This window comes from Campylobacter sp. BCW_4341 (genome assembly GCF_001764255.1).
In the GTDB taxonomy this organism is placed as follows: Bacteria; Campylobacterota; Campylobacteria; order Campylobacterales; family Campylobacteraceae; genus Campylobacter_D; species Campylobacter_D jejuni.
Genome location: NZ_MKAH01000022.1, coordinates 1 through 45,896, shown reverse-complemented (window position 1 = coordinate 45,896; position 45,896 = coordinate 1). Strand labels below are relative to the sequence as shown.

Annotated in this window: 38 protein-coding genes, 2 tRNA genes, 3 rRNA genes and 2 pseudogenes; 17 read left to right on the top strand and 28 right to left on the bottom strand. The window is 32.0% G+C overall.

Annotation, left to right across the window (positions count from 1 at the left end; all coding sequences use genetic code 11):
* From AJN70_RS03475 to AJN70_RS03465, 3 genes and pseudogenes are all read right to left on the bottom strand, one after another.
* Positions 1 to 449 (bottom strand): annotated as a pseudogene (locus AJN70_RS03475) (hypothetical protein); the annotation flags it as partial.
* Between the two features lie 98 nt (positions 450 to 547).
* Positions 548 to 1,567 (bottom strand): fla regulon two-component system sensor histidine kinase FlgS, encoded by a 1,020-nt coding sequence (flgS, locus tag AJN70_RS03470; RefSeq protein WP_002881726.1) that lies wholly within the window; start codon positions 1,565 to 1,567, stop codon positions 548 to 550.
* 3 nt (positions 1,568 to 1,570) lie between these two features.
* Entirely contained in the window at positions 1,571 to 2,449 is an 879-nt protein-coding gene (locus AJN70_RS03465) for a DUF234 domain-containing protein (protein WP_022552276.1), read from the bottom strand.
* 35 nt (positions 2,450 to 2,484) lie between these two features.
* Here AJN70_RS03465 and AJN70_RS03460 point away from each other — a divergent pair, with 35 nt between their 5' ends.
* The gene (locus tag AJN70_RS03460; RefSeq protein WP_072238684.1) at positions 2,485 to 3,759 is read left to right on the top strand and encodes an aminotransferase class V-fold PLP-dependent enzyme; all 1,275 of its coding nucleotides are present in this window, start codon (positions 2,485 to 2,487) and stop codon (positions 3,757 to 3,759) included.
* On the opposite strand, the gene purU is transcribed toward AJN70_RS03460, so the two are convergent.
* The 14 genes from purU to AJN70_RS03390 all read right to left on the bottom strand — a co-directional run bounded on the left by purU (position 3,756) and on the right by AJN70_RS03390 (position 16,405).
* Entirely contained in the window at positions 3,756 to 4,580 is an 825-nt protein-coding gene (gene purU / locus AJN70_RS03455; protein WP_002866915.1) for a formyltetrahydrofolate deformylase, read from the bottom strand. The two genes, AJN70_RS03460 and purU, sit on opposite strands and share 4 nt — an antisense overlap.
* A complete protein-coding gene (locus AJN70_RS03450) occupies positions 4,577 to 5,695 on the bottom strand; it encodes a CCA tRNA nucleotidyltransferase (RefSeq protein ID WP_002893128.1) in 1,119 nt (372 codons plus the stop codon). The genes purU and AJN70_RS03450 overlap by 4 nt, the downstream gene beginning before the upstream one ends.
* The gene (locus AJN70_RS03445; RefSeq protein WP_002866913.1) at positions 5,664 to 6,155 is read right to left on the bottom strand and encodes a CiaD-like domain-containing protein; all 492 of its coding nucleotides are present in this window, start codon (positions 6,153 to 6,155) and stop codon (positions 5,664 to 5,666) included. The genes AJN70_RS03450 and AJN70_RS03445 overlap by 32 nt, the downstream gene beginning before the upstream one ends.
* Positions 6,152 to 6,400: a tetratricopeptide repeat protein gene (locus tag AJN70_RS03440; protein WP_002859818.1), complete on the bottom strand. Its 249-nt coding sequence runs from the start codon at positions 6,398 to 6,400 to the stop codon at positions 6,152 to 6,154. Before AJN70_RS03440 ends, AJN70_RS03445 begins: the two co-directional genes overlap by 4 nt.
* Positions 6,401 to 6,478: 78 nt before the next feature.
* Positions 6,479 to 6,652 (bottom strand): Sec-independent protein translocase subunit TatA2, encoded by a 174-nt coding sequence (tatA2, locus tag AJN70_RS03435; RefSeq protein WP_002859817.1) that lies wholly within the window; start codon positions 6,650 to 6,652, stop codon positions 6,479 to 6,481.
* Positions 6,653 to 6,661: 9 nt separating this feature from the next.
* The gene (locus AJN70_RS03430) at positions 6,662 to 7,000 is read right to left on the bottom strand and encodes a chaperone NapD (protein ID WP_002866912.1); all 339 of its coding nucleotides are present in this window, start codon (positions 6,998 to 7,000) and stop codon (positions 6,662 to 6,664) included.
* Positions 6,993 to 7,907, bottom strand: coding sequence for a WD40 repeat domain-containing protein (locus tag AJN70_RS03425; protein WP_002866911.1), 915 nt, complete (start codon positions 7,905 to 7,907; stop codon positions 6,993 to 6,995). Before AJN70_RS03425 ends, AJN70_RS03430 begins: the two co-directional genes overlap by 8 nt.
* Before the next feature lie 4 nt (positions 7,908 to 7,911).
* The gene (locus tag AJN70_RS03420) at positions 7,912 to 8,436 is read right to left on the bottom strand and encodes a nitrate reductase cytochrome c-type subunit (RefSeq protein WP_010891887.1); all 525 of its coding nucleotides are present in this window, start codon (positions 8,434 to 8,436) and stop codon (positions 7,912 to 7,914) included.
* Positions 8,433 to 9,215 (bottom strand): quinol dehydrogenase ferredoxin subunit NapH, encoded by a 783-nt coding sequence (napH, locus tag AJN70_RS03415; protein WP_072238685.1) that lies wholly within the window; start codon positions 9,213 to 9,215, stop codon positions 8,433 to 8,435. Before napH ends, AJN70_RS03420 begins: the two co-directional genes overlap by 4 nt.
* Entirely contained in the window at positions 9,212 to 9,952 is a 741-nt protein-coding gene (napG, locus tag AJN70_RS03410) for a ferredoxin-type protein NapG (protein ID WP_070295493.1), read from the bottom strand. The genes napH and napG overlap by 4 nt, the downstream gene beginning before the upstream one ends.
* 17 nt (positions 9,953 to 9,969) lie before the next feature.
* Positions 9,970 to 12,744 (bottom strand): periplasmic nitrate reductase subunit alpha, encoded by a 2,775-nt coding sequence (napA, locus tag AJN70_RS03405; protein ID WP_044780312.1) that lies wholly within the window; start codon positions 12,742 to 12,744, stop codon positions 9,970 to 9,972.
* Between the two features lie 223 nt (positions 12,745 to 12,967).
* The gene (gene tpx / locus AJN70_RS03400; RefSeq protein ID WP_002856712.1) at positions 12,968 to 13,495 is read right to left on the bottom strand and encodes a thiol peroxidase; all 528 of its coding nucleotides are present in this window, start codon (positions 13,493 to 13,495) and stop codon (positions 12,968 to 12,970) included.
* A 97-nt stretch (positions 13,496 to 13,592) separates the two neighbouring features.
* Positions 13,593 to 14,333: an AcfC family adhesin PEB2 gene (gene peb2, locus AJN70_RS03395; protein WP_002881716.1), complete on the bottom strand. Its 741-nt coding sequence runs from the start codon at positions 14,331 to 14,333 to the stop codon at positions 13,593 to 13,595.
* Between the two features lie 41 nt (positions 14,334 to 14,374).
* Entirely contained in the window at positions 14,375 to 16,405 is a 2,031-nt protein-coding gene (locus tag AJN70_RS03390) for an ATP-dependent helicase (protein ID WP_002881715.1), read from the bottom strand.
* A gap of 128 nt (positions 16,406 to 16,533) precedes the next feature.
* On the opposite strand from AJN70_RS03390, the gene AJN70_RS03385 reads away from it, so the two are divergent.
* From AJN70_RS03385 to AJN70_RS03315, 15 genes are all read left to right on the top strand, one after another.
* A complete protein-coding gene (locus AJN70_RS03385) occupies positions 16,534 to 17,553 on the top strand; it encodes a hypothetical protein (RefSeq protein ID WP_002881714.1) in 1,020 nt (339 codons plus the stop codon).
* Positions 17,554 to 17,575: 22 nt separating this feature from the next.
* Positions 17,576 to 20,188, top strand: coding sequence for a valine--tRNA ligase (locus AJN70_RS03380; RefSeq protein WP_002881713.1), 2,613 nt, complete (start codon positions 17,576 to 17,578; stop codon positions 20,186 to 20,188).
* 4 nt (positions 20,189 to 20,192) lie between these two features.
* Positions 20,193 to 21,203 (top strand): methionine ABC transporter ATP-binding protein, encoded by a 1,011-nt coding sequence (locus AJN70_RS03375; protein ID WP_002881712.1) that lies wholly within the window; start codon positions 20,193 to 20,195, stop codon positions 21,201 to 21,203.
* Positions 21,200 to 22,111: a methionine ABC transporter permease gene (locus tag AJN70_RS03370; protein WP_002881711.1), complete on the top strand. Its 912-nt coding sequence runs from the start codon at positions 21,200 to 21,202 to the stop codon at positions 22,109 to 22,111. The genes AJN70_RS03375 and AJN70_RS03370 overlap by 4 nt, the downstream gene beginning before the upstream one ends.
* Before the next feature lie 191 nt (positions 22,112 to 22,302).
* On the top strand, positions 22,303 to 23,076 hold the full coding sequence (locus AJN70_RS03365; protein ID WP_002872575.1) for a MetQ/NlpA family ABC transporter substrate-binding protein: 774 nt from the start codon (positions 22,303 to 22,305) through the stop codon (positions 23,074 to 23,076).
* A 48-nt stretch (positions 23,077 to 23,124) separates the two neighbouring features.
* Complete coding sequence (locus AJN70_RS03360) at positions 23,125 to 23,895, top strand: MetQ/NlpA family ABC transporter substrate-binding protein (RefSeq protein ID WP_070295492.1); 771 nt, start codon at positions 23,125 to 23,127, stop codon at positions 23,893 to 23,895.
* Positions 23,896 to 23,904: 9 nt separating this feature from the next.
* Entirely contained in the window at positions 23,905 to 24,681 is a 777-nt protein-coding gene (locus AJN70_RS03355; protein ID WP_070295491.1) for a MetQ/NlpA family ABC transporter substrate-binding protein, read from the top strand.
* An 83-nt stretch (positions 24,682 to 24,764) separates the two neighbouring features.
* The gene (gene flgA / locus AJN70_RS03350; RefSeq protein ID WP_070209832.1) at positions 24,765 to 25,427 is read left to right on the top strand and encodes a flagellar basal body P-ring formation chaperone FlgA; all 663 of its coding nucleotides are present in this window, start codon (positions 24,765 to 24,767) and stop codon (positions 25,425 to 25,427) included.
* Positions 25,424 to 25,987, top strand: coding sequence for a UbiX family flavin prenyltransferase (locus tag AJN70_RS03345; RefSeq protein WP_002871446.1), 564 nt, complete (start codon positions 25,424 to 25,426; stop codon positions 25,985 to 25,987). Before flgA ends, AJN70_RS03345 begins: the two co-directional genes overlap by 4 nt.
* 39 nt (positions 25,988 to 26,026) lie before the next feature.
* On the top strand, positions 26,027 to 26,503 hold the full coding sequence (gene coaD / locus AJN70_RS03340) for a pantetheine-phosphate adenylyltransferase (protein WP_002852633.1): 477 nt from the start codon (positions 26,027 to 26,029) through the stop codon (positions 26,501 to 26,503).
* A complete protein-coding gene (gene tmk / locus AJN70_RS03335; protein ID WP_044779439.1) occupies positions 26,494 to 27,072 on the top strand; it encodes a dTMP kinase in 579 nt (192 codons plus the stop codon). Before coaD ends, tmk begins: the two co-directional genes overlap by 10 nt.
* Positions 27,069 to 28,295, top strand: coding sequence for a histidine--tRNA ligase (gene hisS / locus AJN70_RS03330; RefSeq protein ID WP_002871444.1), 1,227 nt, complete (start codon positions 27,069 to 27,071; stop codon positions 28,293 to 28,295). Before tmk ends, hisS begins: the two co-directional genes overlap by 4 nt.
* A complete protein-coding gene (gene speA, locus AJN70_RS03325; protein WP_083262311.1) occupies positions 28,292 to 30,127 on the top strand; it encodes a biosynthetic arginine decarboxylase in 1,836 nt (611 codons plus the stop codon). The genes hisS and speA overlap by 4 nt, the downstream gene beginning before the upstream one ends.
* On the top strand, positions 30,128 to 30,766 hold the full coding sequence (gene cysE / locus AJN70_RS03320; RefSeq protein WP_053872625.1) for a serine O-acetyltransferase: 639 nt from the start codon (positions 30,128 to 30,130) through the stop codon (positions 30,764 to 30,766). It begins immediately after the preceding gene.
* A 170-nt stretch (positions 30,767 to 30,936) separates the two neighbouring features.
* Positions 30,937 to 32,103, top strand: coding sequence for a pyridoxal phosphate-dependent aminotransferase (locus AJN70_RS03315; protein WP_053872386.1), 1,167 nt, complete (start codon positions 30,937 to 30,939; stop codon positions 32,101 to 32,103).
* A 22-nt stretch (positions 32,104 to 32,125) separates the two neighbouring features.
* On the opposite strand, the gene AJN70_RS03310 is transcribed toward AJN70_RS03315, so the two are convergent.
* Both AJN70_RS03310 and AJN70_RS03305 read right to left on the bottom strand, forming a co-directional pair.
* Positions 32,126 to 32,467, bottom strand: a complete 342-nt coding sequence (locus tag AJN70_RS03310; protein ID WP_070248289.1) for a cupin domain-containing protein — start codon at positions 32,465 to 32,467, stop codon at positions 32,126 to 32,128.
* Between the two features lie 93 nt (positions 32,468 to 32,560).
* A pseudogene (locus tag AJN70_RS03305) lies at positions 32,561 to 33,559 on the bottom strand (MBL fold metallo-hydrolase).
* Positions 33,560 to 33,678: 119 nt separating this feature from the next.
* Here AJN70_RS03305 and AJN70_RS03300 point away from each other — a divergent pair.
* Entirely contained in the window at positions 33,679 to 34,506 is an 828-nt protein-coding gene (locus AJN70_RS03300) for a flagellar basal body-associated FliL family protein (RefSeq protein ID WP_250535418.1), read from the top strand.
* A gap of 57 nt (positions 34,507 to 34,563) precedes the next feature.
* On the opposite strand, the gene dnaK is transcribed toward AJN70_RS03300, so the two are convergent.
* The 9 genes from dnaK to AJN70_RS03255 all read right to left on the bottom strand — a co-directional run bounded on the left by dnaK (position 34,564) and on the right by AJN70_RS03255 (position 45,343).
* Positions 34,564 to 36,435, bottom strand: coding sequence for a molecular chaperone DnaK (gene dnaK / locus AJN70_RS03295; RefSeq protein WP_070248291.1), 1,872 nt, complete (start codon positions 36,433 to 36,435; stop codon positions 34,564 to 34,566).
* Between the two features lie 22 nt (positions 36,436 to 36,457).
* Positions 36,458 to 36,988 (bottom strand): nucleotide exchange factor GrpE, encoded by a 531-nt coding sequence (grpE, locus tag AJN70_RS03290; RefSeq protein WP_002790452.1) that lies wholly within the window; start codon positions 36,986 to 36,988, stop codon positions 36,458 to 36,460.
* Positions 36,985 to 37,776, bottom strand: coding sequence for an HrcA family transcriptional regulator (locus tag AJN70_RS03285; protein WP_070295489.1), 792 nt, complete (start codon positions 37,774 to 37,776; stop codon positions 36,985 to 36,987). Before AJN70_RS03285 ends, grpE begins: the two co-directional genes overlap by 4 nt.
* 208 nt (positions 37,777 to 37,984) lie before the next feature.
* Positions 37,985 to 39,166 carry a hypothetical protein gene (locus tag AJN70_RS03280; RefSeq protein ID WP_070295488.1) on the bottom strand — a complete coding sequence of 394 codons (1,182 nt, stop codon included), beginning with the start codon at positions 39,164 to 39,166 and terminating at the stop codon, positions 37,985 to 37,987.
* Positions 39,167 to 39,411: 245 nt separating this feature from the next.
* Positions 39,412 to 39,528: ribosomal RNA gene (gene rrf / locus AJN70_RS03275) — 5S ribosomal RNA — on the bottom strand.
* Between the two features lie 255 nt (positions 39,529 to 39,783).
* Positions 39,784 to 42,842, bottom strand: a 23S ribosomal RNA gene (locus AJN70_RS03270).
* A 726-nt stretch (positions 42,843 to 43,568) separates the two neighbouring features.
* A tRNA-Ile gene (locus AJN70_RS03265) sits at positions 43,569 to 43,645 on the bottom strand.
* Positions 43,646 to 43,653: 8 nt separating this feature from the next.
* A tRNA-Ala gene (locus AJN70_RS03260) sits at positions 43,654 to 43,729 on the bottom strand.
* Positions 43,730 to 43,830: 101 nt separating this feature from the next.
* Positions 43,831 to 45,343: ribosomal RNA gene (locus AJN70_RS03255) — 16S ribosomal RNA — on the bottom strand.
* Together the 16S, 23S and 5S rRNA genes with 2 tRNA genes alongside form the textbook arrangement of a ribosomal RNA operon.
* Positions 45,344 to 45,896 lie beyond the last annotated feature (553 nt).

Genomic DNA, 45,896 nt, shown 5'->3' with positions numbered 1-45,896 from the left:
ATCTCATCCAAAGTAGATTTATGTATCTTAAAATCTTCAGGCAATCCTGCAGCTTTGTTAAAATCACTTCCCATATAGCCATCTTTATCTACACTATAACCATAGGCTGTATTGGTAGAAGTATTACTTATATCTGCTTGTTTATATTTTAGAGTATAAATAGAGTTTTTAAATTCACTTGATATATCATAATTAGGAGAACTTGTTTTACTACTTATACTAAAATTAGTGTTATTGCTAGTATTTGTTGTATTAGTAGAATTTAATACTTCACTTCTTGCTAGAGTTTGTGAATTTGCACTTTGAATTTCATTTAACTTACTAGTATTTTGTTTTAAAAAAGCATTAGCAAAACTTATTTTAGAATTTTCTTTACTTTCTTTATTGGCTTTACTTTGTGAAAGTATAGAATTATAGTTTGAGTTATCATTGATACTAAAGATACTCATATTAATTCCTTGATTTAGATTTTTTTGCCTTCAATCTAAATATATTAAAATAATATAAGCAAAATCTGTTCCGTTTTGGGGTGAAAAGAAAATATTTATCACACCAAAGGCAAGGTAAAATAAAAATTCTTAGGATCGCTTTGAAAACTTAACTCTCCCTTATGAGCGTTTATGATTTCTTTAGAAAGAGACAAGCCAAGCCCATTGCCTTTAAGTTTTGTTGTTTTAAAAGCTTCAAAAACCAATTTCTCATCTTTTATTTCACAACCATTATCATACACTCTGATGCATATTTTTTCATTATCACAACTTGCTAAAATTTTAATCATAGGCTTTTCACATTCGCTTTCTTCTATCGCATCAATAGCATTATAAATCAAATTTTGCAAAACCAAACCAAGAAGAGCTTTATCAGCACAAATCTGCTTATCCAAAAAAGATATTTCAAAGTCTATTTGAGAAGTGAAATTATAAGAGTTAATGGCACTTTCACACTCTTCTTTTAACTCTAAAAGATTAAAATTTAAAGCATTGATGTGCACACCCTTAGTAAAAAGTAAAGTTGAATTTACGATACGCTCTACTCTAGCAATAGCCTTTTGGATTTCAAGAACTATATGCTTATTTTTAAGCTCACTACGAGCAAAAAGAGTTGAAGCAAGTAAAGATATAGATCCAATAGGATTTCTTATCTCATGTGCCAAATGAGCCGCTACACTACCCATACTTGCAAGCCTTTCATTGCGTTTTTCATCGCTAATATCTATAGCTGAAACTATAGTTTTTTCATTATGTGCTATGATTTTTACCGCATAAAACCTACCTTCAAATTCAAGCTCATCACGAATTTTATCCAGACTAATGATACTAAGTAATTTTGGATTTTTCAAGGCTTCTTGATTTTGTAAAATAATATTTTTTTCTTTATCTAAAATCCAAAGTGCACTAGGCAACACCTCTATAATCTCATCAACCATTGCGCGTAAGGAATTATAGTTTTCATTTAAAGTTTTGTATTCATTTTCTATTACATAAGTTTGTTCTATAAGACTTTCTAAGCCTTTTTGTAGGGTTTCTTTTTCATTTGAGTCTAAACTTTTTAAAATACTTTCATTCATTTATCATTCCTCTAATAAAATCTTAAAATCATTCAAATCAAGTAAAAGCAAATTCTGTTCACATATTTTATCAAATTCCTTGCTAAAACCATTTTTTGAGATTATAATGTAATAATTTGGAGCCAAATTTAAAGACTTTGCTTTTGATTTTAAAAGATTTAAAATATTTTTACAAATTTTTTTATTTTTAAATTTAACCTCTCCGACAAAACACAAATTTTCATCTTGATAATAAAGATCAAGTTCTAAATTCTTATCCCAGTAACTTTGCACTCCATTGATATTGAATTTTTTCTCAAGCAATTCTCTAGAAAGCTGTTCAAAACAAAAACTTTGATAAAGTTCAAATTTTTCCTTAATACATTCTAAAACTTCTTTATAACGATTTTGCAAAATAAGCTTTTCATTGGGCTTTAAAAAATAAAAAAAGAAACGAGTAAAATGGCTGCTAAATATAATCTTATCTTGGACAACATAAGATCTTAGTTCTTTTTTGATTTTTTGTCTTTTATCTTTTATTTTTTTAGCTTCCTTACTATACTCAAGTTTTATTATACCTGTTTCTAAAAGATATTTAAGTGTAGATAAAGCTTTAAAATGTTGAATTTTTCTATTGATAGAAAAACGCTTACGATTGTTTTTAGCTAGCAAAGTAAGAGCGTAAGAACTTGTTTCATCCAAGGCAAAATAACTTTTAATTTTTAGATAATCATCAAGCAAAATTCGCTCTATATTTGTAAATATATCGTCTTCAAAATTTAAAATGTTTAATTTTTCAAAACCTTCAAACACACTATAAAAATCAAAAAGCTTGCTTAAAGACAAATTCTTATGCAAATCTACAAAGTTCTTAAATTTTATATTTTTCCTTTTATAAAGCATTTTTATAGTATAATTTTAGCAAATTTTTATAAGGATTGTATTTGCAAATTTCAGATTTAAAAAAAGAATTGATCTTAAAAAAAGGTATTTTGCATTTTGACTTCACAGCAAGTGCTTTAGCTCTAAAATGCGTAGAAAAAGAAATTTCAAAAATTCTCCCAACCTATGCAAATACACATTCTGATAGCTCTTTAAATTCTTTTAAAACTCAACAAACTTACGAACAAGCAAGAAAAGATATAAAAAAAAGTTTATCATTAGATGAAAATTTTGCCCTTATAGCTTGCGGAACAGGATCAAGCAGTGCTATTAAAAAATTTCAAGAATTGATCGGCATTTACATTCCCCCTCTTGTAAAAGAAAGATATTTTACGCAAATCGATAAAAATACCTTACCTTTAGTTATCGTAGGGCCTTATGAGCATCATTCTAATGAACTTTCATTTCGAGAAGGCTTATGTGAATGTATTAGAATTCCCTTAGATAAAAATGGAGAAATTGATTTTGATTTTCTAGAAAAAACTTTACAAAAAAATAAAAAAAGAAAAATAATCGCTAGCTTTTCTTTAGCTTCAAATGTTACTGGGATATTAAGTGATTACAAACGCATTTCTGAAATGGTTCGTAAATTTAAAGGGATAGTTGCTTTTGATGCATCTAGTTTCATTCCCTATAAAAACATATCTTGTCAATACTATGATGCGTTGTTTATAAGTTCTCATAAATTAATCGGTGGTATTGGCGGTTCTGGACTTTTAGCCATCAAAAAAGATCTTTGTGGAAACAAGCCTAGCTTTGCAGCAGGTGGAACTGTGGGCTATGTTTCTCGCACTTCACAATGCTACCTTTGTAATGAAGAAGCTTTAGAAGAAGGAGGAACACCTGGAATTTTACAACTCATTCGCGCTAGCTTAGCTTTTAAAATCAAAGATTCTATAGGGATTAAAAATATAGAAAAAAAAGAAGAAATTTTAAAAGATTATTTTTTTGAAAAACTAAAAACTATACCTAATTTAATTTTATATGCAAAGAATTTAAAAACCCGATTGCCTATTTTTGCTTTCAATATCAAAGGAATTTCTCCTTTTGATATCGCTTACGAACTTAGTAAAAAATACCACATAGAAACACGCGCTGGATGTGCTTGCGCTGGGCCTTATGGTCATGATTTGCTAGGCTTAAAAGACAATCAAAAACTTAAAACAAAACCAGGTTGGTTAAGAATAAGCTTGCATTATACACATGAAAAAGAGGATATTGATTATTTTTTTAATGCTTTAAATAAAACTATAGTAAAATTATCGCATTAAAATATTATAGTTTTATTATTATGTATAAAAATTCTATCTTCAAAAGCCAAATCAAGTGCTTTTGAAAGAACATCTTTTTCTATATTTCTACCTGCTTGTTGCATATCTTGCCAAGTAAATTCATGGTTTACAGGTAAAACAGCTTGAGTGATAATAGGACCTTCATCAAGATTATTATTTACAAAATGTGCCGTAGCTCCAATTATTTTAACCCCTCTTTCAAAGGCTTGTTTATAAGGATTTGCTCCTATAAATGCAGGTAAGAAAGAATGGTGAATATTTATAATCTTACCTTCAAAATGCCTAACAAAATCAGGAGATAAAATTCGCATATATTTTGCCAAAACCAAATAATCAAATTTATATTGTTCAAGACATTTTAAAATCTGATTTTCTTGCTCTTTTCGATCTAAATTTTCAGCGCTGATAAAATGATAAGGAATTTCAAATTTCTCAACTAAATCCTTTAAAGAGTTGTGATTTGAAATCACAGCTTTGATATTTGCTTCAAGTTCGTTACTATAATGCTTTATTAGCAAATCTCCCAAACAATGACTTTCTTTAGTAGCAAAAACAACAATATCTTTTTTTCTCTTCTCGCAAAGCTCTATCAAGGCTTCTTGTCCAAGCATAGCCTCAAGCGTTCCTATAAAAGCTTCTTTATCAAACTCACCTTCTAAAAGAGCACGAAAAAAAAACATTCCTTCGCCTACAAATTCATCGTTTTTTACTATATTGATATGATATTTAAAAATAACATCAGAAATTCTATAAATTAAACCTTTTTGATCTTTGGTGCAAATTTTTAATACAGAAATCATTTAACTAAACCTTTTATATATTCTTTTAATTCATTCTCTCTTGCTTCTTGAAGCTTTAGACCAAGAATTTTACCACAAAATCCAGCATTTATGAAATCTTTTGCTAAAATTTTACTTTCAAACTTATTCTCATAAAGCCCTAATCTTTTAGCTTGCTCAATACGCTTTTTACTCCAAAGTCCAAGCCATTCCTTCAATGGCATTTCAAAAGCAATTTTTGCTAGTTCAAAATCACTTATATCATCAAGATAAAAAGCTTGATTTGCGTATTTTAGGTATTCTTTTTTAAGTTTAGTTCTTTTAAAAAATATATCTTTTTCTAAATTAAAAAAATTCAAATACAAATACAAGAATAAAGCATCGCTTTTTACAAATTCTCTACTTTGTCTGAGTAAATTTTGAAATTCCAAACTCTTAAAAACACTCTCAAAGCCGAAAACCTGTTTCTCTAAGCCAAGTTCTTGTAAATATCTATAGCCGACATCAAGTCTAGGACTTTTAAAGAATTTATAAAGCTCCGCATTGATCCTATCTTTACTAAGATCAGTTATATCCATACTTTGCATCAATTTCAAGCTTTCACTAGTTATCTTAAAGTTAAACCTTGAGGCAAATACTACTGCTCTTAATACCCTTAAACTATCCTCTTGAAAGCTTTGTTTGTCAATATGCCTTAAAAAGCCTGCTCCTAGATCTTTTAATCCTCCGTAAAAATCTAAAAACTCATCGTTAAAAAGATTAATCATCATAGAATTTATGGTAAAATCGCGTCTTTTGGCGCCAAGTTTTTCATCATTGCAAATTTGAACTTCAAAACCTTTATGTCCATAGCTTATTTTGTTTTCGGTTCTAGCAAGAGCTAAATCATAATTTTTAAACTTATACACAAAAAAACTTTTTCCAAAGCCTTGTGCGCCCAATTTTTGCATAATCTTTTCAAAATCTTTAAGTTTTATATCATAAAGCTCTATATCATAGTCACAAATTTTTAAACCTAAAAACAAATCCCTAACACTACCTCCAACCAAATACGCTCGTTTGGTATAAGGCTTTAAAAACTCAGCAATAAACTGTAAATCGGAATTATTTTTTAAGCTTATCTTCGATATTTGCAAGTAAAAACTCTAAAAAATTTATGGTCAAGTTTAACCTATTTTCAAGATCATCTTTTTTTATACTATTTAAACCTTCAAAAAGAACTAAAATTCTCTCTCTAAGATGTTTTAAAAAAATATCCTCATTAAGCGTTTGAACCTCTGTTATAACACTAGGATTTAAAATTTCACTTTGTAAAAAAGGCTCTTCTTTTTTAAACTCTTTATTTTCCTGAGTAGAAATTTCAATATTATTTTGTATTTTTTGCTCTTCTTCAAATTTTGCCATAGAAATTTTATCTTCTAAGTCTTGCGGAGTATCGAGCTCTTCGCATACAAACTCCATAGGCGGTAATTCATCTTTTATTTCAGTTTTTCTATTTAATTCTTGTTCTTTTAAAATTTCATTTTGTCTTCTTTGCTCTTCCATGATAGAGCTAACTTCGCTAATGGTTTTTTTAGCTAAATCTTCCAAATTCATATTTTTATCAACCACCTTTTAAATTCATTAATTTCTTCATCGCTTTTCATATTAATAAAAAAATCCAACATTTGAGTGTTTAAATCTTTATGCTTGGATCTAAAACCACTAAGACGACGAACCGCATCGATAGCGTTTTGGTTATCTGGATCTTCTTTTAAGATATTTTTATAAATTTCTAAAGCTTCGTCTTTTAACCCTTGAGCCTCATAGATAGAAGCTTCAGTGACTGTATTTTTCATCACTGTTTCCTAAAATTTTTCTTTAATTCTAGCAAAAAGCTTTTTAATTTATCTTTAAGAAAATAAGATGTTTTTTAATGTCTATTTTGTTTTAAACAATTTTTCTATATATTCTTTTTTTTCTTTCTCTAAGCTAGAATTTAATTCTTTTTGTTCTTTTTTAACTTGCGCTTTTAAATCTTGATTTTTAAAATACACATAATCAATTCCAAAAATAACACCAATTATAATAAGCAATGGGATTAAAAATACCATCTTTACACTTTAAGAAAATTGATTAAACACACTACCATAGTAGCGAATATTCTCAGCATTTTCATTTTTTTCTATCGTTTCTATTGCGCCACTATTGATTGCTTTTTGGATATCATCATTTAAATCTTGATAAGAAAAAACCATATTAATACTGATAATATTTGGCAATTTCTCAAGCATTTTATAAGAGTTTAACTCATCTTCTAAATTTTCACTTTCAATCACAACTATAATCTTTTCATTTTCACAAAGTTCTACAGAACAAAAAGGAATTTCAGATATAGCCTTTTTTAAATCATTTATATATTCTTCTTTTACTAAAATCAGAACACTAGAAAGATTATTCATCAATACTCCTAAACATTATACTATCACCAAAGCCTGAAATGATAAAATCTTTATTGTTTAAAAAAATAATAAACTCACTCATCAAATTTTCATTATTAAAAGTTTTAACAGGCTTAAAATCACTTGTACTAAAAACTTCACTAACTCCAGCTTCATTATCGCTATAAACAGCCAATTCTCCATTAGGACTTAAAGCGCAAGTATATATCAAAAAATCTTTTTGTAAAAAATTTTGCTCTTCATTTTTTACAACTCCTATACGCCTATCCGTTCCACAACTTAAAATAACATTATTTTTAAAATCTACTTGATAGATATTATCTTTATGCATTTTATCATAGTTTTTTAACATCTTCCAATTTTTCAAATCAAAAAGTTCTACTTCGCCACTCTCAAAACCTGCAACTAGTCTACTCTTATCTTCATTTAAAACTGCATCATTAAGACTAGAATGGGAAAAATTAAATTTTTTTATATTTTTTAAACTTTTATCAATCAATTCTATTTCAGAACCAATAGAAATCAAAAGATAAGTATTTTCATTGATAAAAAATGCTTTTATTATGCTATTTTCTTCGAGCTTTTTGATTTGTAAATTTTCCTTATAAAAACTTAAATTTTTAGCACCAAAATCACCCTCGCTAAGTATTAAAAGTGTATGTTTAAAAACATCAATGTTGTAAATTTTAGCAAAATCATCACCATAATAATTTTTAATCTTTGGCAAAGATAAAAGTTCTTTTAAACTTTTATCTTTAATGTTATATTGTAAAATTTCACCTTTATCAGTGCCTATATATAAGTTTTGCTTATCAAGCTTTAAAGCTGTTATATTGGCATTTAATTTCAGCTCATAAGCATAAGACAAAACACAAAAAAGACTCAAAATAAAAAGAAATTTTTTCATTTATTTACTTTACACCCTCATTAATCACATCAATTAAATTTGAACGACTTTTTAATTGTTCATTTTTAAATTCAGGTTTAAAGCTATTTCCCACTAAAGGTTTTGCATCGCTTTGTGGAACATGACACTGAGTACAATTAAAACGACTATCGCTAATCATATCTCCTGTGGTTTTATTGTGTCTAAAATCATAATAATGACTAGCAGGAAGTGGAGTTGCACCAGCATCTGCTGCTATAGCCTTATCATGGCAGCTTAAGCACATATTGTTATCTTTAGTTATAGGTAACAAATCTTCAATAGCATGCGGAATTAATGGTGGTGCATTTTCATAAGAACGCTCAAAACGAGTAGATTCCCCAGGTTGTAAAGTTGTGAAATTTGCTTCCACTAAATTTACTTTATTTTCATTTTCTAAACTTGCTTTTCTAAGTCCAATTTGTTCCGAACTTACCCCACTATTCATTGCACAAGCGGCAAAAAATACCACTGCAGCACTTCCTAATAAAACCAATTTCTTCTTCATCATTTATTCCTTAAATCAAAAATATTAAAATTCAAAGCATCATCATTACAAACTTCTATACATCTTGCACACCTTATACACTCTCCTGATTTCACGCTAGTACTTTCTTTTCCAACCATCCACAAAACCTGTTTTTCAGGACAAATACGGATACATTCATAACATTTAGTGCATTTATCACTATCATGCTTTATTTTAAGCAAAGCAAAACGAGAAATAAAAGCATAAAAAGCTCCTAGTGGACAAAAATGTGAACAAATTGCCCTAGGGCTTAAAAAAGTATCGATACAAAAAAGTATAAAGGCTACAAAAATCCAAGAACTTGTAGCAAAAATAATCCCTCTATGTATCATTCCTATATAAGAAAAACTTTCAAACACAGGCAATGAAAATACAAAAGAAAGGACTAAAACCAAGACCAACACAAAATAGCGTAAATTTTTAGGTAAAATTAAAAATTTATTATTAAGGGTTAATTTATTTCGCACAAAAGCAGCAAAATCTGTGATTAAATTAACAGGACAAACCCAAGAGCAAAAAACCCTTCCTAAAAGCAAACCATAGATAAAAAATATAATCAAAGCTCCTATTAAAGCCATTAAATCTATACTCCAGCTTGCTAAAATGATTTGCAAAACCGCAAAAGGATCGCTTAAAGGTATGGTATTAAAAAATCTAGAAGAACTTAAATTTCCCTGCAGGATAAAATCTGTAGCTTTAAAACTAAAAAGCGCTAAAATTCCAAGCTGAACGATGCGTCTAGCAATTAAATACTTCATCACAGTTCTCCATCATTTAAATAATTGGTTGCTTTTTTAGCATCAAAATGTTTTGAAGTATCTGCATTTTTTATACGTCCTTCATCTTTTTCATCCCAGCCTTTTACATAATGAGATCCTGCTTTTCCCAATACATACTCCCTTGGCAAAACACGAATGGCTGGTTTTTCAGTAATACAAGCAAGTTCACAAAGCCCACAACCTACACACACTTCATGATCCACACTAGGTAGTAAAAAAGCGTGCTTGGCGGTGCGTTCATTGCGTTTAAGCTCAAGTTTTAAAGCCCTATCTATCAAAGGACAAGCTCTATAACAAGCATCACATTGAATTCCCCAGTGTGCCACACAAGAAGCACTATCAACAATAGCAATACCCATTTTCAAGGATTCTATACCCTGCTCTAAATGCTTTTTATCTAAAGCATCAGTTGGACATTCTCTAATGCAAGGAATATCCTTACAAAGATAACAAGGAATTTCTCTTGCTCTAAAAAAAGGCGTGCCATTTTTTGGACTATCTAACAAGCTAGCGAGCTTTAAAGTATTATAAGGACAGGCTTTTACACAAAGCCCACAACGAATACATTTGCTTAAAAATCTAGCTTCATCTTCAGCCCCAGGAGGACGCAAGGCATAATTATCATCGGCTTTTAAAGTCAAATTAACCAAAAATCCACCTCCTGTACATAAACATGCAGCCTTAAAGGCGCTAACGAAAAATTCTCTTCTACCTTTCATTTAATCAAAACCCTAAATTAAGCCTTATAAATTTTTACAGCACATTTTTTAAAGTCAGTTTGTTTTGAAAGCGGACAAGTCGCATCCAAAGTAACTTTATTGATATATACATTCTCATCAAACCACGGCACATACACAAGTCCTACAGGCGGTTTGTTTCTTCCACGCATATCTACTCTTGCTTTTACTTTACCACGACGAGATTCCACCCAAACCAAATCACCTTGATTTAAGCCTAATTTCTCTCCATCTTTCTCACTCATATAGCAAAGCGCTTCAGGGACAGCACGGTAAAGCTCAGGCACACGCATAGTCATAGTTCCACTATGCCAATGCTCTAAAACCCTTCCTGTTGCAAGCCAGAATGGATACTCTTTGCTTGGTCTTTCAGGTGCTTTCATAAATGGCCTAAAGAAAATTTTAGCCTTATTTTTAATACTGTGCTCTTTTTCATCTTTAGGAGCTATTAAATCTCCATTTGTAAGCATTTTGTTAAAATCACCATAAAAAGCAAAATCTGAATTTGGAGCCGCTTTTTTAGCATAATAATCAAATTTAGTATTAAATCTCCACTGTGTTTCCTTGCCATTAACCACAGGCCATCTTAAACCCCTTACTTTATGATAGGTATCAAAATCCGCTAAATCATGGCCGTGTCCTAAGCCAAATTTACGATATTCTTCCCAAAGGTATTTTTGAACGAAAAAGCCATAGCCTGCAAATTCTTTTCCGTCACTGCCTTGAATTTTTCTCTCATCGCCTTTAACATCAGTATTATCAAAGCCTTTTGCGATAGCATCGTTTGGATTAAAGCTTTTTGCTTCTTTATTGGCAAATAGCACATCAAAAAGTGTATCATCTTCGCTATAACCCATAGCTTTTGCCTCTTCTAAAACGCTTGGCAAGGTAAGTTTATCATCTACTTTTTGTTCTTTCCAAACCTCTTTAAGCTTAAAGCGTTTTGCGAATTCTAAAATTTGCCAAGTATCACTCATGGCAGCACCTACAGGTAAAACTTGTTGTTTCCAATGTTGAGTTCTTCTTTCAGCATTACCATAAGCACCCCATTTTTCATAAATCATAGCACTTGGTAAAATAAGATCAGCTACTTTTGCTGAAATTCCAGGATAACAATCACTTACAACAATAAAATTATCCATTTCTCTTGCTGCTGCGATCCAGTGATTTGCATTTGCAGTGTTTTGCCATGGATTATTCACTTGCACCCATGCAAATTTAATTTTTCCATCTTCTAAATCTCTCATGATATTAAGATAAGGAGAACCTGGTTTTGGGTTGATGGTCTTTGCAGGAACTTTCCAAATTTTTTCAGAAATTTCTCTGTGTTTTGGATTTGCCACAACCATATCCGCAGGTAAACGATGCGAGAAAGTCCCTACTTCCCTAGCCGTTCCGCAAGCACTTGGCTGCCCTGTTAAAGAAAAGGCTCCACTACCTGGTTTAGCTTGCTTTCCTAGTAAAAAATGCACCATATAAGCTTGTTCATTTACCCAAGAACCTCTTGTATGTTGATTAAAGCCCATAGTCCAAAAACTTACGACTTTGCGATTTTTCTCTATGTAAAGATTAGCTAATTCTTGAAGTTTTTTCTTAAAATCTTCCAAAGACTCATTATCATCACCTTTGGCTACCTTTGCAGTGTATTCCAAAGTATAAGGGGCTAAACCTTTTTTAAATTCTTCAAAAGAAATTTCCCAGTTTTTATCAGCCACACCTTGATGTTTCATTTCGAATTTATCACCCGCTTTAACGCCAAGATAAGATAAAGAAGTAGCCTCTTCATCGTCTAAAGTGATTACATTTTCTTTTTCAACTGTATCTTTTTCACTTTCTTTAAATTTTGGATGATTTGGATTATTTCTCATACCATAACCAATATCAGCATAACCAGTTGCAAATACACAGTGATCTTTGATAAATTTCATATCCATAGCCTCTGGATGATTATAAACAATCTCTCTTGCTATGTAGTTCCAAATAGCCAAATCTGTATTTGGTTTAAAAATAATTTCAATATCAGCAATATTTGAAGTACGGTTAGAAAAAGTGCTTAGATTAACAACTTTGACCTTATCAAGATTACTTAGTTTTCTATCACTTACTCTTGACCAAAGGATTGGGTGCATTTCAGCCATATTAGCTCCCCAAGTGATGATAGTATCTGTAAGTTCTATATCATCATAACAGCCTGATGGCTCATCTACACCAAAAGTTTGCATAAAACCAACCACTGCAGAGGCCATACAATGTCTTGCATTTGGATCGATATTGTTTGTTCTAAAACCCGCTTTTGCAAGTTTTAAAGCAGCATAACCTTCTTGGATAGTGTATTGCCCACTACCAAAAATCCCTATACCTGTAACGCCGAGTTCATTGTAGGCTTTTTTAAATTGTTTTTCCATTTCATCAAAAGCTCTTTGCCAAGAAACCTGTTGAAATTTGCCTTTTTTATCAAATTCGCCTTTTTCATTCATGCGAAGCAAAGGCATAACAAGGCGATCTTCACCATACATGATTTTAGCATTAAAATAACCTTTGATGCAATTAAGTCCGCGATTTACGGGTGCTGCAGGATCGCCTTTTGTTGCTACGATTTTGCCATCTTTTCTGGCTATCATAATTCCACAGCCAGTTCCACAAAATCTACAAACAGCCTTATCCCATTTCCAATCTTCTTCTTGCGCGCCAAGCATAGAGCTTGGAACACTAAGTCCTGCAACACTAGCAGCACTTGCAATAGCGGTATTTTTAATAAAATCCCTTCTATTCATCCTTATTCCTCCAAAATAAAAAAATCATCTTATTATAAAAAATGGAGTATAAAAATCTCTTGAAATTTTAATAAAAATAATAATTTTAAAGCTCTATTTTATAGGAGTTTTATTGTCCTTTTTATATTATTCTTACACAAAATAAATATTAAAAATAATCAACTTAAAATAATAAAAAAATGAAGATGTAAAAATTAAGCCCTAAGAATGGGCTTAATCAAAATTAATGGCAACCACAACCACCGCAGCAGCTAGAACCACCAAAAAATGCATCAAGTTTTGCAATATCTGGCATTTCTGTGATTTCATTTACAAGTTCTTTATATGCCACTTTACCCTCTTTAATCACAAATACGGCACGAGCTAAAAGCCCTTCTAAAGCACCTTCATTTATCAAAACACCATATTTTTCACCAAATTCTTTTGCCACAAAATCACTTGCAACACTTAAATTTTCAATACCTTCTGTACTGCAAAATCTTCCCATAGCAAAAGGTAAGTCCATACTTACTACAATCACTTCAGCACCATTGTAACTGGCTACTTTTTTATTAAATTCTCTAGCTTCTGTAGCACAAACTGGTGTATCTAAGCTTGGAACACTTAAAATGATTTGAGTTTTACCCGCTGCACCGATTTCAATCACGCTTAAATCTTTAGCTTTAAGATTTACCTTAGGAGCATCTGCTCCAACTTCTACTGAATTTCCTTTAAGTTTTACAGGATTTCCTTTAAAATTTACTGTACTCATTTAATTTCCTTTTTTGATATTTTAAACATTATTGCAATTAATGTTTTAGGAGTGATTATATCCTATAAACATTAATTATTTTTAATTTCACTGAAAATTATTTTACTTCTTTCCAAGTATATTTTTTCCACACTTTTTGAGCTTCTTTACTCTTAATAAAATCGACAAATTCTAAAGCTTTTTTATTTTCTAAACCTTTTTTTGTAGGAGCTATTTCAGCTGCACGATAAATCACTGCATTTTTATCTTTGATAAATAAAGCTTTATCATCGCCTAAAGCCTTTGCCCAATGAGACCAAATAATTAAAGCATCGATATTTGGATTGTTATTCCACTCATCTACGGCGGCTTTGGAATTTTTAGCATAAATTTTTATATTTTTACGTAATTTTACCAAATTTTCTCTTTTTGCACTTTTTAAAGCCATATCTTCATAAAGTCCAACTTGTCCTGCACCATCAACCACCATAACATTTACGCCATCTTTTAAAATGTCTTCAAAATTTTTAATATTTTTTGGATTATTTGGACGCACGATAATACCTGATGGACGCATATTTAAAACGCTTAAATTTTCTAAACTTAAACTTGGAATTTTTTTAGCAAAATCATCCATCATTGAAGTATTGCCTGAAAAAATCAAATCTGCATTTTCTTTTGCTTTATCTATCCAAGCTGGAGTTGGACCTGCAGTTACAATCACCTTTTCTTTTGTTTTTTCTTCAAATTTTAAAGCAAGCTCTTTTAGTACAGGAGCAGGACCACCTGGACCATAAACTAAAATTTCAGCATTTAAAAAACTTGCTGCTGCTAAACTTAAAATTAATATTTTTTTCATAAAATAAACCTTTCTTTATAATATAATGAAAGAAAATTCTATCAATCTATAGTTAACTCTCCCTTGCAAAGCCCTGCTTCTATAAGAAAACGAGAAGGAGCGAAAGAAGTTTTTTTGTTTTTATCATATTTAGCATAACTTAAATAAAGTATATTTTTTGCCCTAGTTACCGCAACATAAAAAAGTCTTCTTTCTTCTTCTAAGCTTCCACCCATTCCCATAAGCTTTTGATTAGGAAAGCGACCTTGCGCAAGATCAATCACAAAAACAAGATCAAATTCCAAGCCCTTACTTGCATGCACGCTAAGCAAATTAACTCCTTTGCCACTACTCATTTCGCTTGCACCTAAAGTTAGAAAATTATAATACTTGTAAATATCGCTATAATTTTTTGTAAGCTCTTTTAAAACATTGAATTTTGTTTCTATTTTTTCTAAATTTTCACTCTTTCTTAATAAATCCACCTGCCCTGCTTTATTTGTCGCTCTTTTGGTTGCAAGTTCTTCGCAAATTTCTCTATAAAAAGAATTTTCACAAATTAAATTGACTAAAGTCAAAGAATGTTTTATTTCCATAGCTTTTTTTAAAAAAAGATAGATTTTTTCCAAATTTCTAGCGCACAAATCATTGATTTTTGAAAGTCTTAAAATAGGATGTGCATCAAATTCGCTCTCAAATTTAAAACGAGTTTCGCTGGCTAATTCTTCTAAATCCGCAAAAAGTCCAAGTTGATAATTTCTTTTTTGATGATTTTGCAAATTTACATTTTTATCAGGATCTAAAAAACCTTTTATTAAATTTCCATGCCCTAATTTTAAAAGTGCGTCAAAAATTTCTTTTGCTAAAACTCCACCCACACCTTTGGTATATTGAACCAAATGAATAAAAGCCATGATATCTTTAGGATTTACCACAAGAGCAAGCATGGAGCTAAAAGCTTTAACTTCTAAACTTTCAAAAAAACTTCCACTTCCCTTTCTCATACTTGCAATGCCCTGCTCCCTTAAAGCTACTTCAACCCCATCAGCACTTGAGTTGTTGCGAAAAATCACGGCAATTTCTTCCAAACTTACTCCACTTGTAAGTATCATTTTGGCTATATTTTGATACTGATCAAATAATTCTTCAAAAGTAAGCAAAGATGGGGCTTTAAACTCATCATTTCTTGTAACAATAAGTTCTTTTGGATATAATCTTTCATTATTTAAAATCACTTTATTAGCCAAAGCTAAAATACTTCTTGATGAACGGTAGTTTTTATTTAAAGAAAAAATTTTTGCATCTTTAAAACGATCTTTAAACCCACCTATGATATTAATATCCGCTCCATTAAAAGCATAAATACTTTGATCATAATCCCCTACGCAAAACAAACTTTTACTATGAAAAGCCTCTATTAAGGAACTTTGCAAAGTATTTGTGTCTTGATATTCATCTACTAAAATTTCATCAAATTCATATTTTTCTTCTTTTAAAAGATCTTTTAGATTGATAAGCAAGTCATTAAAATCTACATAATTAAAACGCTTTTTTTCATTATCATATTCTTTTAAAATATCTTCATAAATTTCAGCATAAATACTTTGATCTTCGTAGTTTTGGCAAAACCAAGTATAAAAATCTTGATTGTGCGCTTTGTTTTGAAACAAAGAATAAAGATCATATAAATAACTTGATTGATAAGGTTTTATATCACTTAAATGCCTAAAAGTTCTTTTTTCATAGACACTTTTAAGTAGAGTTTTTAACTCGCTTGCTTGCTTTAAGGCTATATTTTTATCCGCATTTCTAAGTAAGGTATAAGCCGTACTATGAAAAGTTCCTGCAAGTATTTTACTGGTAATATTTTTATCAAAAAATTTCCCTAAACGCCCTATCATTTCTTTACTGGCTTTATTTGTGAAAGTCAAAAGCATAATTTTTTGAGGTGCCACTCCCTTGCTTAAAAGATAAGAAATTCTTGCAACAATAGTAGAAGTTTTTCCCGTCCCTGCACTTGCAATAACAAGATTGTGTCCAAAATCAGCAGTAGCGGCAAGATATTGTTCATTATTTAATTTTGAAAGTGGCATTATTTTCCTTATAAAAGTTAAAATTATAAAAAAAAATTACTTAAAAATATAAAAATTTAAAATTACTTTATATTAGATTATAGTACAATGCTAAAATTATTTAACTTTCTGTTTTTAAGGGATAGCAAATGAATTTGAAAATTTTTTCTATTATTGTTAGCATATTAATTGCTGTTATTGTGATATTAGGTGGAACATATTATTATCTTTTTGAATATTCAAAACCAAAGAATTACACCTTAAATACCAACACTTACACCGAACAAAAATCGTATACCAATAACTACGATAATTCCTATTCACCTTCGATCCAAACCAACAATAGTTCATCAGATATAAATATTAATAACAATACCATCCAAAAGCAAGAAACAAACCTATTAGATGAAAATCAAAGCTTAAATAACGATACATTTAATACATCAATAAGCGAAAACAATCAAAGCTTAAATAATGACACCAATACAAGTAATAATATTAATACAAATGAAAATAAGCAAATTTTAGATACGGATAAAGAAAAATTAAAACAAGAAAATAAACAAGCCAAAATAGAAGCTCTTAAAAAAGAAATCAGCAAACAACAAAAGATCTTAGAAAGAGAAAGAGCTGTAAAAAAAGAACTTCAATCAAACAAATCAAACAAAAATAAATATCTAAATACCGCTAGAGAATATCTAAACATAGGAAAAAACAGTCGTTTAGAACCTGAGCTTAGCACAGAAAATATGAAAGTTTACATTTTAGATGGAAAATTTTTAAGCCAATACAGAATCAATCTGTTAAAAGATATGCTAAGCGTTATACAAGATAATGCAAAAGATTATTATCTAAGTATTTTTGTTAAAATGCTACCAAAAGGGGAAATGAAATTAACTATCTATAACAAAGAAATTATCTTTTCAGATATGAAAAAAGCTTATAAATATATTAGTTTAGATAGATTAAGCCCATATTTAAACAATCCAAAAGAATTAAATGAACATGTAGCACGTGAAGAAATTTTAGAAAGACTTAAACTTCAAATTAAAAAAGACGGCAAAGGAAGTGATTTTTCTAAACATATCAAAAGTTTGAAAACTGGACTTAATACAGCACAATATTTCTTCCCGTTTTGTGAAATTATAGAAATTAGCTCTATTAAATAAGCTAAAACAATAAAGGCAAATAATGTATGATAAAAATTTAGAAAAAGAGTATTATCAAATTTGCGAAGAACGCGGATATTTTGAAATCGATGGCAATAAAACCATACAAGAAAAAGATAAAAATTTCTGCATTATGATGCCTCCTCCTAATGTCACTGGAGTTTTACACATAGGACATGCTTTAACCTTCACTCTACAAGACATTATGACGCGTTATAAAAGAATGGACGGTTATAAGGTTCTTTATCAACCAGGACTTGATCACGCAGGTATTGCCACTCAAAATGTTGTAGAAAAACAACTCCTTGCTCAAGGCATTAAAAAAGAAGAACTAGGTAGAGAAAAATTTATAGAAAAAGTATGGGAGTGGAAAGAGCAAAGCGGTGGAAAAATTTTAGACCAAATGAGAACACTAGGCATCACTCCTGCATGGAGTCGCTTGCGTTTTACTATGGATGAAGGTTTGGTTAATGCCGTAAAAAAAGCCTTTGTAGAACTTTATGATAAAAGACTTATTGTACGCGGAAACTATATGATCAATTGGTGTACTCACGATGGCGCTTTAAGTGATATAGAAGTTGAATACAAAGAAAACAAAGGAAAACTTTATCATATTAAATACTTTTTAAAAGATAGCGATGAATTTTTAGTAGTAGCCACAACGCGTCCTGAAACTTTTTTTGGCGATACTGCAGTTATGGTACATCCTGATGATGAACGCTATACTAAATTTGTGGGTAAAGAAGTGATTTTGCCTATAAGCAAAAAAGCCATTAAAATCATAGCCGATGAACATGTAGAAAAAGAATTTGGAACAGGAGTTGTAAAAGTTACTCCCGCTCATGACATGAATGATTATGAAGTGGGACTTAGACATAATTTAGATTTTATAAGTGTTTTTGATGAAAAAGGAATTTTAAACGAGCATTGTTTAGAGTTTCAAGGTTTAGAACGCTTAGAAGCAAGAGAAAAAATCGTAGCCAAACTTGAAAGTCTTGGTTTTATAGAAAAAATAGAAGAGCATAACAATCAAATAGGATATTGCTATCGTTGCAACAATATAGTTGAACCTTATATCTCCAAACAATGGTTTGTAAAAAAAGAAATCGCCCAAGAAAGTATAGAAAAAGTTGCGCTTGGAGAAAGTAAATTTTACCCAAATCACTGGATAAATAGCTTTAATGCCTGGATGAAAGATTTAAGAGATTGGTGTATTTCAAGACAACTTTGGTGGGGGCATCAAATTCCTGTGTATTATTGCGAATGCTCTCATGAATGGGCAAGCCAACATACGCCTAAAACTTGTCCAAAATGTCAAAGTCAAAATTTCAAACAAGATGAAGATGTGCTTGATACTTGGTTTTCTTCAGGACTTTGGGCTATGAGCACTTTAGGCTGGGGGAATGAAAATTGGGGTAAAGATAAAATTTGGTCTGAAAAGGATTTAAAAGATTTTTATCCTAATTCTTTACTCATTACAGGTTTTGATATTTTATTTTTCTGGGTGGCTAGAATGATGTTTCAAAGCACTAATGCTTTACATCAACTTCCTTTTAAAGATATTTATTTACACGCTCTTGTAAAGGATGAGCAAGGTAGAAAGATGAGTAAAAGTCTTGGAAATGTCATCGATCCAAATGAAAGCATTAAAGAATATAGTGCTGATATTTTACGCTTTACTTTAGCACTTCTTGCTATACAAGGACGCGATATTAAACTTAGCAATGATAAACTTTTACAAGTTAGAAATTTTACAAATAAAATTTATAATGCTACAAATTATCTGCTTTTAAATGAAAGTAAATTTGAAGATTTGGAAAATATCACACTTCATTCAGAATTAGCAAAATATATTTATGCCAAATTTCAAACTTGTGTTAAGGATGTAAGAGAAAATTTAGACAATTATCGCTTTAATGATGCAGCTAATACTCTATATAAATTCTTTTGGGATGATTTTTGCGATTGGGGTATAGAGCTTAGCAAAGCCGAAAAATCAAGCGTTAAAGAACTTGGTAGTATTTTCAAAGAAGCTTTAAAACTTTTAAATCCTTTCATGCCTTTTATCAGCGAGTATTTATACCACAAACTAAGCGATACAGAACTTAAAACAAGCCCTTCTATTATGATAAGCAAATATCCAAAATTTAAAGAACAAGATAAAAATATAGAAAAAATCTTTTCTTTGCTCATAGAAAGCATAGTTGGTATCCGCCGTGCTAAAAGTTTAATCGATCTTGGAAATTCTAAAATAGAAAAAGCTTATATCAAATTTAACGATAAAAAAATCAAAGATGAAATCAAAGCTTATATGAATTTTATCATGATGCTCGCAAAGTGCGAGCAAATAGAATTTAGTGAAGAAAAATTACCAAAGGCAATATGTGATGTTAGCGAGAATTTAGAAATTTTTATTACGCTTGAAAATGTTGATTTAAGTGGTATTTTAACAAGACTTGAAAATCAAAAAAATAAGCTTGAAAAAGAAAGTTTCAAGCTTAACTCCATGCTTTCAAATGAAAAATTCATCGCTAACGCACCTAAAGAGGTGGTTGAGCAAAATAAAGAAGCTCTAGAAAATTTAAAAATTCAACTTGAAAAAATATCAGTTGAACTTCAAAATCTAAGAGGTTAAAAATTTGATAAAAATAAAAAATTTAAAAAAATATTATGGCAAGGAACTCGTGATAAACGATGTTTCTTTGGAGATTAAAAAGGGTGAAATTTACGCCATAGTAGGTCATAGTGGAGCTGGAAAATCCACTCTTTTAAGATGTATTAATGGACTTGAGAATTATCAAGAAGGAAGTTTAAAAGTCTTTGATCAAGAAATTAAAGATTTAAGTCAAAAAAAATTAAAAGAGTTAAGAATGCTTAGAAAAGATATAGGGATGATTTTTCAAAATTTTGCCCTAATGGAGCGCAAAAATGTATTTGAAAATGTTGCTATGCCTTTAAGAACACACTATACTCAGTGTAAATTTCATGCCAAGCTTTTTAATAAAGAATACATGAGCGAAAAAGAAATTGCCCAAAAAGTCAATTCCCTACTTGAAATCGTAGGGCTTGATCATAAAAATAAATCCTATCCAAGAGAACTGAGTGGAGGGCAAAAACAACGCGTTGCTATTGCTAGAGCCTTAGCTTTAAACCCAAAAATTTTACTTAGTGACGAAGCTACTTCGGCTCTTGATCCAAACACTACAAAAAATATTTTAGAGCTTATATCTAAAATCAATGCTGAATTTGGGATTACTGTTGTTTTAGTAACTCACGAAATGGATGTAGTAAAAGACATAGCTCAAAAAGCTTTATTACTTGAACATGGACAAATCATAGGAAGTGGAGCAATTGATGAGCTTTTTTTAAGGCCTAATGCTAAAATGAAAGAATTTTTAGGAGAAAGCGACTTCTTGCCTGAGCACGGACTTAATATCAAACTTTACTTTCCAAAAGAAGTTGCCCAAAATAGCGTCATCACTCATATGGCAAGAACTCTAAATATAGACTTTAACATAGTTTGGGGTAAAATAGAAAAACTTAATGGAAAAGCCTTGGGAAATTTAGTTATAAATATAAATGAAAACGATAAAGACAAGGTTCTTGACTACATAGAAAAAAGTGGAGTATTATGGGAGGTGGCATCATGAATGAAGAAAACATCTCTATCTTCAGTGCTTTTTTTAGTAGAATTTCTCAATTTTTTAATGAATTTTCTTGGCAGGATATTAAAGAAGTGAGTTTAAGTTCTATTACAAGTTTCAGTGAAAATTATGAAAACATTTTAAAACCTGCGCTTAATGAAACAATTTATATGAGTTTAATGGCTGTACTATTTGGATTTTTATTGGCTATTATTCCTGGAATTTTACTTGCTATTTGGGATAAAAATGGAATTAAAGAAAATAAAATCGCTTATAGTATTTTAGATTTTATTACAAATATACTGCGTGCCTTTCCATTTTTAATTCTTATAGTTGTTCTTTTACCACTTTCTAAAATCATAGTAGGGACAAGCATAGGTACAAATGCTGCCATAGTTCCTTTAGCTATCGGAATAGCTCCTTATTTGGCAAAGATGCTTGAAAGCGCTTTTAAAGAAATAGACAAAGGAATCATAGAAGCTGCAAAAAGTTATGGTGCTAGCAATATTCAAATTATCTTCAAGGTTATCTTTAGTGAGGCCCTTCCTGCTATAATTAGCGGAATTACCCTAACTTTGATCTTTACCATTGGTTTTTCTGCTCTTGCTGGAACTGTCGGTGGTGGAGGTTTGGGAGATGTCGCTATTCGCTATGGTTATGAAAGATTTAACAAAGAAGTTATGATTCAAACTGTAGTTATTCTACTTATATTAGTTCAGTTAGTTCAAATTCTAGGTAATTTATTTTATACTTGGGCTAAAAATAGCAAAACTACATATATCATCGCCACTCTATTGATTTTACTTGGAATTAGCATAGTTATCAATATAAACAATGATGAAAATTTCTTTTGGCAAGCAATTATTTTTATCTTATTTTTAGGAAGTTTGCTTTATAAAGGTTTCAAAAAATAAGGAGATTATATCTCCTTTTAAGATAAGTATAAGTTTTTTTAAGTAAAATTTAAACAAAAAATTAAAGGAATTAAAATGATGTATCAGATGCGTTAATCTGACTATCAACAAGTTTTTATATGCTTCTTCCTGATAGTCAGAGTGAATTTATTAAGATTAAAGCAAGCACAAAATGACTAAAAAGGAAAAAAATGAAAATCAAATCTTTATTTATAGCAAGTATTTTAACATTAAGTCTTAATGCAAATGCATTAGAAACCATCACAGTTGCAGCAACTCCCGTCCCTCATGCTGAAATCCTAGAGCAAGTAAAACCTGATTTAGAAAAACAAGGCTATAAACTTGAAATCAAAGAATTTACGGATTATGTTTTACCTAATCTAGCTGTTGATAACGGAGAAGCCGATGCAAATTTTTTCCAACATACTCCTTATTTGGAAGAATTTAATAAAAACAAAGGCACCAAACTTATCAAAGTAGCTGCCATACACATAGAACCTATGGCTGTTTACTCCAAGAAATATAAAAGTCTAGATGATATTAAAGAAGGGGTTAAAATCGCCATTCCAAATGATCCAACCAATGAAAGTAGAGCTTTAGATATTATTGCAAAAAAAGGTTTGGTAAAATTTAAAGATAAGGCTTTAAAAACACCTCTTGATATTATAGACAATCCTAAAAAAATTAAATTTGTAGAATTAAAGCCCGCACAACTTCCAAGAGCTTTAGATGATGTTGATTTTGCTGTAATTAATTCCAACTACGCTCTCTCTGCAAATCTAAATCCTGCAAAAGATAGCGTATTTATCGAAGATAAAGAAAGCCCGTATGCAAACATTCTTGTTGTAAGAGTAGGACATGAAAACGATCCAAAAATCAAAGCCTTAATCCAAGCTCTACAAAGTGATAAAATCAAACAATTTATCATAGAAAAATACAACGGATCTGTTTTACCTGCTTTTTAATTTTGTCCCTTACCTAGGGACTTTTTTCTTAAATACAAAGGAGTTTTTATGAATTTATTTAAAATTATTATACTCGCTTGCATTCTAAATTTATCTAGTCTATTTGCACAAAACATTACTATAGGAGCCACTCCAAATCCTTTTGGTAGCTTACTAGAACTAATGAAAGATGATTTTAAAAACAAAGGGTATGAGCTTAAAATAGTAGAATTTTCAGACTATATTTTGCCCAATCGTGCATTAGAGGAAAAAGAACTTGATGCAAATTTATATCAACACAAACCTTTTTTAGAAGAATACAACCTAAAGAAAGGTTCAAATTTAATTGCAACAACGCCTGTACTTATAGCTCCAGTAGGAGTTTATAGTAAAAAAATCAAAAATTTAGAAAATCTTAAAGAAGGTGCTAGAGTTGCTATACCTAATGATGCGACCAATGAAAGCAGAGCTTTAGAGCTTTTAGAGAAAGCAAAATTAATAGAGCTTAACAAAAATACTCTAAAAACCCCATTGGACATAAACAAAAATCCAAAAAAACTTAAATTTATAGAGCTTAAAGCCGCACAACTTCCAAGAGCTTTAGATGATGTTGATATTGCTATAATTAATTCTAATTTCGCACTTGGAGCCAGTCTGAATCCAAGTAAAGATACTATTTTTAGGGAAGATAAAAATAGCCCTTATGTAAATTATGTTGTGGTACGCTCAGAAGATAAAAATAGCGAAAAAACCAAAGTAATTGATGAAATTTTAAGAAGCGATAAATTTAAAGCCATCATTAATGAACATTATAAAGATATATTAATCCCAGCTTTTTAGGAGTATAGCATGAATATTAAAAAAATATTTTTAAGTGTTTTATTTACAATTAGCCTTAGTTTTGGAGCAGATAAAACCATAATCATAGGTGCAACACCAACGCCTTATGCTGAAATTTTAAATTTCTCCAAACCCTTATTTCAAGAAAAAGGTTGGAAGTTAATAGTTAAAGAATTTAATGACTATAATATACCCAATATCGCTTTAAATGAGAAAGATTTAGATGCAAATTTATATCAGCATAAACCTTTTTTAGATGATTTTAATACCCATAAAGGAACAAAATTAAGTTCTTTAGGTGCTATTGTTTTAGTTCCTATGGCTATATATTCTAACTCTATAAAAGATATAAAAGATATTCCTAATGGTGCTAAAATCGCTATACCTAATGATGCTACCAATGAAAGCAGAGCTCTTGATTTGCTAGCTAAAGCAAATTTAATAGAATTTAAAAGTCAAAGCACCCTTAAAACCCCTATTGACATAAGTAAAAATCCAAAAAATCTTAAATTTATAGAGCTTAAAGCCGCTCAACTTCCAAGAGCCCTAAATGATACTGATTTGGCTGTTATTACCACAAACTATGCTCTTGGAGCAGGTTTAAATCCTTTAAAAGATGGTATTTTTATGGAAGATAAAGATAGTTTATATGCTATTGTTTTAGCTACAAGAAAAGGTGAAGAAACAAATCAAAAAAGCCTTGCTATTAAAGAAATTTTAACAAGCGATAAAATTAAAAATTTCATCATAGAAAAATACAAAGGCTCTGTTATTCCTACTTTTTAACTCTATACAAAGCCTTCTAAAGGCTTTGTTAAACTTATAAAAGCTAAAATACTATTTATTGCATTATAATTCTTAGGATAAAAATGAAAATTATTTTTTTAACTTTTTTTATTGTGATAAATTATATCCAAGCAGCTAGTTTAGAAGAAATCAAAACGGCACTAGCTAAAGAATTTAGAAATAATTTTCCTAAAATTATAATTTCTCAAATTGATTTAAAAATAACATCATTGCCTAAAGATTTTGATCAATATGAATTTCTAAGAATTGCTAATGGGCGTTTTAATCAAGCACAAGGCTTTTTAAGAGCTGAATTTAAAACTCCGCAAAATATACAAAAAAATGTATTTTTTAGATATTTCATTCAAGCAAATTTAGAAGTTTTAAAAAGCGAACGCGCTATAAAAAGAGGAGATAAACTTGGAGCTTTTGACTATAAAAGCGTATTGATTGATTTTGATAAAGTTCCTTTAAATGCCTTAACCTTAGATGATGTAGATAATTTTGTAGCTAAAAGCAATATTAACAAAAACACCATTTTAAGAGCAAATATGTTTAAAACCACAGCTTTAATACGCCGAAATGATCCTATAATCGGAGTTTTAAGTGAAGCAAATGTTGATGTTTTAATCGAACTTGTGGCTTTGCAAAGTGCAAATATGGGCGAAAGGATTCGTGCAAAAAACAAAGAAGGTAAAGTTATGCAAGGCATCGTAGTGGGTAAAAATAGGATGATTATACAATGAAGGTTTTATTAGGAATTTCTGGTTCAAGCAGTGTCAATTTAGGCTTAAAATTATTAAAAAATTTAGAAAATCAATGCGAACTTTATTGTATTTTAACTCAAGGTGCAAAACTTAGTTTCAAAGCTGAAAATGAAGCAAATTTAGAAGAAATTTGTCAAGAAAATTTTAAATACACTCATTTTTTAGATGATAAAAATTTAAGTCTAAGTGTAGCAAGTGGATCTTTTGGAATAGAAAAAACTATCATTGCTCCTTGTTCGATTTCAAGTTTAGCAAAAATTCACGCTGGTTTTGCAGACACTCTTTTAATGCGTGCTGCAGCAGTGGCCTTAAAAGAAAGAAAAAAACTCATCTTAGGCGTACGTGAAATGCCTTTTTCTACTTTAAATTTAGAACATATGTTAAAACTTAGCCAAATGGGAGTTATTATCGCACCTCCTATTATCGCAAGTTATTCTAAAGCAAACAATCTAGAACAAATGGAAAATTTTATCGTAGGTAAATGGCTAGATCTTTTAGAAATAAAACACAATTTATATGAAAAATGGCAAAATTTTTAGTTTAAATTTGTTATATTTTTAAAAAAAATTGGAGCAAAAATGACTTGTTTATATCCTGGGACTTTTGATCCTATTACCAACGGACATTTAGATGTTATCAAACGAGCTTTAAAAATTTTTGATGAAGTCATCGTTGCCATAGCAAAAAGTGAACATAAAAAACCTTGCTATGATTTAGAAAAACGCAAAGAACTAGCCCTGCTTGCAACACAAAATTTAAAAAATGTTAAAATCATTGCTTTTGATAATTTACTTGTAGATTTAGCCAAAGAATTAAAAGTTAATACTATAATCCGTGGACTTAGAGCGGTGAGTGATTTTGAATACGAATTGCAAATTGGCTATGCAAATCACGCACTTTGGGAAGATATGGAAACCATTTATCTTATGCCGAGTCTAAAACATGCTTTTATTTCAAGTTCTATTGTTCGCTCTATAGTAGCACATGGGGGCGATGTAAGTTCTCTTGTTCCAAAAGAAATTCTACCTTTTTTAAAGGATCAATCTTGTATGTAGTTTTTGAAGGTATTGACTGCGTAGGAAAAAGTACGCAAATTTCACTTTTAAAAGAAATTTACAAAGACGCCATTTTTACACTCGAACCTGGCGGAACAGAACTTGGAAAACATTTAAGAAAAATTTTACTTAATAAAACTCATCCTATTAGCAAAAGAGCTGAACTCTTGCTTTTTTTAGCTGATCGTGCTCAACATTTTGAAGAAATCTTAAAAACCAATCAAAACAAACTCATTATTAGCGATAGAAGTTTTATTTCAGGCATGGCTTATGCCAAAGATTTTGAAAACGATTTGCTTTTTGCTTTAAATAGTTTTGCTTTGGAAAATTTTTTTCCACAAAAAATTATCTTTTTAAAAGGAGATGCAAACCTTATTCAAGAACGCCTCAATCAAAAAGAACTAGATAGCATAGAAAAACGTGGCATTGAGTATTTTCTAAGCGTGCAAGATAAACTCGAAAAAGTGCTTCATTTTTTAAAAGAAAAAATTTCTATAGAAATTTTAACACTTGACGCAAAAGAAAATAAAGAAAAATTACACCAACAAATAAAGGAATTTTTACAATGATTAACGCTTTAAAAGGAATGAAAGATTTATTAGATAAAGATGCATATTATTATGAAAAAGTGATTAAAACCTGTGAAGAAGTAGCTAAAAACTATGGCTTTACTTTTATCAATACACCGCATTTAGAACTTTGCACCCTTTTTAAAAGAAGCGTAGGAGAAAGTTCTGATATAGTAGGCAAAGAAATGTATGAATTTATCGATAAAGGCGAAAATCATGTTTGTATGCGTCCTGAAGGAACTGCTGGGGTGGTGCGTGCCTATATAGAAAAAAAACTCGATAAAAACACTAGTGTGAAAAGATGGTTTTATCATGGTTCCATGTTCCGCTATGAAAGACCCCAAAAGGGACGCTTAAGAGAATTTCATCAATTTGGCGTTGAAAGTTTTGGAAACGCAAGCGTTTATGAAGATGCAAGTATTATTTTAATGTTAGTAGAAATTTTTTCACGCTTAGATATTAAATTTAAACTACTGATTAACTCTTTAGGTTGTTTAGAATGTATGCCAAAATATCGTGAAAATTTAATACATTTTTTAGATAGCAAAGAAGGTTTTTGCGAGGATTGTTTGCGTAGAAAAAACTTAAATCCCATTCGTGTTTTAGACTGTAAAAATGAGCATTGCCAAAGCCTACTTAACGATGTTCCGCTTTTAAATCAAAATTTATGCTCATCTTGCCAAAAAGACTTTGAAATTTTACAAAACGTTTTAAAAGAAAATGGAGTGGATTTTGAAGTGGATCCTAAGCTTGTTAGAGGGCTTGATTACTACTCTAAAACGGCTTTTGAATTCATTAGCGATGAAATTGGTGCAAAAGCTGCTATTGCTGGGGGTGGAAGATATGATAGACTCATTGAATACCTTGATGGAAAAAGTGGTTTTGGCGTAGGTTTTGCCATGGGCATAGAAAGAATTATAGCTATTTTAGAACAAAAAGAAGAAAAAGTTCAAAGAGAAGGAATTTATCTTTGTGCTATGGATGAAATTTATATCCAAAAACTTTTGCATATCGCTACAAATTTAAGAAAAGAATATAAAGTGTTTTTAAGCTATGAGGCAAGAAAACTAGCTAAACATCTCGAAAACGCGGATAAAAATAATGCTGAAATTTTTCTTTGTATGGGAGAAAATGAAGCACAAAATGAAAGTTTGTTTTATAAAAATTTAGCAAAAAAAGAAGAAAAAATGATTAAAATTTCAGACTTAAAGAAGGTTTTATAATGGATTATGGTATTGATATTTGGGGAAATGAAAATTTTATTATCAAAAATGGTAAAGTTTGTATCAATCATGAGAAAAAACCTGCTATTATTGATATAGTTAAAGAATTAAGAGATGATGGATACAAGGGGCCTTTACTTTTAAGATTTCCTCATCTTATTCAAAAACAAATTGAAAATATTTACGGAAATTTCAATAAAGCAAGAAAAGAATTTGACTATAAAGGAGGATTTAACGCTGTTTATCCTTTAAAGGTCAATCAATACCCTGGTTTTGTAAAAAATCTTGTAAAGCTTGGAAAAGACTATAACTACGGACTTGAAGCAGGTTCTAAGGCAGAGCTTTTACTCGCTATGGCTTATAATAACGAAGGCGCACCTATTACAGTAAATGGCTTTAAAGATAGAGAACTTATCAATATAGGCTTTATCGCAGCTGAAATGGGACATAATATCACTTTAACCATAGAAGGACTTAATGAACTTGAAGCTATCATAGACATAGCCAAAGAACGCTTTAAACCCAAACCAAATATAGGCTTACGTGTGCGTTTGCATTCTGCTGGAGTTGGAATTTGGGCAAAAAGCGGTGGGATTAATTCTAAATTTGGACTTACATCCACTGAACTCATAGAAGCAGTAAATTTACTCAAAGAAAACAAACTTTTAGAACAATTTACCATGATTCACTTTCATCTAGGCTCACAAATTACCGAAATTCATCCTTTAAAAAAAGCCTTAAACGAAGCAGGAAATATTTACACAGAACTTAGAAAAATGGGAGCTAAAAATCTAAAAGCTATCAATCTTGGTGGCGGTTTAGCTGTGGAATACTCACAATTTAAAAATGAAAAAAGTAGAAATTATACCTTAAGGGAGTACGCTAACGATGTAGTTTTTATCCTAAAAAACATAGCCGAACAAAAAAAAGATTTAGAACCTGATATTTTCATAGAAAGTGGGCGTTTTGTAGCAGCTAATCATGCTGTTTTAATCGCTCCTGTATTGGAACTTTTTTCTCAAGAATATGCAGAAAACAAACTCATACTTAAAAAACAAAATCCAAAACTTATCGATGAGCTTTATGATCTTTATAAAAGTATAAAACCTTCTAATGCTTTAGAATACTTGCACGATAGCATAGATCATTTAGAGAGTATTTTAACTCTTTTTGATTTAGGCTATGTGGATTTACAAGATCGCTCCAATGCTGAAATTTTAACTCATTTGATTACAAAAAAAGCTATCTTACTTTTAGGCGATAAGCAAAATCCTGCGGATTTACTTGCCATACAAGATGAAGTACAAGAAAGGTATTTGGTAAATTTTTCACTCTTTCAAAGCATGCCTGATTTTTGGGGTTTAGAACAGAATTTCCCCATCATGCCACTTGATCGCTTAGATGAAGAACCGACTCGAAGTGCGAGTATTTGGGATATAACCTGCGATAGTGATGGAGAAATTTCATACTCTAAAGATAAACCTTTATTTTTACACGATGTAGATGTAGAAAAAGAAAATTATTTTCTAGGGTTTTTCCTTGTAGGTGCCTATCAAGAAGTACTTGGAATGAAACACAATCTTTTTACTCATCCTACTGAAGCTATTATAAGTATCAATGAAAAAGGCTATGAAGTTGAGGGGATTATAGAAGCACAATCCATACTTGATGCCTTAGAAGATTTAGACTATGATATACACGCTATCATGGATATACTTAATGAACGCATAAGTAATTCTAAGCTTGTCAACGACAAGCAAAAAAAGCATATTTTAGGTGAACTTTATCTTTTCTTAAATGATAATGGTTATTTAAAAAGCATAGGAGTTTAGATGAATTTTTGGGGTATTATAAAAGAAGATTTTTCTCAACCAAAGGCACAAGATCCAGCTTTTAATTCTTGTATAGAACTTTTTTTTAATTACCCTGGAGTATGGGCTGTAGTAAATTACCGCTTTGCACATTTTTTTTACATAAGAAATTTTAAACGCATTGCTAGGATGATTAGCGGAATTTCACAATTTCTAACTGGAGTAGATTTGCACCCTGGTGCAGAACTTGGAAGGCGTGTTTTTATAGATCATGCCAATGGAGTGGTTATAGGCCAAACAGCAATCATAGAAGATGATGTTTTGATTTATCAAGGCGTTACTTTAGGCGGAACAAGTCTTGAAAAAGGCACTAAACGTCATCCAACCATAAAAAAAGGAGTAATCATAGGTTCAGGCGCAAAAATACTTGGCAATATCACCATAGGAGAAAATGCCAAAATAGGCTCAAATGCTGTAGTGGTTAAAGATGTAGGTGCAAATTTAACTGCCGTTGGAATTCCTGCTTATATTATCGAAGAGCGTAAAAATAAAAACATTAGAGCCATAGATGCAAATTGCGATGATAAATTAGAAAAGCTAGAAAATAAAATTTTAGAACTTGAAAATCTTATATTAAAACGACCTGAATCACAAAAATAATAATTTTTATAATACATAAAATTATATGTATTATTATGCGTATTAATTTTTCCTAAAAATTAATACAAATTTTCACATTTATTGAATTTTATAACTCATTTTTAAATTAAATTTATTACAAAAATGCAATTTTCTGCTAAAATTAAACAAAAATTATTAAGGATTGAAAAATGCTTACAAAAAGATCTCAAGTTTTAGAAGAATCTATCACTTTAGCTATCACCGCACTTGCCAATGAACTTAAAGCTAAAGGCGAGGATATCATTAGTTTTTCAGCAGGCGAACCTGATTTTGACACACCGCAAACCATCAAAAATGCCGCTATAAGTGCTATTGAAAAAGGATGTGGAAAATACACTGCTGTTGCGGGAATTCCTGAAGTATTAAAAGCTATTCAAATCAAATTTAAAAAAGATAATAATCTTGATTACGAAACAAATGAAATCATCACCAATGTAGGTGCAAAACACTCTCTTTTTGAATGTATAGAATGTTTAGTAGAAAAAGATGATGAAGTGATTATCCCTAGTCCTTACTGGGTAAGCTATCCTGAAATGGTAAAATTTGCAGGTGGAAAACCTGTATTTATAGAAGGCTTAGAAGAAAATGGCTTTAAAATTACCGCTGAACAATTAAAAAAAGCTATCACAGCTAAAACCAAAGTTTTGATGCTAAATTCTCCTTCAAATCCTGTGGGATCGATTTATTCTAAAGAAGAATTAACTCAAATTGCTAAAATTCTAGAAGGAACGCAAATTACTGTTTTAAGTGATGAAATGTATGAAAAACTTCGCTATGATGGTTTTGATTTTGTAGCTTTTGCAAGTGTAAGCGAAGATGCTTTAAAACGCACCGTGACCATTAACGGACTTAGCAAATGTGGAGCTATGCCAGGATGGCGTTTTGGCTATATGGCAAGCAAAAATAAAGCCCTAATTTCAGCCGTTAAAAGACTTCAAGGACAAAGCACTTCAAATATTTGCTCCATTACTCAACATGCAGCCATTCCTGCTTTAAATGGAGAATGTGATAAAGATATAGAAAAAATGCTTCAAGCCTTTGAAAAACGCCGTAACTTAGCCTTAGATATGCTTAAACAAATCCCAAATATCAGCGTTTATAAACCAGAAGGTGCTTTTTATCTTTTTGTAAATATACAAAAAATAGAAAAAGATTCTATGAAATTTTGCCAAAAATTGCTTGAACAAGAAAAAGTTGCCGTTGTTCCAGGTATAGGTTTTGGAATGGATGGATATTTTAGGCTTTCTTATGCCACAAGCGATGAGCTTATCAAAAAAGGTTTAGAAAGAATAGCAAATTTCATTGCTTCTTATTAAGCCCTAAAGCCTTAAAATTACTTTAAGGCTTTTTAAGCACAGCATTTACTCTTTGAATACTATCTGATTTATTTAAACTCAATCTTATTATAGAATTTTCTAATCCACCTAAAGAATGCGCTATATTTGCCTCTAGGCTTATCATATCTAAAGCATTTAATTCAAATTTTTCCTTTTCCACTTCAAACCAAATTTTACCGCTTAAAACTTGAATATGTATAGCAAAAGGAGCTTTATGCTCTTTCATAACACTATCTTTAGCTAATAAAATTTGAATTTCTTTACCTTTTTCATTGTCAATTAAAACATTGATTTTTACTTCTTTTGGGCTAAATTCCGCCCTATTCCATTGAATGATTTTCACAAAATCTCCTTTTTTAGTTTTATAAAACTATAGCAAAAACCAAAATATAGATTATAAACTTGTGTTAATTTATCCTTCTTTCCACCAAAAATCCTATTTAAATTTAGCCCCTATTTCATAAGCCTCACCCATTTTTGGTGTGATAAGGGGTAAATCTAAATTTTCATAAAAAAAATTTTACTACCTCATTCCATGCATGAGTTCCCGCTAAAAATCTCCCCCAATGTATAGGCATGACAGCCTTTGCATTAAGATCTTTCGCTTCTTTTAAAATTTGACCAGGAAAAGAGTGTGAATATGGCCAAGCGATATTAAACTGTCCGCTTTCAAGACAAGCTAGATCAAAACTTCCAAAATATTCACCTATTTTTTAAAATGTGTAAAATATCCTCCATCTGCACTAAAAAACACTCTCTTATCTACACTTAAAAATTCCATCACAAAAGAAGCCCAAAGGGTTTTGTTTTTACCATCTCCTCTACTTGAACTGTGCTGTGCAGGTGTTGCAATGATTTTTAAATCATCAAATTCTATTCCACTCCACCAATCAAGCTCTATGATTTTTTTCTCACTCACCCCATAGCTTTTTAGATAATTTCCCACTTTTAAAGGTGTAATAAAAAATTTAGCCTTATCTTTTAAAGCTTTTACACTCTTAGCATCTAAATGATCAAAATGCGAATGCGTGATAATCACAGCAAAAATTTCATTAAAATCATTTACATTATAAACAGGAGCATTTTTAAAAGCCTTATTGATAAAAGAAATAGGCGAAGCATGAGTGTTAAAAACAGGATCAATCAAAATTTTATATTCTTTAAAACTTATAAAAAGCGAAGAATGTCCAAGCCAAGTAATATGCGGGGTGCTAAAACCACTCAAATCAGGCTTGAAAAAAGGTAATTTAAAAGAAGGAATGGCATTTTTTGGATAAAGATAATAATACCTCAAAATTTCTTTAAAAGACACTTTAGGAGTTATAAGACTTTGCTCATTTTCATTAAGAAAAATTTCATATTTTTTACCCTGTATTTTTTTAGCTTTTAATCTTTCATTATTTGAAATATCAAAGGTTTTAAATGATAAATTCAAATTTTTCCTTTTATGTTTATCAAGATTATATCTAAAAAGTTTTTAGACTAATTTTATTTTATTGCTAAGTTTTTAGTTTGCTTGTGTTAAAATAAGTAAATTAAATACTAGGTAAAATGATGCAAAAAGAGAATTTATATAAATTAGACAAAATAATTCAAGAAATTGATTTTATATTTGAACAAACTAAAGGCGAACTTGTGCAAGCTTTAAAAAATGAAACCAAACAAAAAGCTATTTTCATGTCCCTAATCAATATTAAAGAAACAATAAAAAATATTCAAGATAGCGAAGATACTGAAGTTATGGTAATTTTTCGCGAAGAAGATATGAAAAGACTCTCAAAAAGTAGAAATATTGCGGCTCATAATAGTCAAGCTATGGATTTAAATATCGTAACAAACCTTATTCGCTATGATTTGCCAAAGCTCAAACAAAATATTGTTAATTTTAAAAATAATCCACATAATTTCAATTTTATTTCAAAAGAAAAAAACACCAAGAAAAAAATACTAAAACCACTGGAAGTATTGATTATTTTTTTATTTATATGTATTTTATCTTGCATTGTTTTTATCACCTACTTTTTACTTAATAAATCTTCTAAAAATATAAGACAAGAAAATTCTTCGTATAGCTTTCATACAAACTATTTTTATTCCCTAGAACCTTTTACTCTTAACCTATCACAATCTGGCAGACAAAAATATATACATTGTGCTATTGATTTGGAATTAACAGGTAAGATTTCTTCAGAAAATTTTACAAGAATTTTGCCTGTTATTAGAGATATCATTATTCAAACCATTCTAGCAAAAGAAATACAAGAAAATGAATTATCTGATTTTAAATTAGAACTTCAAAGAGAATTGCTTAAAAAAATCAATGAAAAATTAGGTAGTAAGCTAATAAAAGGATTATATTTTAAAGATTTTGTCATTTCCTAAAAATTTTTAAAAAATTTTCAAGCCTTTTAAAAAGGCTTGAATGAAGATTTTGAAAGATTACTCAACTTCAGCGTCGATTACATCGTCATCTTTTTTCTTTTTATCGTTCGCTGCATTTGGCTCATCTTTTTTATACATGTTTTCAGCTAATTTATGAGAAACTTCACTTAAAGCTTTCATTTTGCTTTCAATCTCTTCTTTGCTTGCATTTTGATTTTTCAAAGTCTCACGCAAATCATCAAGAGCTTTTTGGATATTTTCTTTATCAGTAGCAGCAACTTTTTCACCCAACTCACTTAAAGATTTTTCTACTTGATGAGCCAAGCTATCAGCTGCATTTCTAGCATCTACAGCTTCTTTGCGTTTTTTATCTTCTTCTTTGTGAAGTTCAGCATCTTTTACCATGTTGTTAATTTCTTCTTCGCTAAGTCCGCTTGAGCCTGTGATTTTGATCTCTTGGGCCTTACCTGTTGCTTTATCTTTTGCGCTAACAGTTAAAATACCATTTGCATCGATATCAAAAGTAACTTCGATTTGTGGCATACCACGTGGTGCTGGTGGAATTCCTTCAAGATTAAAATTTCCTAAAGATTTATTATCACGGCTAAATTCTCTTTCCCCTTGTAAAACATTGATAGTTACAGCACTTTGATTATCCTCAGCGGTTGAGAAAACTTGCTCTTTTTTAGTTGGGATAGTTGTACCTTTTTCGATAATCTTAGTCATTACCCCGCCCAGAGTTTCTATACCCAAAGAGAGCGGAGTAACATCAAGTAAAAGCACATCTTTAACATCGCCTTTTATAACCGCACCTTGAATCGCCGCACCAATAGCCACAACTTCATCAGGATTTACAGACTTGTTAAGATCTTTATTAAAGGCTTTTTTCACTTCTTCTTGCACTAAAGGAACACGAGTAGAGCCTCCTACCATAACGATTTCTTTGATCTCATCTTTTTTAAGACCTGCGTCACTTACTACTTCATTGATTTTAGTGATGGTTTCAGCCACTAAAGAATCAATCATACCTTCAAATTTAGCTCTAGTGAGTTTTTTAACCAAATGTTTTGGCCCACTTGCATCTGCTGTGATAAATGGTAAATTAATTTCAGTTTCATTAGCTGAACTTAATTCTTTTTTAGCGTTTTCTGCTGCTTCTTTCAAGCGTTGTAAAGCCATAACATCATTTTTAAGATCTATGCCTGTTTCATCTTTAAATTCATTAGCTAGAAAATCAATAAGTTTATTATCAAAATCATCGCCTCCTAAGAAAGCATTACCACCTGTTGCTAAAACTTCTACCACATTATCTCCAGTTTCAAGCACAGTAACGTCAAAAGTTCCCCCACCTAGATCATAAACCACGATTTTTTCACTATCTTTTTTATCAAGTCCATAAGCTAGAGCTGCTGAAGTAGGCTCATTGATAATTCTTAATACATTAAGTCCTGCTATCGTTCCTGCTTCTTTTGTCGCTTTTCTTTGCGCATCGTTAAAATATGCAGGCACGGTAATAACCGCATCTACAACACTCTCGCCCAAGAAAGCTTCAGCATCTTCTTTTAGTTTCATTAAAACTTTTGCTGAAATTTCTTGCGGAGTATAAATTTTACCTGCGATCTCAATCGCACAAGCGCCATTTCTTTCAGTGATATGATAAGGAAGTCTGTTTTTAGCTTCTTTAGCCGCGTCTTCATTGATCATCAAACCCATAATTCTTTTAATAGAATAAATAGTTTTTTCAGGGTTAGTCACCGCTTGGCGTTTTGCACTATCTCCTACTAAAACCTCGCCTTTATCTGTAAAAGCTACCACAGAAGGAGTTGTATTTTTACCTTCTTTGTTTGGGATTACTTTACTCTCACCGCGTTCATACACAGCAACACAAGAATTGGTTGTTCCTAAATCTATACCTATAACTTTACTCATTTTTTATCCTTTTTATTAAAATTTATTTTGCTACACTAACTTTAGTTGGGCGGATTACGCGATCGGCTATTTTATAGCCTTTTTGAAGCACGGTAACCACTTCACCACTTTGATGATTTTCACTATCTACATGAAACATTGCCTCATGTAAATTTGGATCGAACTCTTTTTCTTCTTTAATAAGAGCCACTCCATGCTTTTCAAGTTTTTTAAGAAACAAATCTAAAGTGTTTTGCACTCCTTCTTTGATTTTTAAGCTAATTTCATCATGGCATTCGACATTGATAGCTGCTTCTAAAGCATCTAAAACATCAAGCAAATCCTTTGCAAAACTTTCATTTGCATAAGCCATAGCGCTTAGCTTTTCTTTTTCCATTCTTTTTTTAATATTTTCAAATTCAGCGTTTGCACGCATATATTTGTCTTTTAATTCATCATAGTCTTTTTGCAATTTGTTTTGCTCAACATCTTCGATATTTTGCAAATTCTCATCTTGCAAATGTTCAGAATTTTCTGCGTTTTCGTTTTCAAATTCTTGCTTTTGCTCGCTCACGCTGCCTCCTTTATGTATTGTAATATTTTTTTATAATCCGTATAAACACTACCTGCTAAGATAATATTTACATCTTCGCCCAAAAACTGCGCATCCACCTTAAGCCCCATAAAACCTTCTTTAAATAAAGGTTCAAATTCAAGACTTTCTTTAAAATAACGATGAACTCCACAATCTAAGAGCTTAACAAATTCATCATTTTGATAAATTTGATAAGCTCTTTCTTCATTACTTCTATAGCAAATCAAATTTTGTCTTAAGCTAGCTATTTTTTCTACAAGATCCATAAAATGAACTCTCAAAGCTATTCTTTCTATACTAAAAAGATCTAATCCTATAAGACTTTGTAAAAAATTCCATGCTTCTTTTTCATATTTTAAAACGAGCTCTTCTTCTTTAAAATCAAGCACTATAAACTTAGCATTTAGATCAAGCACTTCTTTAAGTACTAAGCTTCTACCACCATAAACAAGACAATAAATTTCAAATTCTTTGCTCAACTCTTTTAAAAAATTCTCACTTTTGATATTGATATCTTGATCTTGTTCTTTTTTCCAAAAACTTTGCCAATAATTTTGCATTGTCAAAATAGTAGGAATTCTACCACTACTTATATGAAGCTGAGTGATCAACCCCTCGTCGCTAAGCCTTTTAAGATAAACGCGTATAGTTGAAGCAGGAATACAAAGATTTAAATTCAATTCATTTGAACCAATAGGAACATTATCTAAAAGATAAGTTTGGATGATGGAATCTAAAATCAAATCCTTTTTATCTCGGCTTTTCATAGCTCTTTCCTTAAATTTTTAGCACTCTATTTTTTGATTGCTAGAAGTATTATACAACATTGAGTGTTATTTTGTCAAGTATAAATATAAAAAAATATACTTAATTTTATTTAGTCTATATGACTAAACTTTTATTAGTTACTTTTTTATAAGAATACAATATATCAAAATAAAAATAACAATACACTTTATAAGATAATTATAAAAACTAAGCCCAAATTTTAATCAAATCAGATATTTTTCCATAACTTGTAGAATTTGTATCAAAATAAGTTTGCTTCATTTCGTTGACAATTTCACCAAGATTGTCATAATTAAGTTTAGTTGCATCTTCAGGTTTTAAACCTAGCATTTTTGCACTTCTTTGTTTGAATAAATCCACAAAACCTTCATAGAAAATTTTAAATTTATTCGGATTAAAAACAAGTTTTTTACTCCCAGTTTCTTTATCTTCAACTTCATCAAAAATTTTATCAGATAATTGCATTTTAAGTAAAGATTTTTCATCTTCACTTAAATCATCATATTTTACACCTTTACCTAATTTATCCAAGATATCTTTAATTTCTATTGTATTAGTTTGATCAAATTTAGTTAAAGTTAATATACCTACGCTTTCAGTCCATCCAGAATTTGGAGCTTTGGTTTTTACTGCTTGCATGCCAGTTTCACTAAAACTAAGCTCTCCATTAAAATCTCCATCTTTTCTTATCATTTTATCAAGCTCTAAACCTATAGTTCTACCAGCATAATCTGTATCTTTAGTATCATCTGGACGCATTTCTCTAAAATCTTTTTCAAAACCAAATAGAGTATCCACGCTACCATTTAATTGTGTATAAGATTGCACAAAAAGTCCTAAATTTGTTTCCTGTGCTACAAAACCACTTTTCGTATCTTCAAGTTCATAATCTTCTAAATATCCATCATTATTTCTATCGCTAGCCACATAAGCTCTAGTATATGCTATATCAGCATACCATCCAGCCACGAAATTTTCAGCTTTTCCACTTAATATATATGATCCATCAAGTCTTTTAGTCATATCTTCTTTGTCAAATTCAATCCCCATTTTATTGATGGCTGTTGAACTTAAAGCACTACGAACGAGTTTATTTGTAATAGGATCTCTAAAATATATAGTAGTCATACCTCTTTCAGCTTTTTTCACTTTATCACTTACCTTTTGATTGAAAACTTTTTCATCTTCTAATCTTTGAAGCATAGTTTGAGCTACATCTGTTTTTTGATCTTGAAATGAAGAGGAATTTTCGTCTTTTTCATTAAGAATCTTTGGTTTTAAATTCAACTTAAAAGATTTATATACACTAGCTTGCTGAGAAGATTTAGATATGGGTTGAAAATGATTAAGAAATTTTATAAAATCCATTTTGATGCCTTCAAATTTTCGACATCTTTTCAAAAATATTGCTAATATATTTTACGTAATTTTAACTTAGAAAATTTTAAATTTTATCCTCTATTACCTTCCAAACCCCTAAAAACACCCTATTCTCTCTAAAACCCCTAACTAGCAACAAACTTTTTTTAAACACTATTCTAAGTGTCATCTAAAACAACAATAAAAATAAACATAGGATTTATATATAAAGTAAGTAATGAAGACATTTAACAAGTCCGCAATGAGCTACTTTCCCCCTGCCAGTAAGGCGTAGTATCATCACCCACGATGTGCTTAGCTTCTTGGTTCGGGATGGAGCAAGGCGTTTCCACATCTGTATAATCACGGACATTGTTATTTAAATATTCTTTGAAAGATTTAATTTATAAATAAAGCTTAATCTTTTATTTCTTTATTTTTTTCTTTATTCTCTTTCTTCTTTACTTATCTTTTATCTTTAATAAGTTTTTATATAGAATACTTAAAAAACAATGTTAAGAGCAAGTTCTAATATAAACTTTACTTGAAAGATTTCTATTAAACTCTAAATATTATCTATATTCAAAGTCTTATTAAAAACCTTAACAAGGAAGTGATGCTTTATTAAAGATAAGCCAAACGCTCTATTAGTACTGGTCAGCTAAAGGACTTTCATCCATTACACACCCAGCCTATCAAACTAGTAGTCTTCTAGAGAGCTTAGAGAAGATTCATCTTAGAGTTGGCTTCACGCTTAGATGCTTTCAGCGTTTATCCTTTCCAAACTTAGCTACGCTGCGATGCTCTTGGCAGAACAACAGCTACACCAGTGGTTTGTTCAACCCGGTCCTCTCGTACTAGGGTCAAATCTCTTCAATCTTCTTACGCCCACGGCAGATAGGGACCGAACTGTCTCACGACGTTCTGAACCCAGCTCGCGTACCGCTTTAAATGGCGAACAGCCATACCCTTGGGACCTGCTCCAGCCCCAGGATGCGATGAGCCGACATCGAGGTGCCAAACCTCCCCGTCGATGTGAGCTCTTGGGGGAGATCAGCCTGTTATCCCCGGGGTACCTTTTATCCTTTGAGCGATGGCCCTTCCACACAGAACCACCGGATCACTAAGACCGACTTTCGTCTCTGCTTGACTTGTATGTCTTGCAGTTAAGCTGGCTTATACCTTTATACTCTACGAACGATTTCCAACCGTTCTGAGCCAACCTTTGTAAGCCTCCGTTATTATTTGGGAGGCGACCGCCCCAGTCAAACTACCCACCAGACATTGTCCCACTTGAGGATAACTCAAGCTGGTTAGCTACCCAAATAAGAAAGAGTGGTATCTCAACAACGGCTCATATACAACTGGCGTCATATACTCAAAGCCTCCCACCTATCCTGCACATTCTTATCCAAGTAGCAGTGTCAAGCTGTAGTAAAGGTCCACGGGGTCTTTCCGTCTTGCCGCGGGTAGGAGGAATTTTCACCTCCACTACAATTTCACTGGATCCCTCTTTGAGACAGCTCCCATCTCGTTACGCCATTCATGCAGGTCGGTATTTAACCGACAAGGAATTTCGCTACCTTAGGACCGTTATAGTTACGGCCGCCGTTTACTCGGGCTTCGATCAAGAGCTTCGCTAATGCTAACCCCATCAATTAACCTTCGAGCACCGGGCAGGCGTCACACCCTATACATCCTCTTACGAGTTAGCAGAGTGCTGTGTTTTTGGTAAACAGTCGGGAGGGACTCTTTGTTGTAAGTTTCTTCGCTTTCGGAGTAAATCCTAGTACGAAGCTAACCACACCTTATACCGAAGATACGGTGCTATTTTGCAGAGTTCCTTAAAGAGAGTTCTTCCACGCGCCTTAGAATACTCATCCCACCCACCTGTGTCGGTTTACGGTACGGGCAACATTAGCTAAACTTAGAAACTTTTCTTGGCTCGACGGCATCAGGGGTTCTTCTATCCATCCGAAGACTTCAAAAAGCCTTTCAGTTCTCGGAGTGTTCTTATACGGATTTGCCTATATAAGCTCCTACGACCTTAGACTAGCACTTCCATCCGCTAGCCCCCTTAGCCCTAAGCGTCCTTCCATCGCACACTAATGTTGGTATTGGAATATTAACCAATTTGCCATCGTCTACCCCTTTCGGACTCGACTTAGGACCCGACTAACCCTACGATGACGAGCATCGCGTAGGAAACCTTGGGTTTACGGCGTTAATGATTCTCACATTAATTATCGCTACTCATGCCTGCATGCTCACTTCTATTCGCTCCAGCACTCCTTACCGGTATACCTTCGACGCAAGTAGAACGCTCTCCTACCACTTGCACACAACTTAAACTACTTAAACTTTAAACCAAGAATATTTTTACTGATTTTACTAAGTTTTATTTCTATCTTTACTCTATAAAAATCAGTAAAAATATAACTTAAAACATATAACTTAGTTTTTTATATTCTAAACTTAAATAATCTAAGTTGTGTGCAAGTCTACAGCTTCGGTACTTACTTTAGCCCCGTTATATTTTCCGCGCAAAATCACTAGACCAGTGAGCTATTACGCTTTCTTTAAAGGATGGCTGCTTCTAAGCCAACCTCCTGGTTGTTTAAGTAACTTCACATCGTTTTCCACTTAAGTAAGATTTAGGGACCTTAGCTGGTAGTCTGGGTTGTTTCCCTCTTGACGACGGATTTTATCACTCGCCGCCTGACTGCTGTGATTACATATAAGGTATTCGGAGTTTGATAGGGTTTGGTACATTGGTGTATGCCCTAGCCCATTCAGTGCTCTACCCCCTTATATTACGACACAACGCTATACCTAAATATATTTCGGAGAGAACCAGCTATCACGAAGTTTGATTGGCCTTTCACCCCTATCCACAAGTCATCCCGGGGCTTTTCAACGCCTATGGGTTCAGTCCTCCACTAGTTCTTACACTAGCTTCAACTTGCTCATGGATAGATCACTTCGTTTCGGGTCTGCAGCATCTGACTAAGCGCCCTATTCAGACTCGCTTTCGCTACGGCTTCGCGTTTGCTTAACCTTGCCAGACACCACAACTCGCAGGCTCATTATGCAAAAGGCAGTCCATCACACTGTATTGCTACATAGTGCTCTGAATGATTGTAAGCAAATGGTTTCAGGTTCTATTTCACTCTGATCACCTCAGTTCTTTTCACCTTTCCCTCACGGTACTTGTGCACTATCGATCTGGTATTAGTATTTAGGGTTGGATCGTGGTCGACCCGGATTCAGACAGGATTCCTCGTGTCCCGCCCTACTCAGGATACTGCTAGCTAAGCTTTGTTTTTCGCATACGGGACTATCACCCTCTATGGCTATACTTTCCAGAATGTTCTGCTAAACTCAGCTCTTGCACATTGCAGTCCTACAACCCCCAGTGCAAGCACTGGGTTTGCCCTCTTGCGCTTTCGCTCGCCGCTACTGACGCAATCTCTATTGATTTCTTTTCCTGAGGGTACTAAGATGTTTCAATTCCCCTCGTTCGCTCCTATATAGGTAATGTATATCTCTATACATTGGGTTGCCCCATTCGGAAATCTACGGATCAAAGCTTCTTGACAGCTCCCCGTAGCTTATCGCAGTCTAGTACGTCCTTCATCGCCTTTACCAGTCAAGGCATCCACCATTCGCTCTTAGTAGCTTACCTTTTGATGTTCTTTTAGCAGATGAGCAAAGCTCATCTTAAAGAACCAAAGCTAAAGGCCTACCCCGCCAACCTAAAAGATATTAGGCTTAAAACGAAATAAACTAAACATTCATTAAAAAATTAATGTAGATAAAGCTTCAATTCTTAATCACTAAAAAAACAATTTGCATAAAAGTTAGATATAACCTAACTTCTACCTTTTTTATTGATTCTAAAACGCATCACTTCCTTGTTAAAGTTTTTATGATAAGACTTCTTTATCTTAAGACGGAAAGCATTCAAACCTTAATATAGAACTAAATGATTTAGTCTCAACTAAGCTGTGAGTTTGAAACTTGTCTTTAATTTATAAATCTTAAATCTAATATTCTCTTTATTTTAAAGATAAAGATAATTAAAAGATATAAGTTAAACCAAAGAAAAGATAAATAGGTTTTATCCTTTAACAAGTCCTGTAAAATTGTTTTTATTAAAACTTGCTTGTGACTCTTAACAATGATAATTAAAAAGAACATTTAGGTTTAAAACCTAAAGGAAGTATATATATTAATATAATCATTATAAATATAAATACATAATGTATATGCTACTTATATCTATATAAAGTATATTCTTTTATAGTTAAAGATAAAAAAATAAATCTAAGTATAGAGTTTATATTTTATATTTAATCTACTTTATATACTTGCTTTAGATTTTAAAGCTTTTTTATTCAAATCTTTTTTATGGTGGGCCTAACAAGACTTGAACTTGTGACCTCACCCTTATCAGGGGTGCACTCTAACCAGCTGAGCTATAGGCCCTTAATAAATGGTGGAGAATAGCGGGATCGAACCGCTGACCTCCTGCGTGCAAAGCAGGCGCTCTCCCAGCTGAGCTAATTCCCCATAAACAATTAGCTTTAATCAATCTTTGAAATCTAAACAAGAATCAATTGAGTTTATATATTTGAAGTAATAGTTGTGAGACTTATTACTTTGTACTCTAGAAAGGAGGTGATCCAACCGCAGGTTCTCCTACGGTTACCTTGTTACGACTTCACCCCAGTCGCTGATTCCACTGTGGACGGTAACTAGTTTAGTATTCCGGCTTCGAGTGAAATCAACTCCCATGGTGTGACGGGCGGTGAGTACAAGACCCGGGAACGTATTCACCGTAGCATGGCTGATCTACGATTACTAGCGATTCCGGCTTCATGCTCTCGAGTTGCAGAGAACAATCCGAACTGGGACATATTTTATAGATTTGCTCCACCTCGCGGTATTGCGTCTCATTGTATATGCCATTGTAGCACGTGTGTCGCCCTGGGCATAAGGGCCATGATGACTTGACGTCGTCCACACCTTCCTCCTCCTTACGAAGGCAGTCTATTTAGAGTGCTCGGCCGAACCGTTAGCAACTAAATACGTGGGTTGCGCTCGTTGCGGGACTTAACCCAACATCTCACGACACGAGCTGACGACAGCCGTGCAGCACCTGTCTCTAAGTTCTAGCAAGCTAGCACCCTCATATCTCTATAAGGTTCTTAGGATATCAAGCCCAGGTAAGGTTCTTCGCGTATCTTCGAATTAAACCACATGCTCCACCGCTTGTGCGGGTCCCCGTCTATTCCTTTGAGTTTTAATCTTGCGACCGTACTCCCCAGGCGGTACACTTAATGCGTTAGCTGCATTACTGAGATGACTAGCATCCCAACAACTAGTGTACATCGTTTAGGGCGTGGACTACCAGGGTATCTAATCCTGTTTGCTCCCCACGCTTTCGCGCCTTAGCGTCAGTTGAGTTCCAGCAGATCGCCTTCGCAATGGGTATTCTTGGTGATATCTACGGATTTTACCCCTACACCACCAATTCCATCTGCCTCTCCCTCACTCTAGACTATCAGTTTCCCAAGCAGTTTAATGGTTAAGCCATTAGATTTCACAAGAGACTTGATAATCCGCCTACGCGCCCTTTACGCCCAGTGATTCCGAGTAACGCTTGCACCCTCCGTATTACCGCGGCTGCTGGCACGGAGTTAGCCGGTGCTTATTCCTTAGGTACCGTCAGAATTCTTCCCTAAGAAAAGGAGTTTACGCTCCGAAAAGTGTCATCCTCCACGCGGCGTTGCTGCGTCAGGGTTTCCCCCATTGCGCAATATTCCCTACTGCTGCCTCCCGTAGGAGTCTGGACCGTGTCTCAGTTCCAGTGTGACTGATCATCCTCTCAGACCAGTTAAGCGTCATAGCCTTGGTAAGCCATTACCTTACCAACTAGCTGATACTATATAGTCTCATCCTACACCGAAAAACTTTCCCTACTCAACTTGTGTTAAGCAGGAGTATAGAGTATTAGCAGTCGTTTCCAACTGTTGTCCTCTTGTGTAGGGCAGATTAACTATACCTTACTCACCCGTGCGCCACTAATCCACTTCTAGCAAGCTAGAAGCTTCATCGTTCGACTTGCATGTATTAGGCACGCCGCCAGCGTTCACTCTGAGCCAGGATCAAACTCTCCATAATAAACCTTCTTTAGCATCAAGGCAAAGCCTTGACTAAGAAGCAAGCTAAAGGCCTACCCCGCCAACCTAATATAGATAAACTACTTAGATTGCATTAAAGAGATAAACCTTATTACTTTTATAGATAGTTTAATCTTTTTCTTCAAAGAAAAAGTTATAAAAGATTAAAAGAAAAGCTTTTAATCTTTTTAAATTAGATTGAATAGATTTTACATAATTGCTTATGCCTAAATCTTTCTGGCTCAATCGATCACTTATTTAGATTTCAAAGATTGACTAATAAGATTTGAATAACAATACTAATTTAAAAGAACAAAACAAAAAATCATTTTTAAAAGAAAAGTTTTTAAATTAAAAACAAGATTTATAAAAAAGCTTTTTAGTTTTAAATTAAAAAATTAAGAAAGTTAAAAACTCAAATAATTTAAAAACTTAAAAAATCTAAAATAAAGTTAATTTATAAAATCTACTCAGTTAGTGAAACTTTATAATTTAAAAGATTTTAAGTCCTTTTTTCAAAAAAGGAAATGAAAGTATAACCAATTAAACTTAAA

Excerpts from the sequence above, each read along its gene's own strand:
- flgS (WP_002881726.1), bottom strand. The coding sequence starts at position 1,567 with ATGAATGAAAGTATTTTAAAAAGTTTAGACTCAAATGAAAAAGAAACC.
- AJN70_RS03465 (WP_022552276.1), bottom strand. The coding sequence starts at position 2,449 with ATGCTTTATAAAAGGAAAAATATAAAATTTAAGAACTTTGTAGATTTG.
- purU (WP_002866915.1), bottom strand. The coding sequence starts at position 4,580 with ATGATTTCTGTATTAAAAATTTGCACCAAAGATCAAAAAGGTTTAATT.
- AJN70_RS03445 (WP_002866913.1), bottom strand. The coding sequence starts at position 6,155 with ATGAATTTGGAAGATTTAGCTAAAAAAACCATTAGCGAAGTTAGCTCT.
- tatA2 (WP_002859817.1), bottom strand. The coding sequence starts at position 6,652 with ATGGTATTTTTAATCCCATTGCTTATTATAATTGGTGTTATTTTTGGA.
- AJN70_RS03430 (WP_002866912.1), bottom strand. The coding sequence starts at position 7,000 with ATGAATAATCTTTCTAGTGTTCTGATTTTAGTAAAAGAAGAATATATA.
- AJN70_RS03425 (WP_002866911.1), bottom strand. The coding sequence starts at position 7,907 with ATGAAAAAATTTCTTTTTATTTTGAGTCTTTTTTGTGTTTTGTCTTAT.
- AJN70_RS03420 (WP_010891887.1), bottom strand. The coding sequence starts at position 8,436 with ATGATGAAGAAGAAATTGGTTTTATTAGGAAGTGCTGCAGTGGTATTT.
- napG (WP_070295493.1), bottom strand. The coding sequence starts at position 9,952 with ATGAAAGGTAGAAGAGAATTTTTCGTTAGCGCCTTTAAGGCTGCATGT.
- napA (WP_044780312.1), bottom strand. The coding sequence starts at position 12,744 with ATGAATAGAAGGGATTTTATTAAAAATACCGCTATTGCAAGTGCTGCT.
- tpx (WP_002856712.1), bottom strand. The coding sequence starts at position 13,495 with ATGAGTACAGTAAATTTTAAAGGAAATCCTGTAAAACTTAAAGGAAAT.
- peb2 (WP_002881716.1), bottom strand. The coding sequence starts at position 14,333 with ATGAAAAAAATATTAATTTTAAGTTTAGCAGCAGCAAGTTTTTTAAAT.
- AJN70_RS03390 (WP_002881715.1), bottom strand. The coding sequence starts at position 16,405 with ATGCCACTTTCAAAATTAAATAATGAACAATATCTTGCCGCTACTGCT.
- AJN70_RS03385 (WP_002881714.1), top strand. The coding sequence starts at position 16,534 with ATGAATTTGAAAATTTTTTCTATTATTGTTAGCATATTAATTGCTGTT.
- AJN70_RS03380 (WP_002881713.1), top strand. The coding sequence starts at position 17,576 with ATGTATGATAAAAATTTAGAAAAAGAGTATTATCAAATTTGCGAAGAA.
- AJN70_RS03370 (WP_002881711.1), top strand. The coding sequence starts at position 21,200 with ATGAATGAAGAAAACATCTCTATCTTCAGTGCTTTTTTTAGTAGAATT.
- AJN70_RS03365 (WP_002872575.1), top strand. The coding sequence starts at position 22,303 with ATGAAAATCAAATCTTTATTTATAGCAAGTATTTTAACATTAAGTCTT.
- AJN70_RS03360 (WP_070295492.1), top strand. The coding sequence starts at position 23,125 with ATGAATTTATTTAAAATTATTATACTCGCTTGCATTCTAAATTTATCT.
- AJN70_RS03355 (WP_070295491.1), top strand. The coding sequence starts at position 23,905 with ATGAATATTAAAAAAATATTTTTAAGTGTTTTATTTACAATTAGCCTT.
- flgA (WP_070209832.1), top strand. The coding sequence starts at position 24,765 with ATGAAAATTATTTTTTTAACTTTTTTTATTGTGATAAATTATATCCAA.
- AJN70_RS03345 (WP_002871446.1), top strand. The coding sequence starts at position 25,424 with ATGAAGGTTTTATTAGGAATTTCTGGTTCAAGCAGTGTCAATTTAGGC.
- coaD (WP_002852633.1), top strand. The coding sequence starts at position 26,027 with ATGACTTGTTTATATCCTGGGACTTTTGATCCTATTACCAACGGACAT.
- hisS (WP_002871444.1), top strand. The coding sequence starts at position 27,069 with ATGATTAACGCTTTAAAAGGAATGAAAGATTTATTAGATAAAGATGCA.
- cysE (WP_053872625.1), top strand. The coding sequence starts at position 30,128 with ATGAATTTTTGGGGTATTATAAAAGAAGATTTTTCTCAACCAAAGGCA.
- AJN70_RS03315 (WP_053872386.1), top strand. The coding sequence starts at position 30,937 with ATGCTTACAAAAAGATCTCAAGTTTTAGAAGAATCTATCACTTTAGCT.
- AJN70_RS03300 (WP_250535418.1), top strand. The coding sequence starts at position 33,679 with ATGCAAAAAGAGAATTTATATAAATTAGACAAAATAATTCAAGAAATT.
- dnaK (WP_070248291.1), bottom strand. The coding sequence starts at position 36,435 with ATGAGTAAAGTTATAGGTATAGATTTAGGAACAACCAATTCTTGTGTT.
- AJN70_RS03285 (WP_070295489.1), bottom strand. The coding sequence starts at position 37,776 with ATGAAAAGCCGAGATAAAAAGGATTTGATTTTAGATTCCATCATCCAA.
- AJN70_RS03280 (WP_070295488.1), bottom strand. The coding sequence starts at position 39,166 with ATGGATTTTATAAAATTTCTTAATCATTTTCAACCCATATCTAAATCT.